This is a genomic window from Sphingobium sp. PAMC28499 (assembly GCF_004795815.1).
Classification (GTDB): domain Bacteria; phylum Pseudomonadota; class Alphaproteobacteria; order Sphingomonadales; family Sphingomonadaceae; genus Sphingobium; species Sphingobium yanoikuyae.
On record NZ_CP039248.1, the window covers coordinates 2,495,227 to 2,552,897 of the forward strand.

The window sequence follows — 57,671 nt, forward strand, 5'->3', positions numbered from 1 at the left end:
TCGACCGACACCGATTGTGCAATCAGCCGCGCATTGCCGAATGTGGTAAGGAACGCAATATCCGCTGCATCCCTGCCAACCCCAATTTTTACCATCGCAGCTTCCTTCGCCATTCCCGTCGGATCCACGAGGTGCCACTCACCGCCTAGGAATATCTCTGCCACCGCATGGAAGTCCGGAGGATTTACGCCCAACGCGTAGACGCTTGCGATTCTGGCAGGGACGCCTGCCGCACGCGCCAGGCAGATCATAAGGTGGGCGTAGTCGCGACAAATTCCCTGCCGCGAGATGAATGTGTCGCCCGCTGTCGTCATGACGTTGCTTGAACCTGGCACATAGCTCAGATGGCCGTGTACCCAATCCCGCATCGCCATTATGAGCTCGCCGCCTTCAATCTTGCCGAATTCGGCATCTACGAACGTTTGAAACCGATCGGACTCGCAATAGCGCGACGACAGAAGGTAGGGCACGGTCTCGCCTGGGAGCTGATGCGGTGGCACTTTGGGAAGCGTTCTGCAATCAGCTAGCAGTCGATTGACGGTCACGGATGCCCGATAGTCGACGACCATCTTGCCCGAAAGGCGCAGCCAGATGCGCTCACCTATGCAGTCCTGAGCAGGTACACGCGCGACGTGCTCGGCATTAGGCAGAATTAAGTCTGACCGCTCTACGGTCTGCTCGGGTATGGCAGCTGCTTCGAGTTGCAGAAGTATGTCGGTGGGTTCGTCCAGTTCATAGTCGAGATGGGCATGGATATTCATTTTCATGATGGATGCACCTTTGAAGACGAAATGGCAGACTAGATTGCCATCGGGGATTCGATCCAACGTATGGATCTCGTAGTGTCGGCGCGATTTAGATAAATAGCGGAAAGTATATATGAAGCTGGCTATAAAATTGCCGGTTCGATTCCTTCATTACAGTATCGTTAGATACGTGCTATTCAAGATAGCTAGGGTGTTGGCGATCCTACAGTCGGTCAAGCAGTTCGGCTTTGCTGACAGCATATTCCTCGGCTGTGATAATCTTTTTTTCGTAAAGGTCAGACAGACCTTCTATTTTGGCGAAGATAGCTGCGTGATCATCTTCTATCCGAGCTCGGGACGGTCGATCCTGCGCCGGAACTGCGGTGGAGACCTCACTGCCCGGTTCCTCCCGAACGACGTCACTCTCCTTCGAAACCGGTTCCGGCGGGCTTTGCTGGGGGTCAATTTGGTGGACCCGCTGGAGGCTAGACAATGGTACCGGACCATGTTGGCTCGTCAGGGTCAGGCTCTGACCGCTTCCCTGCTGCTGGGCGAGTCCGGAAATCACATGGGTTTGCGTGTCGTAAATGGTCATATGACCGTCCGTGACAATTGCTAGCCGCCGGCTTGCCGGAAAAACGGCATAGTGCATCTGGTTCTGCGATCCGGTGGTGGATGGCGTGCCGAGGTCTTCGGGCCAACGAGAAGACGTGCTGGAATTGGTAGAAAGGGTGGGTGGTCTAGCAGGCTCTATCAACATAGGTTCCTGGATGGCAGCACGGGCCAAGTTATCGGCGAGAGCGCTGATTTTCGCCTTTAAGCTATTGTTGAACATGTCGCCGATCATGAGCATGCCCCCTGTCAACCATTGGCCCATGCCTCCAAGATCTGGATGATTGAACTGTGCCTGGTGGCCATTGCCCTCAATGATCGCCAAAAGCAGAGCGGATGTCGCATCAACGCTTACGCCGTGTTTTGCAGCAGCCTCAGCTACCAAACGCTCGCCTGCTTCTGTCAGCCGGCGAGGCAATGGAGCACCTTTTTGTTGAGTCTGGGAATCCATGCGGCTTGGACGAATGATATGCTCATCGGTTCCTTTTTGGCGTCGACGCCCGCAATGAAGCGCAGTGCGCGATGACGCGGCTTGGCCGCAACATCTGGAAGAAATGGAGCGAATATGACCAACGCAGCCTGGTCGAGACCAAACTGTACGGCTTCGAGTTGCTGAGGCAGCGCGTTTCCGCGCGCACCTTCAAGCGTCAAGTTACTTTGCTCGAGGCGCGCTGCGATCCTCAATCGCTTCTTCGAGATAGGACGCCAAATACCGCTAGGCTCGCATAATAATTATAAGTATTCTGGGATCCGTATCCATCGATAACTATGCAACAAAGCCCCTCGCATGCAGACAAATCTGGAAGTATGGACATCCAAGTTTTTTCTGGCAGACCACGATGGCAGTTATAGCTTTCGCCAGAATAGAAATCAGCCGCTCTCCCACGGGCCAATGGCGCCCATTCCAAAAATCGGTGATCGAATGTCGATCTGTTCCAATACACACTGCTGGGCAACATCGGGATGCCAGGCGGTCATAGGCGCACCAGCGTCTTCGGGCAATCTTAGCTGGCGCCCCATCTAGGTTCGATTATGAACGCCGGCTCGAAACCGCAGCGGACAAGGACTTGATGGCTCGCAGAAGTGCCATGGCGAGCAGGCGGCGCGCTATAGACCGTCAAATACGGCTTGCATAATTGCCGTTCAAGACATACGACTACATCTGTAGTCGGAGGAATAAATATGCGGTTTCGGAAATCGATTGGAGCGATACTGGCCTTGCCGCTTGTCGCGGCTGCACCATCTCCTGGACCCGCGGAATCGCCCCATAAGCTTGCTCCTTTGACTGTTGCGGTTCGCCCTTCGCGGTTGCCTCAGTCGGCAGTCCCAGTTCAGCGCTTTCTCCTCACCGCGAATGCCGAGGCGCGGGCGTTCATGCGCGAGCAAATGGCTACGAAGCATATTCCAGGAGCGCAAATTGCGGTAGTACAGCACGGGCACATAATACTCTTGGAAGCTTTTGGAATTGCGAACCTTGAGCATCGGGTGGCAGTTACAGAGGATACGGTGTTTCCGATCAATTCGGCAACGAAATCCTTCACGGGCGTCGCGGCGATGCAGTTGGTCGAAACGGGAAAGCTAGACCTTGATGCGCCAATTTCGCGCTATCTCGAAGATCTACCCGCCACATGGCAAAACATACGTGTCCGTCAGCTTCTCGCCCACACCTCGGGCCTGCCTGATATCATAGGACGCACCGGACTAATTGGCGATGGCACCGAGGAAGGCGCTTGGACCACGGTCAAGGCTTTGCCAATTGAATCTGCGCCCGGTACACGTTTCGAATACAACCAGACCAACTACGCACTGCTAGCGCGGATCATCGACACGCTGAGCGGCATGTCGTTCGCTGAGTATTTCTCTGCGCATCAGTTCAAGCCGGCCGGCATGATGCATGTTCACTTCGGCGATGGCTTCGACATCGTTCCGGACGCTGCAACGCCCTACAGCTTCTATGGATCGGGTCATGGAGGTGCCGTAACGAAAGAGCTTGGCCGTTGGCGGGACGATCTGCCGCACTTTACGCGAACCGGTGCCGGACTTAACGCCTCCGCACGCGAGATTGCGCGCTGGGTCATCGCTCTTCAAACAGGCAAGCTTTTGGCGAAGCCTGAGAGTTTGAAGCGCCTTTGGACGGCAGACACGCTCAACAACGGAGATCGCAACGAGTGGGCGATGGGCTGGCCAATCGTCCGCGCCGCGCCGCATCCGATAGTCGGTGGAATTGGCGGAGGTCGGGCGGCCTTCTTCATCTACCCAGAGGATGATCTCGCAATTATAGTGCTGACCAACCTTGTCGGTAGCGATCCGCAACAGTTCATCGACAAGATCGCAGCTTTCTACGTTCCTGCGATTGCGACCGCTGCAGCATACGATTGAGAAGATTTAAGATGTTTGGGTGTTAGAAGCGGCCTTTTTCGGGTCGCGCTACAATGGCTGTCGACGCGGCATACGCTGCCGGCAACCATCGACCCAATCCCGTCGTTCGAGCGCGAAATTCCAACTCCTGGCTGCCGACCGTCCGCTTTTGCGATTTTCATGACCGGTGCGTGACCACCTCAGTCGAGGCCTTGGCTCCTCGCAGAGAACCCAGAATTTTCGGCTGGCTGCCGCCTGCTCAACCCTGGTGGGTAAGGTGCACGAGCGGATAGGCTCGACCCTGGCCATCAACCGGTGACCAACCGGTACGCCGGAAGCCCATCCGTTCGTAAAATTCTAAAGCCTGGCCATTCTGTTCGTTCACATCCGTGGTCATCGCCGGATGAAGCTCAAGCCCGTGCCTCACCAATGCGGCACCTACGCCCGTTCCGCGCACGGCCGGATCCACGAACAGTGCTTCCATATGTGCATTGGCAATCAGCATGAATGCGAGGGGGCGATCCTCGGCATCGACCGCGAATATAAGCGGCGCTTGTGGCAGGAAACTGGACACGAGTTCGTCCAGCGCGAGCCGATCCTCATAACTTAGAAAATCATGCGTGGCGTCGACCGCCGCGCGCCAGATTTCAATAGCGCGTTCCCCTTCACCCGAGCGCGATGGCCTTATCGTTATCATCCCCATTGAGATGCCAGAGAACCATCGAGCCGCCAAGCAGACTTCGATTCTGCCTTCCCGCAATGAAAAGCGCGAAGCCATCCGTCAGGCATGCATATCCACTTGGGCATAAATGTGCGCCGGCGGACTTAGTAGCAAAGCGCGGGGAGCAACAGGGATGTCCTGGACCAGGCAGCTCTTACTCCCGGTAGAAACCATCACGCCACCTTCGCAGCCCAACCTGCTCGAAGGCTAAATTTCGAAGCCCAGCTGCGTTCCATCCGCTATCCCGCCCAGCTTTTCAAGCGAGCCGTGCGCCTCGCGTGATCGCCTGCGCTTTCAGCGGTTCGACGCGTCATCCTGAAGCGCAGGATGACGCAAGGCTTAAGATGGCACCCGTCTGACCTGAGCAGTCCTCCTGTTGAGCGATCTCCATCAGATGCTATTCTGACGAAGCGACGACTCAGCAGGAGGCGGCTATGCCCACAGCCGACGACGTGAATTATCTGTTGCGGAGGGCGCGACAGGAAGCCCGCACAGCTAGAGAGGCCATGGCCCGCGGCGATCATTTGATGATGATATATGCCCATCGCGAATTGGCGGTGAGATATGAAGCAAGAGCGTCAGTGCTCCAGCGTGGTCTTGTAGTTATCTGATCTGTCGCCAGGCGCCGATCAAAGAATTTCGAAGGCCAGGATGGCTGCCATGGTAGTTAACGCGATGGCATGAATCAGCCAGTCAAGCGGAGCCAACGGATCAGCATCCCATTCACGCCATTCGCTAATCACCGAACCCCTCCCTGGGTGACCCCAGCGCTCCTGATTTCGGGGGGAAATGAGGGGGTAGCACTGGGATCGCTCCCTTAATATTGGAAAAAGATGCACCGTCAACATGGTGCCAACGTCCAGCAGTTGCACTCAAGCCGTATCATGGCAGCTCCGACATGCCAGTCGGGCAGCCCATTTACACGTCCTTCCTGCGCAATGCTGCTTGCCTGGGCCGGCATCATCTAGTGCAGCCGGTCCGACCCTTTCCCGTCGTTTGCCGCAGGCTTTCGATCCCTACTCGCGAACGACCGGCGGTTGTTCGATGGCGACGCTCCGGCAGGCTCGGATCGGTCAGCAACAGTTCGATTGAATTAGAGGATCGACAGACTTTACGACGCGGAATTCAGGGAACGACCGTTCAGTATGGGAAAAGCCGATCAGGGATCAGTCATTCATATGCAGGCCTGCTATTTCGACCCCCTTTATGGCGATGAGTATCCCCTTGAGACACCGCGCTGGTGCTCGGACAGACAGACGCCGCTCCTGGTGACGCCCGGCGCCGGCATCTCTCGTGACGATATAGTTTCGGGCGCACGATCCCTCTGGCGCTATCGCGCCACTTTGCCGGTGGATATCCCAAACCCCATCAGCATGGGTGAAGGCTGCACGCCAATGCTGCAGCAATACTGGGGCGATCAACGGCCCTATTTCAAGCTGGAGTGGTTCAATCCCACGGGCAGCTTCAAGGATCGGGGCGCCTCGGTCATGTTATCCTTCCTGCGGCAACTGGGCATTACGGCCGTACATGAGGACAGCTCCGGCAATGGCGGCTCGGCCGTCGCCGGTTTCGGCGCTTGCGGTGGTCTTGATGTAAAGATCATAGCTCCGGCCCACACTTCCCCTGCCAAGCTCGCCCAGGTTCGTGCTTATGGGGCGAAACTCGAACTCGTCGATGGCCCGCGGGAGGCTGCAGCAGCCCGAGCGATCATGCAGGCGACCCAGACCTTCTACGCCAGTCATAATTGGCATCCCTTCTTTCTTGAGGGAGCCAAGTCGATCGCCTACGAAATCTGGGAAGATTTTGGCTTTAGTGTGCCCGACAATATCATCATGCCAGCGGGCGCGGGAAGCAATCTGCTCGGATGCGCTTTCGGCTTTCGCGAACTGCTCAAGGCCGGTCAGATTGCAAGATTGCCGCGCCTGTTCGTCGCGCAGCCGCTCAACTGCTCGCCGATTGATGCAAGCTTTGCGGCCGGTGTCGATACGGCGGTCGCGCGTCCAGTGACAAAGACGATCGCCGAAGGCACCGCCATCACTCATCCCCTGCGTTTACGGCAGATGATCTTTGCAATGCGGGAGAGCGGCGGCGGAACCGTGACACTGACTGAGGCTGAGATCATTGATGCTCTGCGTCGGTTGGCTCGACAGGGAATTTTTACCGAACCAACCAGCGCCACGGCAGCAGCAGCGCTCGACAAGTTATTGGAGAGGGGGAGCATCCGCGAGAATGAGCAAACAGTTGTGATTATCACCGGGACCGGCATGAAAGCCGCGTCTGCCATCGCCGAAGTGATGGAAGGTCAATGTTTCTAAGCCTTATGAGCAGCCCCCGGACCTTTTCACAGCGCCAGAGCAGGCTCGACGTAGAAATAGACCTTTCTATCTGCACTTCGGAGTGCGACCATTTGTCGCCATTCAGCGGCAATTGCTCGTTCCTAGGTGCGGTCGATCCGCTAACCGGTAGGTCGTGACCAGATTATCTCGTGCAGCCGTGCCCCCGCGATGTCCGGGTTTGGCAGGATTTGGCATTTAGCCGGTTTGCGTGATCATCTGACCAGACGCCGATCAAGCCAGGCGATTGTATTGCGAGATGCAATCCACGAAAGCGCGGACCTTTGGGACGCGATAGCGGCTAGCTGGCCAAAGCATGGTCACGACGCCTGTCTGCTCAACGTCACCGTCCAGGACGGGAACCAGCGCACCGCGTCTTAGCGCATCGCGCACAAGGAACTCTGGAAAACATCCGATCCCGGTCCCAACGAGCGTGAGGTCCAGCAGGGCATCGATGATGCTCGCGGTCAGGCTCGCAGGGATGCGCAAATCCGAAGCCGATGGTAAGATCCAGGGTATGAGCCGTCCAGTCGAAAAGCGTTGCCGCAGGCAGACATGTTTTGGGAGATCATCCGCCGAAGTCGGCATGCCGCGTTTGGCAATATAGGTTGGTGATGCGACGAGCTGCCAACGAAACTGGCCCAACGGCTTATGCAGAAGTCTGGAATCTCCCGTGGCCCCCGTGCGGATGACAACATCGAACCCCTCTTCGACTACATCGACGATCCGGTCGCTGTAATCGAGATCGAGCTCCACCAGGGGATAGGTCTCGACGAAAATCGCCAAAGCGTCTGTCAGCAATTCCCCTGTAACCGGCAGGCTGACCCTGAGGCGGCCGCGTGGCGTGCCCGACGCCTCCGCCAATTCGGCCTCTCCCGCCTGAAGCTCATCCAGCATCCGCCGCGCACGGACAAGAAAAAGCGCACCTGCCTCTGTCAGCGAGATTGTGCGGGTGGTGCGATGAAAGAGCGTCGCGGCGAGCTGGCTCTCCAGCCGAGCGATTGTTTTCCCGATCGCTGATGACGAAACCCCGAGCGCTTGCCCTGCGCCCTTGAAGCTCCGCGCCTCCGCCGCCGCGACAAACGCGCGAAGAGATATGAGGCTGTCTACCGGCTCACCCATTAAATCCATAACCTCTGCAATGATCGGAATTGCAGCCTATCAATCTTCACTGAAACTTGCACTAGATAGCCAAGCCTATCCGCAACGCTTTAAAGGATTGGCTATGTCCGACCTGTTCTCACCATTTGATCTCGCTGGCACGAAGCTCTCAAATCGCATCGTCATGGCGCCAATGACCCGCTCGCGCGCGCCCGATGACATCGCCACCGACACGATCGCCCTCTATTACGCCCAGCGCGCGACGGCCGGCCTCATCGTGAGCGAGGGCACGCCGATCTCGCGCGAGGGTCAGGGCTATCTCTTCAACCCCGGCATCTTCTCCGCTAAGCAGATTGCAGGCTGGCGGCTGACGACCCAGTCCGTCCATGCTTTGGGCGGCCGGATCTTCGCCCAGCTCTGGCATGTCGGGCGCGTTTCCCATCCTTCGATACAGGAGAATGGCGCAACGCCTGTGAGTGCCAGTTCGAAGATCGCCAACGGTGCCACGGCATTTGGTTATGACGAAGACGGCAAGCCGGGATTCGTCGCCACGCCGGTGCCGCGCCCGCTAGCCACCGAGGAAATTGCCCGCGTGGTGGCTGACTTCGCCGACGCAGCCGCCAATGCGGTGGACGCCGGTTTTGATGGCGTCGAGATCCACAGCGCCAACGGTTACCTCTTCGAGCAATTCCTCAACCCGACGGTCAACGATCGCACCGATCGCTACGCCTCCGACACGATGGAGAACCGTCTACGTTTCGTCCTGGAGGTGGTCGACGCTGTGATCGCGCAGATCGGCGTGGCGCGGGTCGGCATCCGCCTCTCGCCGTTCGGCAAGCTGTTCGATATGGCCCATCACGACGAGATCGAGCAAACCTACGCGGCGCTGATGCAGGCGCTCGGCGAGCGCAGGCTCACCTACATTCACATCATGGACCAGTCCGGCTTCTTCTACGACGAAGGCTCGGCCGTGCCCGTGTCTGACCGCATCCATGCTCTCATTCGGGATGCTCGGCGGCATCTGCCGGCGACGGCGATCATCCTGGCCGGTGGCATGACGCGCGAACGCGCCGAAGGCCTGATCGATGATGGCACGATAGATCTGGCTGCCTTCGGCCAGCCCTTCATCTCCAATCCTGATCTGGTCGCACGCCTGCAAAACGGCTGGCCACTGACGGCGCCCGACCGCGATACCTATTATGGTGGCGGAGCCGAGGGCTTCATCGACTATCCGGCCTTCGAGGCAGCTTGAACGAAGAGCCGGCCGGGCCAATCCCGGCCGGCAATGGCTTGCGCGACTACAGATGCCATCAAATCCAATCGTCGCCCTCCGTGGGGACGGTATCGGACACGCAAGACGCTGAATCAGGATCGGCCGGAGCTAAAAGATCGGTTAGAAGGACCAGAGGCTTTCGACGGGAATGGCTATTTGCTCCATAAGCTGACGTTGGCGTGTGCCATTGCAAACGGCGGCTTTCTCCCAACCATCACCCTCCGCAGTCGACCCTTTGTTGCCGTTCAGACGCCAAATTCTGATGCCCAGGTGCGGTCCGTCCGCTTTCCCGGCAGGTCGCGACCAGTTCAAGTCGTTCGAGTCCGCTGACCCAGACGTCCGAACCTGTCCGAAGCTGCCGTATGGTTAGGCCAATCTACTCTATCCTCGCCCTTGAGAATCCGGCCGCATCCTCAGATTTTCCGAAAATCATCTCAATTCATCGCGTCATCGAACCAAGCCGGTCGTGCATCGCTCGCGACAAGCCAGACCAGATAGTCGCGTCGGGACTGGATCAGCTTGTGGTAACAAGCGTATGCCTTGTCGAGAAAGTCGGTAATCTCGGCCAGCGTGGCCGGCTTCGGCTCAAGTATCTTCAGGGATCGGTTGCCCTTCTTGTCCTTGCTGACGCTGACCTCCAGCTTGCCCCGCGCCGTGCGAACGATTTTCCCATCGTCGTCCTCTACCCACGGATCGTGGATGAAGCGATTGCGCTGCTCATGCAACTTACCTTCTATCTCGCTCAGCACCGCGTCTAGCTCTTTGAACCAATCGCTGTCGGGCTGATGGATGAACGCCGTCCGTCGCAGAATGTCGATCTGGCCGCGAAACGGCGTCATGCTCAAAACTGTCGTTCTGACGGTCGTATTGCGCTCGCCGATGAGCGCAACGCTATCGAGCAAATCCCGTGTGGCATCTTCGACCAGGCCCCACACGATGACCACAAAGCCGAGGTGTCGTGCCAGTTCGCCGAACTCGCTGTTTTGCAGCACGGAGTCCGATTGATAGAACTTGGGTAGCTTCGCCATCGTCAGACTGCCTTCGCCGCCGCCTCGCGAAACCGATCCAAATTCGCGACGATGCTCTGGCCTTCGATATAGGTGTTGCGGGCTTGATCGATCCAAGCCTGAATGTCGCTCAGCCCCTTCTGGTCGCCCGCTTCCAGCTTCCCGTCATTGTCCTTGAGGTTGCTCAGGATTTTTCCAAGCTGGCTGGTATGGAGAGTAATGGTGCCGCCCTCGATGCGGATGGCGTGATGGGCGACGGTGTTGCGGTTTGCATTCGCCTTCTCGGCACGCTCGACCCAATTCGTGATGCCGTTCTTCCAATCCTTGCTGGGGATCGTCTTCGCCCGCTTTTTCAGCAGTTCCGCTTTCGGCCTGGCATCCAACTGCGCGACGATAGGTTCGATCATGGCATGTTCAGGAAGCGCGAACATGCCGACCAATGCCTTGTTCAACTGCGCATCTATCAGGCTGGCCCACAGGATCAGTTCACCTATGGCCGCGCAGAACTCCTTCATCGCGGCTTCGTCAACATCGGGCAGATCAGGCTTGTCGGTCACTTCTGTCAGTTCTCCGGTGGTAGTCGATTAACTCAAAGCCCTGCAAACCGCCGCTCCACGATTCATGTTCTTCGATACCTGCGGCTGCCAGAAGGCTTTTCCAGATCGCCTCAACGTCTTCGTATGCCTCGTCAATGAACGCCTCACTGATGATCTTCACCCACTCAGGTTCATAGTCGCGAAGCATCTTCTTGAACGCGCTGTCAGTGCCCTCGGCGATCCATTCTCTCGGCTCGGCCTTGTGGGCTTTCGGATGCGCGAGCATGTTGCGGAGGTCGACCAGTTTCGCTGTCGTGACGTATGGGCGCTTATTCCAGTCGATCTCAATGCCGGTGATTTTGCGGATAGCTTTGATCTTCTCCCGCACTGTCTCGTGTTCAAAGTCCTTCCACTCGTCAGGCTTCCCGTCGAGCAGCTTCGCCCCAATGAAGTTCACATATCCCTCAAGCGAGAACGCGATCATGGTGACGCACGCCATCATGTCGAGGAATATGCCGTCCGTCCGCTCCTTCTCCGCGAAAGCCCTCTTGATGCGCTCGCGGAAGAACCATGCCGCGTTCGACAGATCGTTGTGCGGATAATCCACCCAATCGTTCGTGATCTTAGCGCGGATGCGTGGCTGTTTATCCGTCATTTGCTTCCGAACGCTTTGGCGATGAGCCAGAAGATCGGAAGAAAATGCTCGTCCTCAAGGTGCGTGAACACGAAGCCGTCGCCGAGCGTCATTTCGATGCGGTGCTCCATGTTCTGACAGGTGCCCTCTGCCGGATTTTCCTTCCGGTCACGGGTTGCGATGACCTTCTTCAATTTGAGATCGATCCGAACGGCGTAGAGCGCGCATTTCGGATCATCGTTCTCATACGTCACGGCCTCATCGGAGAATTTCGCGTCGAAAACGTCCAGACTTGGTTCGCCCACGTAGCCGTTCAGAAAGTCATAGCTGACCTCGTAGCATTTGCCCTCGTTCTGCCAGCAGGTGATTTTCGTCGCGCCAGGCACCATCGGCGATCCGCCATCTAGCCGCTGCCAGCGCCCGGTCGCCGTTACGAGTGTCTGAACCCGACCGACGTAATTGGACACGGCGATCTTCGGAGGTTCGTATGTTGCGATCACAGCCCATTCGCGAGCGCCTTCGAATAAGAACAGCATCACGAAGAAGCCGATCTTCCACCAATTCCATCGCCGCTTCACCTTCGACGCTTCATCCACAGTCGATGCGTTCAAGGCCGCCCCCTTAATTTCCATTCAATCCCATCTCGCGCGTTTGCAGCTTGGCTTTCCAAAGCCCCTCGGTTGCGATGATTTCCTCCATCGACGCCGCCGAGCCGCACACCTCCAAAATGGAAACCTGATAATCCGACTTGTCTCGGCTCTTGAGGACGACATTACCGCCGTTTCCGTCGCGGACATAGGTGAGCCACCGGCCTAAGAACCCTTCCTCGCCATAGGCCGATCCCACATACTGCTCTTTCGTGCGTGGGCATGTCAGGAGGTAAATTCCCTTTGCCGCGCCCAGCGTCGTCAGCCAAGACGAAGGAAGCGCCTCGATGGTCGAGAGGTTGGCGATGAAGCGGGTGTAGCCGGGAAATTCCTCTTCCCGGAATGTGCGGGTTATCTCCAAAATGGGTTTCGGCTGATCCGCGGCCTTCTGCGCCCATGTGCGCGTGCCCGGTCCCCAATCGATGAAGATGCGGCCTATGTCGGGTTCGGAAATGCCGACGAGCGTGGAGCGGTAAAGGTCTAGACCCGTGACATCGTGCAACCGGAACGGATCGATCATCCCCTCGGGGCATTCGCCGATCCGCTCGATCTCATACAGGCCGACGAACATATTCGACTGCGCGGGCGTGACAATGAACGCCGCCCAATATGGCGATGTCAGCCGGGAGCGGTTTTGGCTCGATTGGATGTTCTGATAGGCGATAAAGCTGGGGTGATCGTCGCGCCAGAGCGAATAGAGCGTGCGGCCCTTCACCGCGCCATTCTGGTGGCGCAGCAACCGCACCTGTCGTGGGTCGATGCCGTATCCGTCGAGTATCGCGTTGAATGTCAGCCCCATGTCCGCGATAATAGCCGCGCTCCGGTTGAATGCGATGACGAATCTGCGCGGTCAGGAAGAGGACGAATATCTGGACAAGGTGACGAAGCTGAGTGAATGCCTCAATGGTGACGATCCAGATGAGCTTATCCGTCAAATCGCGCGCGAAGAAGCTGACAAGCGCCGCTAGCTTTTCTCGGGCCAGTCCTGTTCACAGCGGCCCTATGGTGGGCGCTATGGCAATATGGGACGGAACCCGTCGCTCGCGGCTGAGCTCTGGGACGGCAGGCAAGTCCCACGATCCGGCGTTCGCTCTCGGCGAAACCGACCCTTCTTAGCCGTTCAGGGACGAATTTTCGATTCCCAGGTGCGGACGGGCCGCTTTCCCATTTTGGATTCCATATTAACGCGTGGCCGACGCGATATAGGTTCTGGCTCACCACTGCGTTCCCGCCATAGGAGGGAGCGGCCCTGGCCCCTTCCGGCCCAGAGACTCCAGAAGATCGATCTCGATCGTCCGACACATCGTCGACAGCGGCACGTCATGGACGGTGTTGGCAAACGGGTCCGTCAGATCCTGCCCGATCCGCAACGCAGCCAGGAAGATCAACCCGATCAGGGTCGATCCGATCGGTGTGTAGAGATCCAGCGTCTCCACCAGCGAGATTGGCAGCAACACGCAAAAAAGCCGCGTGAAGAAGTTCGGCATGAATTCGAAGCCGTTGGGCAGCGGCGTGTTCTTGATACGCTCCATGCCACCTTGCGCATTGGCAATATCGATCATCACTCGTTCGAACAGGGACTGCTGGATGGTGTCGATCTTCCCGTCAGCCCGCGCTCCAGACACGATGCGGGACATATCCTCGAGCAGTGCGTTGGGGCGGTTCGTACGCTCAGCAGCGACTTCGGCCGCCTCGGTGCCCGCCAGCCGCTCAATATCCTCTGTCGGATCCTGCCCCCGCAACCGGCACCGCATCGCGTGCGCGAAGGAGATCTGCCGCAGCACAATGGCCTCCGCTTCCGGGCCAGCCGGCAATACATTGCGGCACAACCGGGCCATGCTGCGCGACGCGTTGATCAAGGCGCCCCATAAGGTTCGCGCCTCCCACCAGCGGGCGTAAGCGGCGTTAGTCCGGAAACCGAGAAACAGGGCGATGGCCGTGCCGAACAGGGCGACCGGCAGCGCTGGCTCCTTGATCGGCATGTTTCGGTGGAAGATGGTGACCGCCACATCCCAGGCGAACAGGATGGTCAGTGGCTTCCAGATTTCGAGGACTATCTGCTGCAGGCGGGGACGCGCTCCGACGATCATCGCGGTGCTCCATTATGTATGATGTGAGAGGCGTAGCGCCCAATCCTTAAATTCAGGAGATGAGCGCGGATGCAGGCTGGCGAGCGCCTGTTCGGTTCAGGATGTCGAAGTTGCCCTCGGCAAAGAACCCTACATGCACCAGGTTGGGCGATAGGTTGTTCCAAGACCATTCGTACAAGCTGCCATGCTGAGGACGTAATTCCCCCCGCTGAGCGCCTGAAGCAATCGTATCGGCAAGAATGGAGCCCTGGTGCCCATCTTCCAGGCGAAGGCGATAGCGGACCTTCGCCCCGCGGCTGTCGCTCACGAACCGTACGGTCCCCTCGCCCGCCACATAGACTGCTACCCGCTGCGTTTCGCCCGGCCGGATCGTGAAGTGCATACGCTTCGCGGCGGGAGGATCATTGGGCGGTGCGTGCAGTACGCCGGACACCACCCACACTCCCACGACAGCGAGCGCGACGCATATCAGTATGCCTGCTCCGACGAAGATGGCGTCGAATCGTCCGATCCTCACGTCGCGTCTCGATGGTGGCCCGCGCCCTGCTCAGGCACGGACCGGATCCCGATATGCCAAAAGCCGCAGCGCGTTGATGACCACCAACAGAGTCGATCCTTCATGAAGGGCGACAGCCGGTCCGATGCCAAGACCCAGGATGGTCGCCGGTACGAGGAAGGCGACGACACCCAGGCTGACGAAAACATTCTGCCTGATAACCCAGCGCGTGCTCCGGCTGAGGCCCACCGCAAACGGCAGGTGCGACAGATTGTCGGCCATGAGCGCCACATCGGCTGTCTCCAAAGCAACATCTGAGCCGGCTGCGCCCATGGCGATACCCACGGTTGCGGTCGCCATAGCTGGTGCATCGTTCACGCCGTCGCCGACCATGGCGACCTTGGTCTCGGCCCGCAGCTTCTTGATGGCCTCGACCTTGTCTTCAGGCATGAGATCGCCCCAGGCTTCATCGATCCCGACCTGCTTGCCTATGGCATCAGCCACACGCTGGTGATCGCCCGAGATCATGATCATCCGCTTGATGCCGATCTCGCGCAGGCGTTCCAGCGCCGCGCGGGCTGCTTCGCGCGGCGTATCCAGAAGACCGATAGCCCCCATATCCCGCGAGCCGCTGCGCACGACCATGCTGGTCTGTCCTGCCTCCCGGAGCGTCTTGATCGCAGCATCCATCTCGGCGGACAGCGGGGCGATGCCGTCGCTGCCGAACATCTCGGCCTTGCCAATGAGAACTTCGTCCTCACCGACAAGAGCCGAGATGCCGCGACCCGTGAGGCTTTTCAGATTTTCAGCCTCCGGAACTGGATGATCGCCAATATGCTCGCGCCCATCGCGCGCAATTGCCTGGGCCAAGGGATGGTCGCTGAGGCTTTCGACAGCCACCGCCAGCGCCATCAGCTCTTCCCTGGTGACGCCAGGCGCCGGGATGATCTGCTGGATGCGCGGCTCGCCCATCGTCAGCGTGCCGGTCTTGTCGAATGCGATAGCGTCGAGCGAACCGAGCAGTTCGAGTGGGGCACCGCCCTTCACCAGGACGCCGCCACGCGCCGCACGAGCAACACCCGACAGCACGGCGCTCGGCGTCGCAATGGCCAACGCGCAAGGGCTGGCGGCCACAAGGACGGCCATCGCCCTATAGAAACTGTCGCGGAAAGGCTCGTCGACGACCACCCATGCGAACAGCAGCAGGAATGCCAAAGCCAGGACAGCAGGCACGAAGAAGCGCTCGAAACGATCTGTGAACCGCTGTGTTGGCGATTTCTGCGTTTCCGCTTCGCTGACCATCTTCACGACCTTGGCCAGCGTACTTTCGCTCGACAGCCGCGTGACCTCGATTTCGATCAGGCCACTACCGTTAATTGTGCCGGCGAAGACCCGGCTGGCTGCCGCGACACGGTCGGGATTGGTCCGGGCTGCCTCAGCGCTTTCCACAGGCTCCTTGTCGACCGGGATGCTTTCACCAGTGACAGGCGCCTGATTGACGGCGGAGTTGCCCTTAATGACGAAGCCATCGGCCGCAATACGCTCATCCGGCTTGATGATGACAACGTCGCCAAGGACCAGTTCCTCTACCGGTACGACGCTAGAGCCACCGTCCATCCGTCGAACGGTAGCCGTCCGCGGCGCCAGTTCGGCCAGCGCTTCGATTGCACGCTTGGCGCGCCCCATGGCGTAGTGCTCGAGCGCATGCCCAAGACTGAAGAGGAACAGCAGCAAGGCACCTTCGGCCCAAGCCCCCAGAGCGGCCGCGCCTGCTGCTGCCACCAGCATCAGCGTGTCGATCTCGAAGCGCTTCTGGCGCAGATTTTCGATGGCCTCGCGCACGGTGTAGAAGCCGCCGAAGACATAGGCCGCGATGAAGAGAGCGAACGAAACCCAGGTGGGTGCCGTCAGGAACGTCTCGATGAGATAGCCCACCCCCAGCGCGCCGCCGCAGGCCAGAGCGAAGATCAGCTCGGTGTTGGGTCCAAGCAGTCCGCCGTGCCCATGATCATGGTCGTGCTTCTCGCCAGCCGAGTGATCGTGATCCTTGTCGTGGTCATGTGCCACGGGCTTCTTTCCAGGAGCCGCGAGTGCCTTGGGTGTTACACCGGCATCGCGAAGCGCCGTAAGAATTCCATCCTCCGACGTGATCGTGCGATCAAACTCAACCCGCACCGTCCCGGGAAGAATGGCCTCGGCTTCGAACACGCCTGGCAGCGCGCGCAGCATTTCGCCAATAGACCTGGCACGCCTCTGATGACCGATGCCGTCGACCTCCCACACCACATGGCCGATACGCTCTGCGATCTGCGTTCCCGCCGCCTTCGCCAGCTCCCGGATACGCGGAAGAGAGATCGCGTCCGGATCATAGTGGATGCACAGCTGCGGCAGTGTACCGGCCGGCTCCTTCGTTACATGCACTTCAGCGACGCCGGGACGGCTTTCAATCAAGGATATCAGGCGCGAAACACAACCGTCAGCTGTGTCGGTGACTTCAGGGAGTAGCAAGGGGACATCGAGGCGGAGTTTTTCAATCATGACCATCATCCTGGTTGGGGCACGCAATCTTCGGTAAAAGCAGTCGCCATCAGGGTGGATGCAGGCGTCCCTGCTTGCTGATCGTCCGAGTTCTCCTGCAGATCAGCGGTTTCTGATCGGCGCGTACGAGCTTCAACGTGTCGACGCCGGTCAGGCTGACATTGAGCTTATCGCCGACATAGGTAAGGCCCGTGTCGGGCGCGGTGAGACGGATCGGCTTCTGGTCCGGCAGGATCGCCAGATCGAGGGTCAGTCCATCGACCAGGAAATCGCCGTCCAGCTGCGTTCCATCTTCGCATGCGTAAAGATGCTCCCCGACGAGCGTAGGGATGGAATTGCGATCATGGCGACTTTCATCACCGCCGCCATTCTGCTGGCATCCCATCAAGCTGAGCATCAAGACTCCTCCAGTCAGGGAGAGACGGCTCAAACGATATTGTTTCAGGCGCATGTTTTTTCCCGGATCTCGAGGGTAAACTGTCGTCATAGGCGGCAAGGGAAGCCGCCCATGACGCGGGCCGTTCTCGCACACAGGGGTAGATGCGGCGGCCAAACTGGTCATCAGTCGAAGAGTTCGCGCAGGAAGCCCTTGCGGCGACCGTGATGGCCGCCCCGAGATCTGTGGCTCTCGCCACGATCGCTTCCATGCTTTGAGCCGAACACACCGAGCGTGCCTTCACGCCGTTCGACCGGCTCAGTTTCGCTGATGCTGCGTTCGATGATCTTGTCGAGTTCGCCGCGGTCGAGCCAAACGCCACGACACTGTGGGCAATAGTCGATTTCGATGCCCTGCCGCTCGCTTATGAGCAGGTCGACTTTGCAGACCGGACAGGGGAGCCCGTTCGAAGGTGTACGGATCGTCATGTCAGATCTCCTTGGTTTCTCGGGCGTCGTTGATCGATGCTCTCGGTGCGCTAGCCATCGCGCCTCTCCTTGCCCTTGGTTACTTTGAGAGCGCGGCGCTTGTGACGATTGGCTGGTGCAACCGAACGGACCGTTCGCTTCGTTGCGGCCATGAACCTTGCGTCCTGAATCTTCATCTGACGGCGAAGCCCCCCGGCTAATGGGCGTGCCAATAATCCGAGGATGCCCTTGCACTCGAAACTGTGCCGGACGTGCAGGCCAGTCTCGTCCTCGAAAATTTCATATCCCTCTTCGATGCTGAAAAGCAGAAACGTCGCCGCTTTCCAGCGGATAGTATCTGGATTCTCATTGGCCACGATTACGGCTTCAAGCGACGCTTGCTTGCCCATCAAGGTCCAGGTCATATCGATCTTGTTCCCAAGCTCGACGACCCCCGGACCAAAGCGATAGTGCGGATGCCACGCCTCATATCGATTGAGGTCGGCCAACAGCGTCCACGCCCGCAAACGCGAGATCTGAGGACTGAATATGGTTTCCTCTCTCATCGGTCTGATCCTTTCCTACGATCAGGAAGAGGCGGGAGGGCAGTTACTGCCCTCCCGTCACATCAGTGCTGCGGTTGAGCAGACGGGGAGACCTCGACCTCTGGATCATCCTCCTCGACCATCGTCGTGCGGCCGTATCGCGCATAGAGCGTCGGCAAGACGAACAGGGTCAGGAGCGTCGCAGAGATCAGGCCACCGATCACGACAGTCGCCAGCGGCTTCTGGACTTCGGCGCCAGCGCCACTGCCCAGGGCCATCGGCACGAAGCCGAGGCTTGCAACCAGCGCCGTCATGACCACCGGCCTCAGACGCTGAAGCGCACCTACCCGAGCGGCTTCGGCACGGTCCATGCCGGTTCGCATGAGATCCTGAATGGAGGACACCATGACGAGGCCGTTCAGGACCGCGATGCCGGACAGAGCGATGAAACCGACCGCCGCGGAGATGGAGAAGTCCATGCCCCGCAGGAAGAGGGCCAGAACGCCACCTACCAGAGCCAGCGGAACGCCGGTGAACACGATGGCGGCATCACGGACTGACCCCAGAGCGCCATAGAGCAGCAGCAGGATCAGAACGAAGCAGGCCGGGATCACCAGTTGCAGACGTTCCTGAGCCGAAGCCAGATTTTCGAACTGGCCACCCCATTCGAGATAGCTGCCAGGCGGAAGACGCACTTCCTTACCAATGGCAGCCTGCGCATCCGCCACCACGCCGCCGACGTCACGGCCACGCACGTTCGCCTGGACAACGACGCGACGCTTGCCGTTCTCACGACTAATCTGGTTGGGACCGTCAACGACGCGGATATCCGCCACGCTGGCCAACGGAACGAACTGCCCGCCCGGCGTCGGCACCTGAACCTGGCTCAGCAGCGATATGTCGGCGCGCTGCGCTTCGGAAAGACGGATCACCACCGGGAAACGGCGGTCGCCTTCGAAGATCATGCCCGACTGCTGGCCGCCCAGCGTCGCGTTCACGATGTCCTGCACGTCCTGAGCAGTAACGCCGAGGCGGGCCATGGCATCGCGATTGACGCGGATGTCGAGCATCGGAAGGCCTGTGGTCTGCTCGACCTTCACGTCGGCAGCTCCCTGCGTCCGGCGCAGGACTCTGGCGATCTTCTCCGCCGTCGCGTTCATCGAGTTGAAGTCGTCGCCGAAGACCTTGACCGCGATATCGCCGCGCACGCCGGCGATGAGCTCGTTGAAGCGCATCTGGATCGGCTGGGTGATCTCGTACGCATTGCCCGGGAATTTGGCGAGTTCCCCCTCGATTCGAGAGATGAGTTCCTCCTTCTCCAGGCTGGGGTCCGGCCATTCCTTCCGGTCCTTGAGGATGACGAACATGTCCGTGGCGTTGGGCGGCATCGGATCGGATGCCAGTTCGGCCGTACCCGTCTTGGAGAAGACGAACTTCACCTCCGGCTGCTTCGACATCATCTGCTCGATCGGCACCTGCATCGCCTGGCTCTGCTGCACCGACGTTGCCGGAATACGCAGAGCCTGAATCAGAAGGTCGCCTTCATCGAGCTGCGGCAGGAAAACCTGCCCCAGAGACATGAAGGCCAGGATCGCGAGAACGAAGCCGCCGACGCCAGCGCCGACGGTGATCATGGGCCGCTTCATCGCCCGGTCGAGACCGGGTTGGTAGCGGGCCTTGAGCCAGCTCATGATCCGTCCTTCCTTCTCCTCGATCCGCTTGGACAGCCACAGGGCGATCGCGGCGGGAACAAAGGTCAGGGAGAGGATGAAGGCGCAGACCAGCGCGATGATGACGGTGAGCGCCATCGGCACGAAGGTCTTACCCTCAACACCGGTCAGGGTGAGGAGCGGCACGTAGACAAGAATGATGATCGCTTGACCATAGACCGACGGCTTGATCATTTCCCGAGCAGCGGAAGCGACCGTGTCCAGCCGCTCCTTCACGGTGAGTAGACGCCCTTCGTGATGCTGGTGCTCCGCCATGCGTCGCAGGGCATTTTCGACGATGATGACGGCGCCATCGACGATGAGGCCGAAGTCGAGAGCGCCAAGGCTCATGAGGTTTGCCGATACACCGGCACGCAACATGCCAGAGCCGGTCAGCATCATGGTCACCGGGATGATGACGGCGGCAATCAGCGCGGCGCGGAAGTTGCCGAGCAGCAGGAACAGCACCACGATGACGAGGATAGCGCCTTCGCCCAGATTTTTGGCGACCGTTTTGATGGTCGAGTTCACCAGCGCCGTACGGTTCAGCACAGGCTGGACGATTACGTCCGGCGGCAGCGAGGCGTTGATCTCCTCTAGCCGGTTGGCGACCGCCGTCGCGACGGTACGGCTATTCTCGCCAATCCGCATAATGGCGGTGCCGACGACGACCTCGGTTCCGTTTTCAGATGCCGACCCCATGCGAATAGCCTGCCCGGTACGAACGGACGCGACTTGCCCAAGAGTGATGGGTACACCTTCCCGGGTGGCCACCACGATCTTGGAAAGTTCGTCGGCGTTACGGACAAGAGCGTCTGCACGGACTGCCAGACCTTCGCCATTGCGATTGACGAAGCCGCCACCGACGCTGGTGTTGTTGCGTTCAAGGGCCGTGCTGAGCTGAGTCAGCGTGATCCCCATCGAAGCCAGGCGCTGCACATCGGGCACGACGAGGAACTGCTTGGCATAGCCGCCGATCGAGTCGACGCCGGCCAAGCCCTGCGTGTTCTTCAGCAGGGGCGAAACGATCCAGTCCTGCGCAGTACGCAGGTAGGTCGCCTTATCGGTGTCGTTGGTCAGCCGTTCGCCTTCCGGCGTGATGTAGCTGCCATCGGGCTGCATGCCGGGTTCACCCGGTTGATGCTTATCGTCCTTGCGATGCTCCAGACGGACGGTCCACATATAGACTTCGCCGAGGCCAGTGGCGATCGGCCCCATTTCGGGCGTCACGCCATTAGGCAGGTTCTCGGACACGCCTGTCAGACGCTCGCCGACCTGCTGGCGGGCGAAAAAGATATCCGTCTGATCAGAGAAAACGGCCGTCACCTGCGCGAAGCCGTTGCGGCTTAGCGAACGGCTATATTCGAGGCCCGGAATGCCGGCGAGTGCGGTCTCGATCGGGAACGCCACCTGCTTTTCGACCAGTTCGGGCGACAGCGCGGGCGCACGGACGTTGATCTGCACCTGGTTATTGGTGATGTCCGGCACTGCGTCGATCGGCAGGCGAGACAGAGCGGCGGCGCCGATCACAACGGCTATGGCGGTCAGCAGCAGGACGAGCCAGCGCTTGTGCACCGCCCAGGTTACGATTGGGGCGATCATCGGCTCAGTCCTCCGCAGCTTCGCTCTTGCCGAGTTCGGCCTTGAGCGTGAAGCTGTTGACGGTGGCGATCTCCTCGGTGCCCTTCAGGCCCGATTTGATGATCACGCTGTCGCCGGCACTGTCGCCCAATTGGACGGCCGTTGCCTGGAACCCGGTCTTGGTCCGCACGAACACGACCGACCGGCCCTCTTCCGTCTGCACCGCAGTGAGCGGCAAGCGGATCGCGCCATCGCCGCCGCTGCCGGTGAGCGCGACCGATGCCGTCACCGGCTCGCCGACGCGCCAAAGGCCATCCCGATTGTCGAGTGTCGCGATGACGGGGACGAGGCGCGTATTCGCGTCGAGCGCAGGCGACACGAACGTCACCTTCGCGGTCGCCTGTCGACCCGCTGCCTTGATGTTCACCGTAGCGCCGGGGCGGACGCGCCCGGCATCCTGCGGCTGAAGATTGAGCGAAAGCGACACGCTCGACAGGTTGGCGACGCGGAACAGTTCGGCGTCTGCCGCGACCGTCTGCCCCAACACAACGCTGCGGCCGATGACCTGACCCGACATGGGCGCCACGATGCCGATGCGATTGAGGCCGCCGCCACCGGTGCCAGCGGCGGAAACCTGCTGCTGCGCCAGACGAAGGGCGATGCGCGCCTCCGTCGCCGCGGTGCGGGCAGCGATGAGATCCTGTTCAGGCGAGACACGCTGCGAGAACAGACGCTGTTCGCGGGCGAGATTGCTGTTCGCCAGAGATAGCCGCGCGCGAGCGGCTTCGGTCTCGGCGTTGAGCGAAGCAGCCTCACGGCTCTCGATCACGGCCAGCGTCTGGCCGCGACCGATCGACTGTCCAAGGTTGCGGGTGAGCGAAACCAAGCGGCCACTGATCGCTGCGGACACGACCTGCGTGCCCTGCGGATCACCGTCGATGGTCGCGGGCAGCTCAATCGTGCCCGATCCGCCCATCATCGGCCGAGCCGTCTGAATGCCAGCCGATGCGATCTGATCAGCCGAGAGCGTGATCTTGCCCTCTTCGGCTTTATCCCCTGCCTTTGCTTCAGCAGCCGGCGCTGCCTCGTTGGTCGGGTTCTCCTCGGCACCGCTTCCGCAAGCGGCGAGCGCCAGCATCAGGGACAAGGGCAAAGTGGCGTAGATGATCTTCTTGGATGTCATGGATCAATTCCCCTGTTCCGGCGCAGGCGCTGTCAGGCGCTCCAGTTGCGCGCGGGCATTCTGATAAGAGGCAAGTGCGTCGATGGCGGCGAGGCGTGTCTGCGCGAGCGTGCGTTCAGCATCGAGCAGGTCGAGCTGGCCAAACTTGCCTTCGCGATAGCCGATGCGAGCAATACGAGCCGCTTCCTGGGCCGCCTCAAGGGCTGGACCAGTAGCCGTCTGTGCAGTGACTGCGGCATTCGATGCCGATGTCTGCGCGTCGGTGATGGCCTGCTCGACATCGAGCGCCGTCATGCGCTTCTGGGCTTCCACCTGATTGCGCTGCGCGCGAGCCTGCGCGACAGCAGCCTTGCCCGAATTGAAGATCGGGATAGGCATAGTGACCGTGAAAATCAGGGCCGTGTCGCTGGTGGCTGACAGCCTGCGTAAACCGGGGCCAGCTTCGAGATTGGGGACTCGTTGAGAATTGGCGAGTCGAACATTGGCATCAGCTACGGCAAGGTCCGCGTCTGCGGCAGCCAGGGCCAGCGTACCTACCGCGCTCGGTGGTACTTCGGGCCCATAACCGCGTGGTAAGCGCTCCAACCAGGCCGTATCGAGCGGACCGCCCATCGGTTGCCCGACCCTACGCTCCAGATTGGCGCGGCTGGCCTGCGCCAGCCGGATGGTCCGAACCAGTTCGGCATCGGCGTTGATCTTCGCCACATTGGCGCGCTGCTCCTCTATCGGAGAGGCCCGCCCGGCCTTAACCCGTACGCTCGCGGCATTCGCGGCGTCGCCAGCGATGCGCGACTGATCACGTGCCGTCTGGACACGCCGTTCGGCAGCCGCCGCTTCGATATACAGCTGCGTGACCTGTAGCCTGATGTCCGCCTGCGTGATTGCCGAGACCAGCAAAGCCTTGTCGGTCTGCGCGTTGGCGACCGCGATGCGTGCGGACCGCTTGCCACCCAGTTCGATGGGAACAGCCATGCTGACCGTCGACTCGGCGCTACCAACGCCGCGATACGGTCCGCTTCCTGCGATATTCTCCACCTGCGTCTGCACGGTGGGATTAGGACGAAGGCCAGCGACGGTACGTGCGGCGCGGGCGGCTTCGACATTGGCCTGCGCGGCTTCAGCCGCCGGGGCGCTACCACCTGCTGCGGCAACCGCCTGATCAAGCGTATAGGGTGATGCCCCCGCTACCGCAGCGGGCATCTCCTGTGCCTGCGCCACAGCGACGCAGGACACGGCAGCCAATAAGGCTGCAATGGATCGGAACATGAATAGGAATCCTGAACACGAGTCATGGACGACCGCCGGCCCGAATTCAGGCGCAACGGTCCACTATGGCTCTGTCAGGCTATGGGTGGGCGCAGGTCCGGGCCGGTTGCCCAGCGCTTGGATGGGATCGGCGCAGGAATGAACACAGGCGCATTCACCGCAGAGGGGAGCAGATCATCGCTGGCCGAAGCCGGCACAAATGCCGGAGCCCCCTGACAACCACCATGATGGTGCGGCATGCCCTTGTCGGCATCACCCTGCGTCTGGTCCGCATCGCCATCACTATGCACGTAACCGGAGCATTCGATGGTGGGCGCCTGAGCGTTAGGAACTTCCTGAGCATGCACCATCGTCGTCGTCAGCATAGACAACGAAATCAGGCAGAGCAGGAAACGTCCTAAGCAGTGCATGGCGCGTTGCATAGTTGACTTCCCGCCTCGTGTCACTCGATAAAGTCTTTTATCGGAATTTTCGACTGATTGAGGATGTTACATCAGATCATCACGCTGAAAAGAAAGCATGATATGCTGTATCACGGCAATGATATGATGATCATATTGCGGTTTTGGGGAATGTTATTGTAAAAATACATAACAATTTAGATGAAATTAGCAAATATCATTAATGCTCATAATTAAATCTCAGCAATTAAATTGATTAAAAGTAGAACAATTGCGATACGTCGAGATTTGATCGTTACGCAGCGGTGATCAAAGGGCCGGTGAAAGGTACAGCCAGTCTTCCGGAGCGCGTTGGTGGTCACGACCCATTCAAGTCGCTCAGTCGTCGTTTCACACCCACGAAGTGCGGACTGTCCGCAATCCAGCAGCGAGAACCCCTTGGACCGTATTTCGATACCTGTCTGGTGGAATTTGACGGGAGCACATCATTTGGTGCGTCGCGATTGCCGGCAAAACCTGAGCGGGACGCATGTGGTCAATTGACGCTGCGCCACTGTGCGGGCGTCACGCCCTCCCAGTTTCGGAATGCGCGATAGAAGGAACTGGTGTCCTGATAGCCGAGCAGGAAGGCGATTTCGTCGATCCCATTGGCGCCGCTCGCCAACATCTGTTGGCCGATTTCATGCCGTGCTTGGTCAAGCAGGCGGCGAAACGTCGTACCGCTGCTTGCTATGCGGCGCTGGAGGGTGCGCTCGCTTGTGCCGAGTTCACGGGCAATTTCCTCAACGTCCGGCTTGCCGCTGGCTAGACGGCGCTTGATCACGACCTTTACCTGATCCTCGATAGAGCTTTGCGCCTCCATCTCAGCCAGCGAATTTGCCAGGGCGGGTGCCAGAACGGCGAGCATTTCGGGATTATATGCGGCGAATGGGCGATCTAGATCAGCGGACGACAGGACGATGAGATCTCGCGATCGTCCACACAGCACGGGCGCGCCTATATATTCGGTCAGGGCCCCATGAACTGGTCCCTTGCGCGTCAGTTCGACGCGGAGTGGCATGATATGCACCCCGGTTCCCCGTCGTCCCAGTTCGAGAATGGCAGCCAGCGTCACGTCGACGATCGCGTAAGGCTGGTCATCAACAGCGATCGCCCAGTCGAAACTGACCACGCATTCCGTTCCTTCCTCGACAAACTTCATTTCCTCGGGCGCGCAAAGCCGCTTGTAGCGCGCGAGGCGAGCCAGCGCGTCCCGATAGTCGCGAGCGAAGAAAGCCGACATGGTGGCAGGCGGATGGCCGGCAACATCGGTGGCGAGTGACATGGTGATGCCGATCGCCGGATCGCCTGAAAGCGTTTCCACCGCACGCCACAATGCGCAGTACTGCTCCACCGTCAGCCAGGCATCTTCAGCAAGGTGGAGCGCTGCGGGCAGGCGCGCCTGCCGCAGGATCGCCTCGGGCTGCATTCCGGCCCGGCTTGCCGCCCGCCAGAATGCGGGCGGAAGCCTGCACCGGTCAGCGTGTCTCCTGCTCATCGTCGCGGCTCCCTACATCTGGCTCTTTATAAGACGATCGAACATGCGGTCGCCCAGCCATTTACGCACTCCGATCATCAGCCTGGCGTACTTGCCCGCGGCATAGCGCGTGCGCGGCCGCTGCAAGCTGATGGCCTTGCCGACGACATCGGCGATCACCTCCGGATCAGTGCCCAGGCCATGGCCGTAGGACGTCTCCATGGAACGCGCCACGCGGCGGGTAACCTCTGCGTATGCGCCTTTTCCGGAGCGCTCCAGCAATCCCTGCGAGGCGGCATCTCCGAACCCAGTCTCGATGAGGCCCGGCTCGATCACGACAACGCGGATGCCGAAAGGCTCGAGCTCGAGACGAAGGCTGTCCGACCATCCTTCCAGCGCATGCTTGGTTGCGTGATACCATGCACCGAGCACCGTGTAGATCTTGCCGCCCATCGAGGTGACGTTGACGATGGTGCCAGCTCCCCGGGCACGCATCGCGGGCAGCAGCAATTGGGTTAGCCTGGCTGCACCGAACAGGTTCACTTCGAACTGGTAGCGAGCCTCCTCCATCGTAATCTCTTCAACGGGCCCATAGAGACCGAAACCAGCGTTGTTGACGAGCACATCGACGCCGCCCGCCTGTTCGGAAATGGCCGCAGCGGCAGCAACAATGTCCTCTTCCCTGGAAATGTCCATGCGGAGCACCACCGCGCCCAGCTGGGCCAAGTCCTTCATCTTGTCTGCATTCCTGGCCGCGACAAAGACATGGTAGCCGTCGGCGATCAGGCGCTTGGCGATGGAGTTGCCCATGCCGGAAGAAGCTCCGGTGACCAAGGCTGTCTTGCGGTTGGGAATAGGCACGGAATCACCTCATAGTTTGGATGCACCATAATTGGGTGCGATAAGGCATATCTAGATGTCGCAAGGCGCCACCACAGTCGCGAATGGCGCCAAGGTTGGTGCGGATTGCGCCAATCTCAGGGTAAATAGAAAGGCACGGAAAGCAGTACTCGCGTGTCGATATTAACGTTGAGCACCGGGCCGCGATTCCCACCGAGAGCACTTAGCAGCCTTCCTGAACCGACCCATCCCAAGCCCTCAGCGCGAAAAATCGGCTTCCATGAGCTGAAATGCAGCTACTTGAACATCAGCCGTCAGACTGGCCGACTACAGATCGATATCAGTGCGGTTTGCAGGCGGGGTTCTCAGCCTCAGGAATGGCCAGAAAGCTAATAGTGCGCGGCGCGAAACTTGCGACGGGCGATCGCTCCGCTACACCAACTAGCGCGGGAAGTCTGCCGCTTGCGTCGAGTTTCAACACCTGTCCGTTCAGCTTCACGCCCATTGAGGGCATGTCTGGCCCAGAAAGGGTATAGCGAAAGCGCTTGCCGGGCAGCGTGATCGACATGGTATTGGCTGCGTCATTATTGATGACGAGCAGCGCTACGCCGCCGACCCGACCAGCTTGGCAATGGGCATAGACATGGAGACCGGACTGGCGCGCAATTCCCGCGTCGAGGACGATCGTTCCCATCAGCCTGTGCCAGAGCAGAGCAGCCCAGTAATTGGCTTTGGGGCTGAAGTCCTCCGGATCAAGCAGGCTGTAGCTGCCAGCGGCGAGCGTATTGTGAATCGAGACCTGCACACCTTGCTTTGCCAACAGGCCAAGCTGGTCGAGATAGCGGAAGCTGTCGATAAAGCTTCCGCCCCAGGGATTGCCGCCGCAAGCCGAATCTGCGCCTTCGGTCATCCAGATCGGCTTGCCTGGCGCATAGCGGTCACGCAGCGCTGCATAATAGGCATGGGTTGTGCCAGTGCGGCCCAGCCATTGTTCGGATAGAGCATCCTCCAGCCTTGTTTGCGGCATGTGTGATGCTTTGCAGCGGGCAGATGCAGCGCCATAATGATGATAGGAGAAGGCATCGATGTCTGAACCACCGCTTGCCAGCAACTCAGCGCTGGGTATCGATCCGGGAATGCTGGGCGGCATGCCCCATGGCTCAGGTGTTTCCGTCGCGGAGCCGGGGCCCAGAATCAGCATGCCGGGCGCGGCTCTTTTCGCGAAAACGCGGAAGGATTTGAAGTCTCGGCCGTAAGCGGCAGCATCGTATCCCTTGGGTGCACCGCTGATACCCGCGATCGACGGCTCGTTCATGAATTCGGCGGCGCTGATCATGCCCCCGATCGCGTGGGTGTAGGCGAGCCAGTGCTCAGCCATGTCGGGCGTCCAAGCCCCCCTAGGATCTCGGACGCCCGAGCTGATAGCGAAAGAGGTCATGATCTTTGCATCCGTCGCCTTGGCGAACGCGATCACGCCGCGCCACTGTTGGCGAGTGAGAACGCCCTTGAAGCCGTCGGGCGTTTTTGCGGGCGGCGTTTCGCTGTCCGCGAAATAAATGCTGTTGGCCCAGGTTCCCGCTACGCGGACGTAGGCCGGACCGAGCGCTCGGGCTAAGAGGCGGAGGCGGGCATTGGCAAGGTCGATCGGCGGGCGGTATTCGAACTGGGTCGTGTCTATGCCCAACTGGGCATCGTTAGAGGTGAGCAATGCGCTGGCGGTCGAATCATAGGGCTTCCAGAAGGCGCCGCCTGTCACCTCGATCATCTCGACATTGTAGGATTGGAAGCGAGGATCGATCGTGCCGATCCGGCGCAAGCGTGCCGGTTCGGCGGCTGCGCGAAGATTGCTCGCTGGCTGTTGGGCAAGCGCGGGCGCCATGACAAAGGATGATAGCAACAGCGCGCCAATACAAAAGCAACAAACCCGCCGATAACTGGCGCGTGTAGCGTAACCGGCGTGCATCAATCCGTCTCCCAATCTGCGGCCTTGGTCGCATCCTGTTCAACCTAAGGTCAAATAGGGAATTTTGGTCGCACCATAGGTATGGCCTATGGTCACAACGCTCGCCGGGCGGATTTAGATGGGGCTGCCGGTTGTTGAGGCATCGCTCGGTGGCAGCCTACCTGCGCATGACGACCCATGCCGGACTCTCAGCAGCCAATTTTCACTCCCTAGGTGCGGAAGGTCCGCTTTCTCGGCGGCTGACGACCAAAGCCACCCGTCCGTGCGATTCTCTGAGGAGGCAGAAATGACGATTCCGCCCAAGAGCGTCATCGCGAAGCGTAACGCAAAGCGCGTCATTCCCCCTGCAGACGACATGCCGCCTCGCGAAGAGAAGTGTGCCTTCGACGGCGAATACATCGATGACGGGACCATCGGGGGCATGTATGGCTGCGATGCGCCGAACATCGTGAAGCTGCTAAAGGCGAAGAGGGCCATAGGCGCCTGATGGTTCTAGCTCCCGACCTCACCCTTCTCGCCGCTTGTCGATGCCAGACGCTCATTCACAACTATCTGGTGCTCAAAAGTCCGATGTCGGCGGGGAACGATTGCCAGACATCAAATCGTGCGGCACGATCCTAGGGAAATGACGAAGGCCCGTGACAATCACTACGTCCCCCAATGGTATCAGCGCTGCTTTCTCGAACCCGACCGCGAGAAGCTGGCCTACCTGCATCTCAATCCCGAGATGCACCGACAGAGTGACGGCTCGCTGAAGCCCGGGCGGACCCGCTTTGATTCATATACGAGCCAGTGCTTCCATAAGGACGATCTATACACCACCTCCTATTTTGGCTTCGACATCAACGACGAGATCGAGCGGAAGCTGTTCGGCGGGATCGACGGCAAAGGTCCGAAGGCTCTGGAAGCGTTCAGGGCGGACGACCTGGAGGCTAGGATCGAGGAGTTCGAGAACTTCTTCGAGGTCATGGACGCTCAGAAGCTGCGAACGCCGAAAGGGCTCGAATGGCTCCGCCGCCACTATCCCGCGCTCGATCAGAACGAGCTGATGATGGAAATGCAGGGGGTCCGGATGATGCACTGCACGCTCTGGAGCGAATGTGTCCGGGAGATCGTATCCGCCGAGGACGCCGGCGTGAAATTCATCATCAGCGACCACCCCGTCACTGTCTACAACTACGCGGTCCAGCCGAGCGATCCGCAATGCGCCTTTCCGGAAGATCCGCAGATATCCTGGAAGGCGACCCAGACGATCTTTCCGCTCGACCGAAACTCCTGCCTCATCCTCACCAACCTCGAACACGCGCAGGACCCGCAGCTGAGCGACCCTTGTCGCAAGCGCACCAATGCCCGCAGCTTCGGCAATAGCCTCATCAACGCCGAAGCCTTCATCCGCAGCCGCAAGCTATCGGACGCCGAGGTGATCCGGATCAACCATGTGATCAAGTCGCGTGCCAACGAGCATGTCGCCGCAGGCCGGCGCGAGTGGCTCCATCCGGAGACGGAGGTCGATACCGACTGGAAAGGAATCCAGGAGACGCTGCTCCCGCCCTCCGATCAGCTCTTCTCGTTCGGCGGCGAGATCTACATCGGCTACGAAGGCGGCGGCGTGGACTATCAGGACCAGTTCGGACGGTCGGACCCGCGCCCGCCGATACTGGATCGGCCGGCAGCAGAACTGCCGCAGTCGAAAAAGGAATTCTGCGGCTGCGGCTCTCCGCACAGCTATCGGGATTGCTGCCTGTCGCGCCCGGTCGACCTGCGTCCCTCGTGGAGCGAGCGAGGTATCCGCGAGCGCAACATCCTGCACGCGCAGGCCATTCTCAACATCACCGGCCTCGCCGAGCACCGCGACTGGCGCAGGGCCCGCGAAGAGATGACCGACGACAAGATCGCCAAGATTTACCAGGTGTTCGCATGGCTCTGGCCGAGAGACACCGACCTCATCTCTCTGCTGCCGAAGCCGGACGGGCGGCTCCGCAGTCTGTTCACGGGGCTGATAGATCCTCGCATGATCACCGAGTTCGCCATCGGGGCGCCGAACTACTTCGGCGAGATCCTGATCCAGAACCCGTTCCTGCATGCGCGATGCGTACAGCCTAAGTCGAACCCAACGAAGAACCCGGCGGCGTTCCGCCAGCAGGTGCTGAAAGACGTCGCCCTACTGCTCGACATGATGCCTCTGATCGACGCCGGCATCGTGACGCTTTTTCCCGATCCCTGCATCTTCGATCCGCATCTGCGCAGCGAGATGTGGCGGATGGCCGACGAGAGGACGAAGCTCCAGCCGAAACCCGTCGCCGACATCCGCAGCAGGTGGCTGCCCGAGGACGACTTCCATCACTCCATCCTAAGCGCGTCCGAGGACATGCAGCGAAGCATGCTCAGGAGGTGGAGTCCTGATCTGTCTCCCGAGGACGTCGACCGGATGGTAGAGGCGATCCGATTGGACAGGGTCCTCGATCCCCTGGCACCGCTCCGCTCGGACGACGCGGGTTCCGTCATTCCGGATGGAGGGCTGCTGATGCTGCAGCACATGGCGCCGAACCTAAAACTTTCACTCTATCTCGCGCAGGCGACAGGCTCGATCATCGTGACGGACAGCCCCCATAGATGGAAGGAGCTAAGAGGCATGTCCCGACAACTGGCGGGAGAGCCGCCGCAGCTCGTTCCCGAGTTCCGGACCGCGGTGCGGGGAGCCGAGCACCATTTCCTCGGCTCCCAGGAAGCGGTGGAGCGGGCGCACGCCACGGGCGCGAGCCAAGCCTATCGCAGCCTCGTCCACGACGTTGTTCGGCATCTCACCGCCAAGGACCGCAAGCCGAAGCCGAACTGGGCTTCCCAGCTGAAGGGACGGTTCGCGCGTGCCCACGCCGGGATGGGCGTGGAGATCCGTAAGCACGACGCGCCCTCGCTTCCCGCCAGGATCGAATGCATCGCTCCGTCCGGCGGCATCCGCGACAACACCATCAACCGGCTGCTGCTCATGTCGAACGTCGACCATCATGCCGATCACGTTCCGATGGCCTTCTTCATCCAGAGGCCGGATCCCACCTTCTATCGCAGAAGCCACGTCGAGAGCCTCAGCCGAGATTGATACCAGCGGCATGGACCAGCATGGGATGAGACGATTGCCAGATTCCGCCGATCCGACCCTTTGTCGCCATTCAGCGACTAAATTTCGCTCCCCAGCACCGGACTGTCCTCTGTGGATGGCTCCCGCGTTGCAAGTATAAAGTGATGATCTGACGTTCCGTCGGGTGCAGTCGTCTGTCCGGCCTGTTGATGCAGTCGGTGTAGACTGCTGGCCATGATGACGTCCTCGAACAAGGTCCGATCGGCTTTGCAGGCTATGACGGCCCTTGGGTTGCGACGTCAAATATCCAAGCGAGACCGACTGCACAAAAATCTTCCGATCTAGCGTTTGTCGCGAAGCTTAGCGATGGTTTATCACAGCGCTGGAAGCCGCGATCTGCACCTGGAACACCCGGCGAAAGAGAAGCGGCTTGAGTTTCAGCTGCAGTGGAGAAAACAGCCCTGGACGCGGCCGAGCGATGAGCGGCAGTCGTGTGCTTCCCGTATAAGAGGAGCTGTGATATGTTCCCTATATGTTTTCAGCACTGCAACGGGAATTAGCGCGCATGCCCCAGCGCGCTGACTTTGTCATGGAGACGGTCAAAGTAGGGGAAGAGGGGCGCGTCTCGGTCAAGATGCTACCTGACCCTCGCCGCTACACGCATATGGAGAGGGACGGCGACACCCTCTATATCGACAAATATCTCGGACATGCGGTTTCGCTCAATGACATGGTCGCCGGTTTTTCAGGCGTTCCGATTTACGAGCTTTCACCCAGCATCGATTCAACAAGCGAATACGCGCAGTCCCGCCATGCGGCACTGAGCAAAGAAATGGACTCCGGCGAATATACGCCGCCTGCCGAAAGCGCAGCTTCGCACCGCGAATTGGATATGGGCGGTCAAGAACGGCTGATCGGCTTTCTTTCGGTAGATATTTGCGGAGCAACGGCCTTGAGGCGGCGCGATGCCGCCGCGTTCGACCGTGCCTATGACCTGTTCACCCGCGAGCTAGGTACGGTTGTTGGGCAGTTTAATGGATCGATCCTCAAGACCAAGGGCGACGGTTTCATCGCCTTCATCGATCATCCGTCCTTCACGCGCGTATCTGACAACGTGGTCGATATGGGTCTGACCCTTCTTGCTGTCCTTCATCAATCGCTCAATCCCGCGCTCGAGAAATGTGGGATCGAACCCATCAGTATCCGCGTCGGCGCTGATTTTGGAGAAGCCAGGATCAAGACGATGTCGGTGCCTGCCACGGGTTTTGTCTGCCAGGAAGTTGTGAGCGATGCCCTCAATCGGGCAGTCAAGATCGAGGAAGCCTGCAAACCCAATGAGCTTTTGATCGGGCGCTGCCTCTATCAGCTTATCCATGTCGGATGGCTCGAACGCGCAACGGAAGTTCCGTTTGAAGGCGCTCAGGTCGGTATGCCCGGCTATCAAACCTATCGGATCATATAATGCCCAGCCCATCTTCAGATGAACTCACGGCACCATATTATCGCGCGCAGATCGACCGGATCGTAAAGACGCTCAACAAGATCACGACCCGTCCTACTGGCATCGGAGCAGGCTATGCCATTCCCGATCCCGAAGATATCGCGATCCATGATGGCCGGAGGATTGAAGCGATAGTCCTCTTTTTGGATATCTGCAAATTCTCGCAGCGCTCCTGCGAAACCATGGAGGAGCAAGCCTCCATCATGCAGGTGCTCTCGCTCTTTTTCACTGAGATGATCCACGTTATCGAGGATCATGGCGGTGTGGTCGAGAAGAACACGGGTGACGGCCTCATGGCCTATTTTGCCCGTAACGATCTTGCGGGCATATCCATTCAACAACGGGCCGTATCCTGCGCGCTCACCATGTTCGCGGCGGCGGACCTGATTAATCCGGTCCTGCAACGCGCAGGAATTCCGCCGCTCGATTTTCGCATTTGCATGGATCACGGCTTCATCACCGTGGCGAAGGTGGGAGCCGCGCGCCGCTTCAACGGGATCGTGGCCGTTGGCACGACGGCCAACATCGCATCCAAGATGCTCTCCGTTGCCAAGGCAAACACCATCTTGCTCGGAGATCAAATGTTGCGCGGTCTTCCGGCCTATTGGCTGCAAAATTGGGTCAAGCTGGAAACCGAAGACACCGGCTGGCACTATCAGCAATCACAAGCCCCATACCCCTTTTGGCGTTATATAGGACGCTGGAAAGCAAGATGTCCCGCACGGCATCCTTGCCAAGCAGATACGAGCGGGAAACTCTGAAGCTCGGTGATAAACGTCAGCACGGTCGCGACCGTCAAAATCTCCCGTGTGATCCTGCTCAGCCCGCCCTTGCGAATTTTAGCCGAGACGACTTCAAACATCGTTACAAACGCAAACGTGACGAGCCATACGACGGTCGTTTTTAGATTGGCGAGCGACCACCAACCGAACTTGCCCACCACATAGATTTCGCCGGACGCATAAATAGCCGCGAATGTGAGTGGCAGCACAATGATGGGGTTGAAAAACGCACGTAGAACGCCCGCTAGCCCTTGGCGCGTATCGCGCCCTACGAGGACGACAGCCAGAAAAACGCCAAACCAAAATACAGCGGCGATTTCCCGATTAGTGATGGATGTCCAAATATCGCTCATGGACCTATCGCACATGATTACGAGATATTCTGCAAGGTTAGTCCGAGGATAGCCGCGTACTTTCGGCCGGACTCTCGTGAATCGGGCCGCTGCGTCGTCTCGTCGAGAAGCGCATCTTCCGTGTTGGGCGAGTTTGGACATCGCCGCACAACCATCCTCGGATGTCCGGTTTTTCGATTTGTCTCTCCGAACCGGAAAGTCGGTTAGAGTCCCAGCCGTTACCTCCAAACCTGCCGTAGGCCGCGCCGGGAATGTCCGCTTCGCTCGCCCTGACGATCAAGACCGGACAGAGCGCGATGTCCCATCCCTTGCCGTTAGCAGCCCCACTGAAACCCGTCCCAAACTGATAAAAGTAACCCCGCCGGAGAAATCTCTCGGCAGGACCATAGTTCAGGGAGGTGCTGCTCCGAGGGGGAGGGGAGCGACAGGCTTGATGTGATGGGCATCGATGATTCTTATAATGACGGCGTGTTTTGCCGCTTGTCGGCATCCTCGACCGTCCAGAACATGGGATTGCGCATCCAGTCGTTGATGGCGGATTCTCGCCATCCCATGCAGCGCGTGGCGATACGGACCTGCTTGGGAAAGGTTCCGGCCTGGACCTTGCGATAGAGTGTCGCCCGGCTGAGCCCGGTCCGGTCGAGGACCGTATTGAGCCGAATGATGCGATCGGGTGGCTGAGAGATCATGGTCGTTTTCCATCTCTTGAGTGGTGACATGAGCGCGCCTGATCCCGAGGATTATTGGGCGGTTGCCGCGCGTCAACCGCCTGAGAATGGGCCGATCCGGCCTTGTCGAACCCCGGCAAGCCGAGGCGCACCCAGGCGCAAAAACGGCCATCAAAATAATTTGATGATGTCTGGCTGATGCCTCGCCGGCTCTGCCGGCTGAGACGCTTTGGGATGGTTGATCGGGTGTTCGCGGTGCGCGCGGCGGGCCGCACGCATGGCATCTGATTCGGGGTTCTGGGCGTCCCTGCGTGCCGCCATGCGGTCATCGCGCATTCGCGCGATGGCGTTGGCCTCCGGCATCGGACGGGCAAAGGCGGGCGTCGCTTGTCCCTAGCCCCGCCTCGGCGTCCTGCAACCCCGGCTGCGCCGAGGTCCTCCATGTCCATTGCGGCCCTGCGGGTGCAGGCCGCCGCTCCCGGCGGCGCTGATGGACCGCTCCTGCCACCCGCCTTCGCCCTTCCGGCGCCGGTTGCGGTGTGAAGAAGGAGTTAGGAACATGGGTAACATTGAGCGCCAGAGCATCTATGGCGAAGTCACATCCCGGATCATCGCGGAACTGGAGGCTGGGCATCTTCCCTGGGTGAAGCCATGGGACAGCAGCGCCTGTCCCTGCACCATGCCGCACAATGCCGTCACCGTGCGGCGCTATTCAGGCATCAACATCCTGATCCTGTGGGCCACCGTGATCGAGCGTGGCTTTACCGGACAGCGCTGGCTCACCTACCGGCAAGCTGAAGCGGCTGGGGGCCATGTCCGCAAGGGCGAGAAGGGGAGCGTCATTTGCTATGCGGATCGGTTCATTCCCAAGGCCGAGGAAGAACGGGCGGGCCAAGAGGATCGCGAGGCAAGGACGATTGCGTTCCTCAAGCGCTTTACCGTCTTCAACGTCGACCAGTGCGAGGGGCTGCCCGAAGACTTGTCTCATGTGCCCGATTTGCCCGGGCCGCTGGTGTCGATCGCGGAGGCCGACAGCCTGATCCGAAACAGCGGGGCGGACTTTCGCATCGGCGGCGGCGAAGCCTATTATTCTCCGTCTAGTGACTATGTCGCCGTGCCGCCGCAGGCTGCCTTTCATGAGCCGATCAACTGGTTTCGCACGGCACTTCACGAGATGGGGCATTGGACGGGCCATCGCAGCCGGTTGGCGCGCGATCAGTCGGGCGGGTTCGGTTCAACGCTCTATGCAAAAGAGGAACTGGTCGCCGAGATGGCCAGCGCTTTTGCCTGCGCGTCGCTGGGGATCGTGCCCACCGTCCGGCATAGCGACTATATCGGCTCCTGGCTTGCCGTCCTGCGCGAGGATGAGCGGGCGATCTTCAAGGCGGCAAGCGCGGCCAGCAAGGCGGCCGATTATCTGCTGGGCATGGAAGGGGCAGCGGCATGACCGACAAGCTTCCCCTGCGCGTCTTCCTGCGGCGCGGGCGCCGGTCGCTCCGCCGCATGACCGTCCTTCAGCGCACCATCTTCTTCGATATCCGCATGGAGGATCTCAGCTATGCCCAGCTTGCCGAACGGCACGGCATCAGCGCCGAACAGGCCGAGGCCGAATTTGCCGCCGCGCTGCGCATATTCCTGCGGACCTTGTACGAGCCCGAGCCCTGGTGGCGACGGCTTTCCCATCGTCTATGATCAACCCGCCGCGCCCGATGGCTTGCCATCGGGCGATCGGTCCGACAGGGTGGCTATGCCATGCGTAACGATCTCGATCATCTTCCCGCCGACAAGCAGCGCGAACTGGCGCGCGTCGTGCAGATCATCTTCGAGGAATTCGAGGACGGGCTCGCGCTCGCCACCCAGGCATGGCGCAAGAAGGGCCGCATCCAGAAGATCATCCTCTATGGCAGCTATGCCCGTGGCAGCTGGGTAGACGAGCCGCACACCGCCAAGGGCTATAAATCGGACTATGATCTGCTGATCATCGTCAACGACCAGCGGCTGACCGATCGCGTCAAATATTGGCTTGGAGTCGATGAGCGGCTGATGCGCGAATATGGCATCACCGCCACGCTCAAGACCCCGGTCAATTTCATCGTCCATACCCTCCAGGAAGTGAATGATGGCCTCGCCCATGGCCGCTATTTCTTCATGGATGTGGCGAAGGACGGCATCGCCCTTTACGAGAGCGACGACAGGGAACTGCACACGCCAAAGCCCAAGACGCCGGACAAGGCGCTGGCCATGGCGCAGGAATATTTTGACGAGTGGTTTCCGAGCGCCTCAGACTTCCATGACGGATACACCGACGCTCAAGCGCGTGGGAAATTCAAGAAGGCGGCGTTTGACCTCCACCAGGCGGCCGAACGCCTCTATCACTGCGTCCTTCTGGTCTGCTGCTCCTATACGCCACACGTTCACAATCTCGCTTTCCTGCGCACACAGGCGGAGCGGATCGACCGGCGGCTGGCCTATGTTTGGCCGAGCGAGCGCCATATCGATCGGGCGCGGTTCGAGAAGCTGAAGGAAGCCTATGTGAAGGCCCGCTATTCCAAGCATTACAAGATCAGTGAAGAGGAACTCAGCTGGCTTGGCAAACAGGTCGAGGAGCTTGGCCGCGTCGTGCATGAAGTGTGCGCTGAACGCATTGCTGAATTGAAGCGGACTGCCGGCGTTATCGCCTGATCATTCAGGCTTTCCAGCCAATACATCGCTCGCAAACATGCGCTGCCCCCGCCGGCGCCAAAGCAAAAGCAGCTGTTCGCGCTCATCGGTGCACAAGCGCGCCGCCGCTTCACCAAACAGCCCGAGCATCACCGCGCGATCATCATCGGTGAGTGTGACCAGCTCAGTCTTCACAACCAGACCGCCAAGCTCGATCAGATGCCGGGTGCGCTCGCGCCGCTTCATCTGCCAGTCCCGCCGATCATGCCGCGCCTGGCTCAGCTGCAGGCGATGGCGCGCGACCGTCACCCGGCGCAGTGCTGCCCGGCTGGTCGCCAGCGCCCGGCCCAGCATCATGCCGCTGTCCTGAAAAGAAGGTCGCGCCCCGCCTGCGCCACGCCTCCCGCCTAGGGGCTTCGGTTGTACTGGCAGCGGCAAGCAATGCGCCGGCCAGTTCCTCTGCGCTCAGCCCATCGGCCCCGGTCGCCATCACCAGTTCACCCAGCTGGCTCTGCTTGCGGGCTTTAAGTTGTCGTGCCTTGTCGGTGAGAGCCTTGAGCTCTGCGTCATAGTCCCGTGGTCTGCGCATGGAATATGGCCTCGCTGTTGGTGTCAGACCCCCGGCGTTATCGACCGTCTCGATCAGTCACAATGCGCTGGAATTTCCTGGGATCTCGTCATCCCGAAACTGATGAAATCTTTTGAGGGCGCGCTTATACGTCGTGCCGACGTGCTGCTTGAGGTGTAAATGGTAGGCCGTCATGGCGATCTACCATCTCTCGGTCAAAGTCATCTCGCGCGCCGCCGGCCGCTCGGCGGTCGCCTCGGCCGCCTATCGCTCAGGCTCCTCGCTGTTCGATATGCTGTTCGGGCGCGATCATGACTTTTCGAACAAGGCCGGCGTCGTCCACAGCGAAGTGATGCTGCCCGATGGCGCGCCAGAGCAATGGCGCGATCGCGAGCAGCTGTGGAATGATGTCGAGGCCGCCGAGATCCGCAAGGACGCGCAGCTGGCGCGTGAAGTGGAGTTCGCCATCCCCCGAGAAATGTCGCAGGCTGAGGGCATCGCCCTGGCGCGCGACTTCGTCCAGCGCGAGTTCGTCGATGTCGGCATGGTCGCCGATCTCAATGTCCATTGGGATATCGGCGCCGATGGACTGGCCAAGCCCCATGCCCATGTGATGCTGACCTTGCGCGAAGTGACGCCAGAGGGATTTGGCGCCAAGGTTCGCGACTGGAACAGCACGCAGCTTCTCAGCCATTGGCGCGAGGCCTGGGCGGAGCATGTCAATGAGCGCCTGGCTGCTCTAGATATCGATGCACGCATCGATCATCGCAGCCTGGAAGCCCAGGGCATTGATCTCGAGCCCCAGCACAAGATCGGCCCGGCCGCGGCGCGCATGGGGGAAGCGGGCCAAGTCAGCGAGCGGATCGAAGAGCATCATGAGATCGCCCGGTCCAATGGCGAGAAGATCCTCGCCAATCCGGGCATTGCGCTCGATGGCATCACCCACAATCAGGCGACCTTCACCACTCGTGATCTTGCCATGTTCGTTCACCGCCATAGCGAGGGGAAGGAACAATTTGATCGGGTCATGGCGGCGGTCAAAGCCTCGCCCGATCTGGTGGCGCTGGGCAAGGATGGGCGAGGGGAGGCGCGGTTCACCTCACGGTCCATGCTGGAGACCGAACAGCGGCTGGAAAAGGCCACCGCCACGCTCGACGCGCGGCGCCATCATGGGCTGGCCGATCGCCATGTCGAACGGGCGCTGGCACAGGCCAGCGCAGGCGGGCTCGACCTCTCGGCCGAACAGCGCGGCGCGCTCGAGCATGTGACCAGCGCCAAGGGGCTGAGCAATGTCATCGGCTATGCCGGCACCGGCAAGAGCGCGATGCTGGGCGTGGCGCGCGATGCCTGGGAGCGGGCCGGCTATGATGTGCGCGGTGCTGCGCTCTCGGGCATCGCTGCGGAAAATCTGGAAAGCGGGTCGGGCATAGCCTCGCGCACGATCGCAAGCCTGGAGCATCAATGGGCGCAGGATCGCGAGCGTCTGACCGACAGGTCGATCCTGGTGGTCGACGAGGCAGGGATGATCGGCACGCGTCAGATGGAGAGAGTGTTCCAGGAAGCGGAGGCGCATGGTGCCAAGGTCGTGTTGGTCGGCGATCCCCAGCAGCTGCAGGCGATCGAGGCCGGTGCCTCGTTCCGCGCCATTGCCGAGCGCCATGGCAGCGTCGAGATCAGCTCGATCCGCCGGCAGGCGCACGACTGGCAGCGCGAGGCCACCAGGGCGCTGGCGACCGGTCGCACCCATGAGGCGATCGCCGCCTATGGCGACCATGGTCATGTCCATGCCGCCGAGACGCGCGAGGATGCGCGGCGTGACCTCATCGAGCGGTGGGACCGCGATCGCATCGCCGACCCACAAGCCAGCCGCATCATCCTTACCCACACCAATGACGAGGTGCGCAGCCTCAACGAGGCGGCGCGTGAGCAACTGCAGCGGGCTGGGGAACTGGGCAGGGATGTCAGCCTCACTGTCGAGCGCGGCGCGCGAAGCTTTGCCGACGGAGACAGGATCATGTTCCTCAAGAATGAGCGCAGCCTTGGGGTGAAGAACGGAACGCTCGGCACCATCGCCCATGTCGACAAGGCGCACATGCGGGTATCGCTCGATGATGGGCGCCAAGTGGGTTTCGACACCAAACATTATGCCCATATCGATCATGGCTATGCCGCCACCATCCACAAGGCGCAGGGCATGACGGTGGACAAGGTGCATGTGCTGGCAACCCCAGGGCTCGATCGCCATGCCAGCTATGTCGCGCTCTCGCGTCACCGCGAAACCGTCAATCTTCATTATGGCAAGGATGACTTTGCCAATCAGGGAAAGCTCGTGCGCACGCTCGAGCGCGAGCGTGGCAAGGATATGGCATCGGACTATGGGCGCGGGCCGGAGCCGGCGAGCCTGGCGCAGCCCCAACCCGAGCCACAGCCACCGCAGCAGGCCCAGCCCCAGCCACCGCATCAACCCCAGGCCGAGCCCCCGCTTCAGCCAAAGCGCAGTATCTTCGCCGGGCTGAAGCTCAATGCCGCGCCGCTGGACCAGCGACCGGCCATGCCCTCGTTCGACAAGGCGGTTCAGGACTATGCCAGGGCCTTGCAGCAAGAGCAGGCCATGCGCGCCCAGGGCTATGAGCCGCTGATCGAGCAGCAACAGGCTGCCCAGCGGGCGCGCGACGCGCTCGATGCGCTGCGCCCCCAGGCATCGCAGGATCTGAGCGCTGCCTTTGGTAAGGACCGCGGGCTCGTCCATGAAGCGGCCGCCGGGCATAGTGGCAATGCCATCAGGCAGATGCAGGTGGAGCGGGACATGCGTGTCGCTGGCCAGCAGCGCGCAGATCGCTTCATTGCCGATTGGCAAAGCAGCGACAGCCAGCGTCAGGCGCTCAGCCGCAGTGGCGACCATAGCGCAAGCGGGAAGGTGCGCGAAGCGATGGCGGGCATGGCCAAGGGGCTGGAGCGCGATCCACAGCTGGAGTCGCTGCTGCGCAATCGCACCAAAGAGCTCGGTCTGTCCTCCCAAAGCGGCCAATCGCTGTCGCAGGATCTCCAGCGGCATCTCGGACGCTCGCTAGGCCGTGGCCTTGGGCTTTAGGACCTGATCGTGCCCGGACAAGCCACGCCATCAGGATGATGACGATTCATCTTAAGGTGGCGCGGAGCAAACTGACGGAAGAAGCAGTTATTGGTTAGCTTATGTTCACATGAAATTCCATATGCTGACGTCGGTACGTAATTGTTCGATGATGTGTGCCGCTAGATGTAACTTGATATTGAAACTTTTGATACCAGCACACTACCGTGTACAGTCGTTAGATTCAAAGACGTGTCGGCTATGCGCGCGTTGATAAGCTGAGATAGCGTAGCTTCTCCATTGTTTACAAATAATTCTACGGACGAAATGTCGATAAATAAGCTAACGTCTACTACACCTTCCGAAAAATCGCATGGCAGACTTCGATCTAGGCGCCACGCCTCGCTGTCAGGCGCTTCAGGGCCACTGGTCACGCGTCTGATAAATGCCCTATTATTACCTAGCTCAAAGCAGATCTGAGTGGAGTAACCGGAACCTCCGCGGACGGATAGCCACACTATTGATGGCCAAGCCGATCCGATCCGGTTGAGCGTGAGGTCGATCCGCCCCGCAACCATTCTAGCATTGTCGGGCCAGATATAATCATAACCATCTGCAATCGTCTGATCAGAGCCCTGGGCAGTAAGCGCGAATATCTTGTTCTGTGCTGGTAGAGGGGTGCTAGAAAGCCGCGGTGCATTGTTGATCAGTCGTAAGCGCAATTCGCGAACAATGCTGAGTTGACCTCGATAATCGTGGGTTGCTGGTAGTTGGTTTGCATATGCCCAGTTGTTCATCCATCCCATTGAGTATGCACAAGCAATGGGATCGGCAGCTTGAGGGTCATTCCATATAACGGCCGCGTAAAAATCACCTCCGCCATCTAGCCATTGGCCGTCGGAAGCGCTGGCCGTGAAGGTCGTGCCATCGAATTCGCCTACCCAATACCAGGTTCCACCCGTGAAGCCGGAAGCCGTCCCATCTCCGCCTACCAGCAAAACCCATTTATCTGCCGAAGTTGTGCCATCTGGATTGTAGAGATGCAGTTTGAAGAGATGCGAGCATTCCATCACGCCACCGACGACCGTTGACAGAAAACCGCTGGAATACGTCCATCGCTTGAGATCTGGCGAAGTGTAGATGCCGATCTTGCCTTCCTCTGACAGCGTCATAATCCAATTGCCGCTGGTCTCATGCCAGAAAACAGTGGGGTCGCGAAACTGCCTGTTGCCTGGGAAATTGGGTAGCACGATGTCGTGAAAGGTGAAGCTGGCACCCTCATCAAGAGAGTACCAGAGTGCGCAGGACTGGTTTTGCCCGGCGGCATTGTCTGCGGGCATTGTAACGAGCGCGATCAGTGCGCCGGGGCCGAATCCGGCAGTATTGGTGACATCGACAACCGCGCTCCCGGTCCAGATGTCTCCAAAGGATGTTGTGCGGCGTGGGATCGATATACCTTGATCCTGCCAAGTGACGAGGTCTGTTGAGGTCCAGCGGCGCCATTCAGTGCCATCGGTGGGATAGGTTGGATTGAAGAGCGCCCAAATTGTCCAGCGATCTCCCATTCGCACAGGGCGCTGTGGGTCGTTGATCCAGCCTCCTGCCGGGGCCGCGATATGATATCGTGGTCGTTCGCTAATCGGGGTTGCCGTTGGTAAACCAGTAGAATCGGGGGTTCCACTCGATACAGGCATTGCGCCAATTGCAGGTTCTGCTTCGCTGCCGCAGGATGAAAGCATTGGAAAGGCGGCGAGCATTTCCAATGTTTGTCTGCGTGAATAAAAGGGGGTAATCGCCACCGGCCTACTCCTCTCTCAAACTTTTTTGTTTTTTGATTGTCGCTGGCATGCACGCTCGTGGTGCATCGCAAGGATGTTTTGATTGCATTCAGGTGGAGGGAGAGGCTCGCGATATCTGCGTGCCGGTCAGATAACTGCGTCTGACGGAATGCACCTTCATCACCCTCTCCATCCTGTGCGGCGTCATGCTTTCCATGATCGAGGCAACTAAATCTATATATGTGATTTAGTTGCCTCAAGATCGCTGGCAGGATTGGATGGTTGACGCTTTTTTTTGATTTAACTTTTTGAAATTACGTATATTATGCGGAGAGGCGCCTTTTTGTTTTTGGGTGTTCAGCCCCTCAGCAGTGATGTGACTTCCTCCTTGTCACCCAGAATCACCCCAATGCGCTGATGAAGTTTTGACGGCAGGACTTCCATCAGTCGCTGTTCGCCGTCGATGGCTGCGCCGCCTGCCTGCTCTACCAGAAAGGCCATCGGATTTGCCTCGTACATCAGGCGTAGTCTGGCCGTACCATCCGGGCGGGCATCTTTAGGATAAAGGAAGATACCCCCTCTTTTCAGGATGCGGTGTACATCGGCCACCATCGAGGCCGTCCAGCGCATGTTATAGTCCTTGCCCAAAGGCCCTTCCGCCCCCTGAATTCGTTCGTCGACATAGCGTATGATTTGCGGCGACCATTGGCGGCGACGCGCCATGTTTATGGCAAATTCGCGATTGCCCTTGGGCATCTGCATGGGGCCGTCGGTCATCCGCCATGAGCCGATTTCACGATCGAGAGTGAATTCATAGACGCCAGATCCAATTGTCAGAACCAGCAGCGTTTGTGGTCCATATATGGCATAGCCGGCTGCGACCTGATGTATGCCGGCTTGCAGAAAGTCCTGCTCTGTTACCTCGCGCCCTGAAGCATTTTCGGGTGCCTTGAGTACGGAGAAGATCGTTCCGACGCTCAGGTCGACATCAATGTTGCTTGAGCCGTCGATCGGATCGAACAGCAGCAGATATTCGCCTTTGGGATAGCGGTTGGGGATAGGGTAGAGGGTCTCCATCTCCTCGGAAGCCATGGCTGCCAGATGGCCACCCCATTCATTGGCATCGAGCAATAGCTCGTTGGCAATGACATCGAGCTTTTTCTGAACCTCTCCCTGAACATTCTCGCTGCCCAGGCTACCAAGAACTTCACCCAGTGCGCCCTTGGATACCGCGTGACTGATCGTCTTGCAGGCGCGTGCGACCGTTTCGATGAGCAGGCGCAATTCTCCTGGCAAAGCCTGGGCCTGGCGTTGCTGCTCGATCAGGAAACGGCTGAGGGAGATGGCTTGCATGGTAGGCCTTTGCATTGAGGGGGAGGGGGCTTAATCAGCTATTCGTGCAGCGACGTCTGCGCCGTGGGCATATCGCGCTGCTTCATAGATATCGTCGGCGCCGGGGCTCACGCCCGTGTAAAGAATAAATTGCTCCACCGCTTGCAGGACGATGACCTCTCCGCCGGAAATCACGCTCTTTCGAGCAGCTCTGGCTGCGCGGACGAAAGGGGTGTCGACCGGTTGGGCAACGACGTCGAAAGCGGTGCTGCAGGCCGCGATCTGCTCTGCGCGGAACGCCAAGGCGTCTCGGTCCTTGCCCTCCATACCCAATGGCGTGACATTGATCAGCAGTGGTGCGCTATCCGGCGGTAGATCAGCCTGCCAGCAAAAGCCATATTGGTCTGCGATCGCCTGCCCGGCCATTTTGTTGCGCGCGATGATCGTGCCGTTGGCGAAGCCAGCATCTCTAAGCGCGGCCGCGACGGCTTTCGCCATTCCACCACTTCCTCGGAGTAGAAAAGGTACCGGTTTTTCGATGCGCTTCTCGAGAAGCTGGCGAACCGCAACATAATCAGTGTTGTAGCCAGTCAGCCGGCCATCATCATTGACGATGGTGTTGACGCTGTCGATTGCACGGGCTGAGCTTTCAAGATCATCGATCAGAGGAATGACCGCTTCCTTGAACGGCATGGAAATGGCGCAGCCGCGCACATTCAACGCGCGGATGCCGCCGATCGCAGCTGCCAGATCCTGTGTACTGAAACTTTTATAGACATAGTCCAGCCCCAGAATCTCATAGAGGCAATTGTGGAAGCGGGATCCGGCGTTACCAGGGCGACCTGACAGCGACATGCACAATCTGGTGTCCCTGCCGATTGGCGGTTTCATATCCTCATACCCCATTCTGGCTTGCTGATTTTTCACGACGGATCGTAGATCCGCGGATGATGAGACGCCCGCTCAGAACCACCTTACGAGCGGCGGCGTTCGGATGGTCGAGACGGTCGAGCAGCATGGCCATGGCGGTGCGCCCGATCTCCTCCACGGGTTGTTCGATAACGCTCAGTCCATCAGCTGCAAATTCCGTCCAGCTGTCATTGTCGAACCCAGCCAATGCGAAGTCGCCGGGAACGCTCAGGCCCAGCGCATGTGCGGCTCGCAATACCGACATCAGCATCAGGCCATTGCTCGCAATGATCGCTTCGGGCCGATCAGGCGTTTGCAGGAGAGCGCTGACCAGCCTCTCCGCTTCACCCTCTCCATGCGGCACAGACAGGGATCGCGTAGGGATGCCGATCATTTGGGCTGCCTGCTCAAACCCGGCGCGTCGTTCGGCACCCGTGGTGCTGGCTGCGCCGAACAGGCCGGCAATGGACCTGAACCCTTGCGCATGCAGATGGGCAACCAGTGTGCGAGCCATCGCATCATTGTCGAGCACGACGCAGTCCGTGGTCGTCGCTGCTACGCGATCGATCAGGATGATGGGATGCTCTGCCTTTGTCTGCGATGCCTTCTTGGCGCCTTGCCGAGTGGGTGCCAGGATCACCCCTGTCACCCGTTCCTCCTGCATCAACTGGAGATACATCGCCTCTTTGGCGGGATCTTCATCCGTATTGCACAATATAACCCGCAGGCCGCGTTCATAGGCGATATCCTCGACCGTGCGAGACACTGCCGTGAAAAAGGGGTTGCGGATATCTGCAACGATGAGGCCGATCGTGTTGCTGTGGCGCGAACGGAGCCGACGGGCCGCGAGGTTGGGCCGGTAGCCTGTTGTCCTGACCGCTGCGAGCACCCTGTCGCGCATGGCTGGATCAACCGCACGCCCCGAAAGTACCCGGGAGACGGTGGCAGGCGATACTTCGGCCACTCGCGCTACGTCCTTGATTCCGACCGTCATGGGAAAATCGTTTTCCTCATCCTCTCTTAATTCTGCCCGAGATATGGCCGATCGCAGGGGGTAAATGCAAGTGTATTGACAGAATCATGAGAAAACGTTTTCTTGAGAGGAGAGAGGATACTGAAGAGCCATGACTGCCGACCCCCTAAGTGTGCTTCGCCATGAAGATCTGATCCGCATCGATGCGCAGGCGTCCGACAAGGAGGCCGCCATCCTCCAGGCCGGCCAGATATTGGTCGCCGCTGGCTGCGTTTCGCCCGGCTATGAACAGAGCATGGTTCGGCGGGAGGCGGTGGCAAACACCTATCTGGGGTCGGGCGTCGCCATTCCCCATGGCCTGGGTGAGGACAAAGGGCTGGTGCGCCACGACGGGATCGTGGTCCTGCAACTGCGCGAAGGGATTGAGTGGAATCCCGGGCAGCGCGCCCATCTCATTGTCGGTATCGCCGCCAGTTCCGACAGTCATATCGCGATCCTGCGCCGCCTCACCCGCCTGATTCAGGATGAGGCGCGCCTGGCGGCCCTTCTCGCCACCGACGATCCGGCGGCTATTGCCGCTGCCCTCCATGAAGACGCCAACCCCAGCGAGGCCCGGCCTGCTGCCGAGGATCTGGCCGAACGGATCGAATGGACGGTCGACTATCCTGCTGGTCTGCATGCCCGGCCCGCCTCAGCCTGGGCGGAAGCAGCCAAGAGCCTGGCTACGCCCATACGCATCCGCCACGACGGAGACATGGCCGATCCGCGCAGTATCGTCTCGCTGCTGCAACTGGGGCTGAAGGCAGGCGAACGCGCCACCATTTCGGCGAGCGACAGGAACACGCTGGACCAGTTCATGCGGACCGTCACCAACCTCACGGTTCGTGAGAACGCCGATGCCGCCCGTGCCGCCGAAAAGGCGAAGGCGCCGGTGCGCGGCTGGAAACCGGCCGGCAATCCCGCGATGATCGCCGGGGTCGCCGCCAGCCCCGGCCTCGCCATTGGTCCCGTCCACATCCTGGCCTCGGCGGAACTGGACGTGCCCGACCAGCCGGTCGATCTGGTCGCGGGCGGCGCGCTGCTGAACGATGCGCTGGTGCGCACCCGGGCGCAGATGAAGGCGCTGGTCGATGACACCACCCGCCGTCTGGGTGCGGGGGATGCCGCGATCTTCGCGGCGCAGGCCGGGTTGCTGGACGATACTGACCTTATCACGCTTACCTGTCAGTTGATGGTGGAGGGCCATGGCGTCGCCTGGTCCTGGCATCAGGCGATCGATCGCATGGCAGGACAGCTTTCGGCACTGGGTAATCCGGTGCTGGCTGCACGCGCCGCCGATTTGCACGATGTCGGCCGGCGCGTGCTAGCCCAGATTGATCCGGCGCTCAGCGCAGGGACATTGGCCGACCTGCCCGATCAGCCCTGTGTGCTGGTGGCGACGGACCTGTCGCCATCGGATACGGCGACGCTCGACACGCGCCGCGTGGCGGGTATCGCCACCGCATTGGGTGGGCCGACGTCGCACAGCGCGATCCTGGCACGTACGCTCGGCCTGCCGTCGGTCGTGGCAGGCGGGGCCGATCTGCTGACGCAGGCGGCCGGCACGACCGCCATCGTCGATGGCGATAGCGGCCGTATCTGGCTCGATCCCTCGGCGCAGGACATTGCCTCCGCCCGCGCCTGGATCGAGGAGATCGCGGCGCGACGCGCCGCCGAAGAGGCGGAGCGCGCTCTGCCGGCACGGACCAGCGACGGACATGATCTGGCGATCGGCGCCAATGTGAACCGCCCGGATCAGGTGGCCTTCGCGATGGCACAGGGCGGCGAGGGGGTCGGGCTGATGCGCACCGAATTCCTGTTCCTCGAACGCGGCGACAGCCCGAGCGAGGAGGAACAATGCGCCATTTATCGCGGGATGATCGACGCGCTGGGTGATCGGCCGCTGATCGTCCGTGCGCTGGACATTGGCGGCGACAAACAGGTGCCGCATCTCGACCTGCCGAAGGAGGAGAATCCCTTCCTGGGGGTGCGTGGCGCTCGCCTGTTGCTGCGTCGGCCCGACCTGCTGGAACCGCAACTCCGCGCCCTGTATCGCGCGGCGAAGCTGGGCGGCGATCTGTCGATCATGTTCCCGATGATCACATCCGCGGCCGAACTGGTGATCCTGCGGGAACGTTGTGAAGCGATCCGGGCGGAACTGGCTGCACCGGCCGTTCCCATCGGCATCATGATCGAAGTCCCCGCCGCCGCTGTTCAGGCCCATGCGCTGGCGGAGCACGCGGACTTCTTCTCGATCGGAACCAATGACCTGACGCAATATGCACTCGCCATCGACCGTCAGAATCCGGAACTGGCGAGCGAGGCCGACAGCCTGCACCCGGCCGTTCTGCGCCTGATCGCCATGACCGTGGAGGGCGCGCGCCGGCATGACCGCTGGGTCGGCGTGTGCGGCGGCATTGCCGGCGATCCGTTCGGCGCGGCGTTGCTGGCGGGCCTCGGGGTCCATGAATTGTCCATGACCCCGCGCGACATTCCTGCCGTAAAGGCACGGCTCCGCGCCAGCAGCCTTGGCGATCTTCAGGGGCTCGCCGCTCGTGCGCTCGACGCGACAAGCGCCGCCGATGTGCGCGCGCTGGATGGGGAGGGGGCATGATGGCCGTCTTCACCGTCACGCTCAATCCGGCGATCGACCAGACGGTCATGCTCGACCGTCTCGTTCCCGGGGAGGTGCATCGCGCGCGTTCCGTGCGGCAGGATGCCGGCGGCAAGGGGATCAACGCAGCCAGTTGCCTGGCCGACTGGGATGTGCCCGTCACCGTCATGGGCCTGTTGGGCGGCGCCAATGTGGCGCCCTTCGATGCGCTTTTTGCCGAAAAGTCGATCATCGACCGCTGCCAGCGCCATGGCGGTAGCACGCGCGTCAATCTGAAGCTGGTCGATGTCCATGGCACGACCGACATCAACATGAATGGCGCCCCGGCAACCGAAGCGCGCATCGATGCCGTCATTGCGGCGCTGGATGAACAGGTTGGGGCCGGCGATCTCGTCATCCTCTCGGGCAGCCTGCCGCCCGGCTGTCCGACCGATATCTATGCCTCCCTTACCGCCATGCTGCGGGCGCGGGGCGCTCTCGTCCTGCTCGACAGCAGCGGCCCGGCGTTTCGCCATGCACTCGCCGGCCCGGTTCTGCCGACCATCCTGAAACCCAATCTGCATGAACTGGCCGAATGGCATGATGGTCCGGTCGATGCGCCGCATCAGATCGCCGACGTCGCGCGCGGTTTGCTGGACCGGGGCGTCGACCTGATCGCCGTGTCGATGGGCGCGCAGGGCGCACTGTTCCTGACCGGCTCGGAAATGCTGCGCGCGCGCCTGACCGCGCACAGTGTGGAAAGCACGGTCGGTGCAGGCGATGCCATGGTTGCCGGTCTGGCCGCCGCCCTGATCGAAGGCGCGGGGCTGGATCGTATCGCGCGTCTATCCACCGCCTTTGCCGTCGGCAAGCTGGGCCGTGCCGGACCGCATCTGCCGACAAGGGACGAGATCGAAGCCCTGGCGGCCAGCGTGGAGACGGATATTCTGATGGGAGAGACGCAATGAGCAGGATTTTCGCGGTGGTGGATGCCGGCGAAGCCGGTGTCGCCGGCGTCCTGGTCGGCGAAGCGCTGCGCAAGGCCGCAAAGGCCAGTGGCCAGGCCATCGAAATCGAATTGCGGACCGCACAGGGGATCGTCAATCCCTTGCCGGGCGACGCGGACGGCGATCTGCTGCTGATCGCACCGGAAGGCGCCGACGCCCCGTCGGAAAACCGCCCGCATCGCCGCCTGACGCTGGAGGCGGTTCTGGCCGATCCCGTCGCCGCGCTGCACGGGGGCAAGGTAGCGGGCGTGTCGAGCGCCGTGCCGCGCATCGTCGCCATCACCTCCTGCCCGACCGGCATCGCCCACACCTTCATGGCGGCCGAGGGGCTGACCGAAGGCGCGCGCCAGCTTGGCTATGCCATTCGGGTCGAGACGCAGGGGTCGGTCGGCGCGGGCAACGCGCTGACGGCCGAGGAAATCGCTGCCGCCGACATCGTGCTGATCGCCGCCGATCGAGAGGTCGATCGCAGCCGCTTTGCCGGCAAGCGCGTCTTCGCCGGCAATACCAAGCCCGCCATCACCGGTGGCGCGAAGCTGATCGAGCGGGCGCTGGCGGAAGCGACCATACAGGGTGGCGAGGGGAGCGCATCGCAACCGGCCGACTCTGCCGCCGCGACATCGGGCGCGAAGCGCGCCGGCCCCTATAAGCATCTGATGACCGGCGTGTCCTTCATGCTGCCCTTCGTGGTGGCGGGTGGCCTGCTGATCGCGCTCGCCTTCGCGCTGGGCGGTATTCACGCCAATGATGCGGCAGCGAAGGGCACGTTGGCCTATGCCCTGTTCGAAATCGGCGCCAAGGGCGGATTCGTGCTGATGGTGCCGGCGCTGGCGGGCTATATCGCCTATTCGGTTGCGGACCGCCCCGGCATTGCACCGGGCATGATCGGCGGCATGCTGGCCGCCAATCTGGGCGCGGGCTTCCTCGGCGGCATCGTCGCCGGCTTCATCGCGGGCTATGGCGTCGACTGGCTCAATCGCCTGATTCAGCTGCCCAAGAATTTGCAGGGATTGAAGCCGGTCCTCATCCTGCCGCTGCTCGGCACGCTGCTGACCGGTCTGCTGATGCTCTATGCCGTGGGCACGCCGGTTGCCGCGGCGCTGGCTTTCCTGACCGATTGGCTGCGCAGCATGCAGGGGTCGAGTGCGCTGATGCTGGGCTTGATCCTGGGCGCGATGTCGGCATTCGACATGGGCGGGCCGGTCAACAAGGCGGGCTATGCCTTCTCGGTCGGCCTGATCGCCAGTCAGGTCTATACACCGATGGCGGCCACCATGGCAGCTGGCATGACGCCGCCGCTCGCCGTTGCGCTCGCCACTCGACTGTTCCGCAATCGCTTCACGCCTGAAGAGCGCGAAGCCGGCGCGGCCGCCGCGGTCCTCGGCCTGGCATTCATCACCGAAGGGGCAATCCCCTTTGCCGCGCGCGATCCGCTGCGGGTCATTCCGGCGCTGATGGCCGGTTCGGCTGTGACCGGGGCCATCTCCATGGCGATGGGCGTGGAGCTAAAGGTGCCGCATGGTGGGCTGTTCGTGCTGCCGATCCCCGGCGCGGTTACCCATGTCGGCGTCTATGCGCTGGCCATTCTGGCCGGCACGCTGGTGAGCGCGCTGCTGGTCGGGCTGGTCAAGCGTCCCATAGCAAAAATCAAGGCCTGACGCCCCGAACGCGTCACGATAATCGGAGAGGCTATTCATGTATTTCAGGAAGATGGGTGCCGCCTGCATGGCCGGCGCCATGGCCTGTACCGCGCCCGTCGCGCTGGCACAGGATCAGGCGGTTGCCGATGTCGATCCGCCATCGGTCCAATCGGACGCGCCGGCCCAATGGCAACCGCTGGCAGGGAAGGGGGTGACATTGTCGCTCAGCTATACCGGCGAGGCGGCGACCAATGTCTCGGGCGGGCTTCGCCGCGACGCGGCCCATGCCGGGCAGGTCTATGTCGGCGCCGATCTAGATCTTGACCGGATGATCGGGATCGATGGCGCGACGCTTCATTTTGCCGTCACCAATCGCCATGGCAAGAATCTGGCCGCCATGGCGATCGGCAATAATACGTCAGTGCAGGAAATCTATGGCACCCAGAATACCCATCTCGCGATATTGACCTGGCAGCAGAGCTTCCTGGACGGGCGACTGGATATCGAGGCTGGGCGCAGCCAGGCGAATATCCATTTCCTCAACTCGCCGATCTATTGCCATTTTCAGACCAATTCGGCCTGCGGCAACCCGACCTTCGTCTTCAAGAACAGCAATTTCACTTATTTCCCGGCATCCAGTTGGATGGCCCATGCCAAGCTGCATGTGACGCCGCAGATCATGCTGCATACCGGCGTTTACGAAGTGAACCCGGACCGCAAGCGCGCAAGCGACCATGGTTTCAATTTCAGCACGAAGAATGCGACCGGGGTGATCATACCCTGGGAATTAAGCTTTAGCCGGGATTCCGCCGATGATCGGCTGCCGAGCCATTATATTCTGGGCGGTTGGTTTGATCGTGGCGACTATGCCGATCCGCTGCGGGATGATCAGGGTGGCATCGCAATTTTGACCGGGCGGCCGGCGGCGACGCGGAATGGGCGGTCGGGCCTCTATGCTCGCTTCGATCAGCAGTTGACCCGTCCCGATCCCGCCTCGCCGCGGGGGCTGAGCATCTTTGGCGTGGCGATGACCAACCTGTCCGGCCAGGTCGAGGAAAGCCGTTATCTTGGCATGGGGATCGTACAGACCGGCACCTTCGCCGGGCGCGATCAGGACACGATCGGCTTCGCCATCAACGATCAGCGTTTCAGCGACTTGGCGATGCAGCGGATGAGCGCCGCGCGGGTTGCGGCGGGCGGGCGCGCCGATATTCGTCGCCATCAATATATGATGGAGCTGGCCTATGGATTTCAGGTCAACCCGGCAATCCGTCTGTCGCCCAACCTGCAATATATTCTGCATACTGACCAGACCGGGGCCCCCGATCGCACGCGGAACATCCGGAATGCCTTCATCCTGGGGTTCAAATTCACCGTAGATGCGATGCAACTATTGTTCCGCTAATGCCATCATGATTGCATTGATCTGCAATCATCATTTTTCTGATCGTGTGTTTTAGCCGCCGATAGGCTAAATTGGAATGTGACGGGCGCGGCTTTGCAATTCCAAAGATGAGAACATCTGGTTTAGACGAATTGAGGATTATACTTCCGTCAAGGAGGCGACGGCATCGACTTTGAGCAAGGAAATCAGGTTTGGTGCGTAGGTAGAGAATAGCGGAAGCAGGCCAGCGCCCATCGCAGGAGCCTTTTCCCCATTCTCGCCAATCTTCAGCTCTGGACAGAAAAAATCGCGGGGGGCGGTCTTTTGGATAGTATTTTTGACGCGTTCTGAAAGGGTGCGTAGCTGGGCATGTGATAGTCCGCCCCCGATGACCACGGCATCAAGGTCTAGGAGACTGTTCGCGCTAATAATTACGAATGCCAGCGCCTCAGCGCAGCGTTTCAGCCAAGCTTCCCAAGCCGGATTATGTTCGTCCTGCCCGCTGGTTATCATCTGGTACAGGGAGGCGGCGTGTAGCAGGAAGTCCGTGCTGGTGCCTTGAGGAATTGGCATTGAGGCAAGAGCCCCAGCATTGCCGTTTTTGCCGCGCTTGATCTCTCCATTCAGGATAAGGCCACCGCCAACGAAACTTCCGATATGGACATAGAGGAAATTGGTCAGACCTGCGGCTGATCCCGACATGAGTTCGGCAAGAGCGCCTGCATTGCCGTCATTTTCGAAGATGACCGGGCCATCCAATTCCTTCTGGAAAAACTCTTCGAGCTCTGGTGCTGCCCAGGCAGCGGCCTGCTGAGCCGCGATGCCCGCCTCTTCGCGCCATTCGCCGATGAACCAGGGCATGGCGATGCCGAAACCCAGAAAGCCTTCGCGCTGTTCTTCCCTTAGCTGCGGCATATGTTTTTGCGCAAAGCGTTGGATATGCTCCACAGCACTGGTGGGGCTGGGATAGGATGTGGTCGTGCTTTCGCAGGCGATGATGCGGCCATCAAAATCGAGCATGGTGCAAACCAGCCGGTCGCGGCCGATTTCAGCTCCGATGGTGCAACCACTGCCTCCGTTGATCCGGTAGATAATCGACGGCTGTCCCATGCCTCCTGTGCGCTTTCCGGCCTTTATCAGTCGCCCTTCCTCAGCAAGGCTTTCGACAATTCGGACAGCGGCCTGCGGTGAGAGGCCGGTTATCCGGGAAAGGTCGGCTTTGGAGGCACCGTTGAGCCGTCGTATCGTCGCGAGAATGAGGCGCTCATTATACCGCCGGACGCCCACCGCATTGCTGCCACGCTTATTCACCTTCGACTCCGCTCATTTTACCGGCAGCAAGATGATGCGCGATAGGGGCGGTAGTTTTGGAACAGCATTGCTGCAATTGGCAAGGGCGAGTGACGGCAAGAGCTGCTTGACAGACTAAATCACATTGATAGATCTAGTCTGTCAGGTAGCGGATTCGAACTTGAGACTATGGCAGAGCGGACAGCATAGTTCCTTGTCACTTGGCTTCATTCGGACCTGCGGGCGCGCAGCGGCTGAGAACCTCTCCTTTCTTCGATTGCGAGCGCCTGACCAACCCGACAAAGCTCGTCCAAACCGGACGGGAAGTGCCCAGTTTCCAGACTGCACGCTGGAAATGTAAGGGGGGAGGAGAGGGGCTTTCAGCCCAGATCCTCCCCCATTTTTTTGGGATGTACGGGGCCCTCTCACAATCGCAAAGAATGTGATTGACAGACTAAATCACATTTGTAGATTTAATGGAGTCGCAAGGGCGGCTTGCAAGCACGAATACGTGCTGCAGAACAGGGAAGAGGATGATCGTGAAGGCCGATCCACATAATTTGTTCCGCAGATTGCATGGCGCCTCGAAGGTCTCCTGCTTCTGGTCGTGTGTGGAGCAGGCGGCGCGCCACGCTCGCAGTCAATTCTTCCTCCTTAAAGCTTCCTCCTCGGCCCTGTTGGGTGCGGAACAGCTTGTCGTGCGAGTAAAACATGCAGAATGACAATCTTCTTCTGGGCGGTATCGAAGCGGGGGGGACGAAATTCCTCTGCGGCATCGCCGACCGCAATGGGCGCATCATCCGGCAGCAACGGATCGCCACTACGCTCCCTGCAGATACGCTGGGTGCGGCCACCGCATTCTTCGAGCAGGCCGAACTCGACCTGGGACGGTTGTCCGCTTTTTCGATCGGCAGCTTTGGTCCCCTGTCTCTCAATCCAGTCGCGCAGGATTATGGTTCGATCACATCGACGCCCAAGGCGGGGTGGCAGGATGTCGACCTGCTTGGTCATTTTGCCCGGACGATCGATGCGCCGATGGCGCTCGATACCGATGTCAACTGTGCGGCAGTCGGCGAAAAGCTGTTCGGCAGCGGGCAGGGGCTCGACACCTTCTGTTATGTGACGGTTGGAACCGGCATTGGCGTGGGTCTGCTGATCGATGGTGCGCCTCATGGCGGCGCTAATCATCCCGAGGCGGGGCATATCCGACTGCCGCGTGCTGCGGGCGATGAGCTTTTTGCGGGCATTTGTCCTTTTCATGGCGATTGCCTTGAAGGTCTGGCTTGCGGCCCAGCAATGCGCGCCCGCTGGGGTGTTCCAGCTGAGCAACTTCCCCCAGATCATCCTGGCTGGGAGATTGAAGCGGACTATCTTGCCGGCCTGTGCGCGACATTGACCTACATCGTGCGCCCCGACCGTATCATCATCGGCGGTGGCGTCATGGAGTCTCCCGGCATGTACCAGCGCGTACGGCGCGCTCTGAACGGTAAACTTGCCGGCTATGACGCCAGCATGCGCGCCCTCGAAATGGACGACTATATCGCCGCGCCCACGGCGGGCGCATCGGCGGGACTGACCGGCGCGCTCGCGCTCGCCTATCGGACCGCGACACGCCAGTGGCCGATGCACTGGTCTGTCGAACTTCCGTCATCTTCCAATCAATCCTCTCTCTCAGGAGCTGCACTTGCATAGTCCTTCCCTATCGGATCACGCGGCTCACAGGATGGCAGCGCCGAGCGACGCTCGGGTGACCGGTGCAATCGTCCTGAGCGCGGCCGGCGCGGCGCTTGGTGGCCTCTTGTTCGGTTTTGATACTGCCGTGATTTCTGGCACGACCTCGGCGCTGCAGGCGCGGTTTGGCCTGAGCGATGGCATGCTGGGCTTTACGGTTGCATCCGCTCTGATCGGTACCGTACTCGGCTCGCTGGTGGCGGGCGCGCCGGCTGACCGGTTCGGTCGGCGTGCGGTCATGCTTGCAGTTGCGATCTGCTATGTTGTGTCGTCGCTCGGTACGGGCCTGGCGGGCAGCTGGGGCACGCTCCTGGCCTTTCGGTTCCTGGGAGGTCTGGCGATTGGCGCTGCCTCGGTGGTTACGCCGATCTATATTGCCGAAGTTTCTCCAGCGCGTTTCAGAGGGCGGCTTGTTGCGCTGAACCAGCTCAACATCGTGATGGGCATTTTGATTGCTTTTCTATCCAATTACCTGATCGCCAATCTCGCCCCTGAACAAACCGCGTGGCGGTGGATGTTCGGCATCGTCACCCTTCCATCAGCACTGTTCCTTGGCGTTAGTCTCCTATTGCCGGAAAGCCCGCGCTGGCTGGCGATTCATGGGCGGGGGCCGCAGGCGCTGGGCGTCATGAAAAGGCTGGGATTTCTCGATCCGACGGATGAACTTCGTCATATCCAGGAGTCCGAGGCCCGTCTTGATCGATCCATCGCACCGGGCCTGTTTCAGGCCGCCTATGCTCGCCCGGTCGCCTGCGCCATCGCAATTGCCATGTTCAACCAGCTCTCCGGTATCAACGCGCTGCTTTATTACGCGCCGCGTGTCTTTGAACTGGCCGGTGCAGGCTCTGACAGCGCGCTGCTGCAGTCTATCGCCATTGGCGGCACCAATCTGGTTTTTACCATCTTGGCGCTGTTTCTGATCGATCGCTTCGGTCGCAAGCCACTCCTGTACACCGGGTCGATCCTATGTGCCGTAGCCCTGCTTCTCGTGGGCTATCAGCTGGAAAGCTCTGATCCCGACGGCACGTTGATCCTTGTTGGTCTGTTGGGTTTCATCGCCGCCTTTGCCGTGTCGCAAGGCGCTGTCATCTGGGTGTTCATTTCCGAGGTTTTTCCCAGCGCGGTGCGCGGCAAGGGGCAGGCGCTTGGCAGCACGACCCATTGGGTCATGGCTGCTGCGATCACCTGGGCCTTTCCCGTATTTGCAGCCCGGGTCGGTGGTTGGGTCTTTGCCTTCTTTGGCGCGATGATGCTGCTCCAGTTCATCTGGACCTGGAAAGCGATGCCCGAAACCAACGGTGTCGCGCTCGAAGACATGGATCTTGGGAGTGCGCAGGCATGATCAGGACGCTTTTCTTGATGACCGCTACAGCTCTG

Annotated in this window: 51 protein-coding genes and 1 pseudogene (2 of these 52 only partly in view); 21 read left to right on the forward strand and 31 right to left on the reverse strand. The window is 60.3% G+C overall.

The window, feature by feature from the left end; all coding sequences use genetic code 11:
• Positions 1-767 carry the 5' portion of a transglutaminase family protein gene (locus E5554_RS12150; protein ID WP_136186930.1) on the reverse strand. It extends 16 nt beyond the left edge of the window, so the window shows 767 of its 783 coding nt (coding positions 1-767); its start codon is at positions 765-767; its stop codon lies off the left edge, out of view.
• A gap of 202 nt (positions 768-969) precedes the next feature.
• A complete protein-coding gene (locus tag E5554_RS12155; RefSeq protein WP_136186931.1) occupies positions 970-1,809 on the reverse strand; it encodes an SHOCT domain-containing protein in 840 nt (279 codons plus the stop codon).
• A gap of 50 nt (positions 1,810-1,859) precedes the next feature.
• On the opposite strand from E5554_RS12155, the pseudogene E5554_RS23350 reads away from it, so the two are divergent.
• Positions 1,860-2,124 (forward strand): annotated as a pseudogene (locus E5554_RS23350) (hypothetical protein); the annotation flags it as partial.
• A gap of 608 nt (positions 2,125-2,732) precedes the next feature.
• Positions 2,733-3,737, forward strand: a complete 1,005-nt coding sequence (locus E5554_RS12160; RefSeq protein WP_210729735.1) for a serine hydrolase domain-containing protein — start codon at positions 2,733-2,735, stop codon at positions 3,735-3,737.
• A 238-nt stretch (positions 3,738-3,975) separates the two neighbouring features.
• Here E5554_RS12160 and E5554_RS12165 read toward each other — a convergent pair whose 3' ends face one another.
• Entirely contained in the window at positions 3,976-4,494 is a 519-nt protein-coding gene (locus tag E5554_RS12165; RefSeq protein WP_348769730.1) for an acetyltransferase, read from the reverse strand.
• A 1,088-nt stretch (positions 4,495-5,582) separates the two neighbouring features.
• Here E5554_RS12165 and E5554_RS12170 point away from each other — a divergent pair.
• Complete coding sequence (locus E5554_RS12170; protein WP_210729736.1) at positions 5,583-6,752, forward strand: threonine synthase; 1,170 nt, start codon at positions 5,583-5,585, stop codon at positions 6,750-6,752.
• A 252-nt stretch (positions 6,753-7,004) separates the two neighbouring features.
• Here E5554_RS12170 and E5554_RS12175 read toward each other — a convergent pair whose 3' ends face one another.
• The gene (locus E5554_RS12175; RefSeq protein WP_136186933.1) at positions 7,005-7,892 is read right to left on the reverse strand and encodes a LysR family transcriptional regulator; all 888 of its coding nucleotides are present in this window, start codon (positions 7,890-7,892) and stop codon (positions 7,005-7,007) included.
• 103 nt (positions 7,893-7,995) lie between these two features.
• Between E5554_RS12175 and E5554_RS12180 the strand changes: the two genes are divergently transcribed.
• Positions 7,996-9,123: an alkene reductase gene (locus E5554_RS12180; RefSeq protein ID WP_136188335.1), complete on the forward strand. Its 1,128-nt coding sequence runs from the start codon at positions 7,996-7,998 to the stop codon at positions 9,121-9,123.
• A 455-nt stretch (positions 9,124-9,578) separates the two neighbouring features.
• Here the strand turns inward: E5554_RS12180 and E5554_RS12185 are convergent, their stop codons facing one another.
• From E5554_RS12185 to E5554_RS12205, 5 genes are read right to left on the reverse strand one after another with little or no spacing between them, the layout of a single operon-like run.
• The gene (locus tag E5554_RS12185; RefSeq protein ID WP_136186934.1) at positions 9,579-10,172 is read right to left on the reverse strand and encodes a hypothetical protein; all 594 of its coding nucleotides are present in this window, start codon (positions 10,170-10,172) and stop codon (positions 9,579-9,581) included.
• Between the two features lie 2 nt (positions 10,173-10,174).
• Positions 10,175-10,708, reverse strand: coding sequence for a hypothetical protein (locus E5554_RS12190; protein WP_136186935.1), 534 nt, complete (start codon positions 10,706-10,708; stop codon positions 10,175-10,177).
• Positions 10,692-11,342 (reverse strand): hypothetical protein, encoded by a 651-nt coding sequence (locus tag E5554_RS12195; protein ID WP_136186936.1) that lies wholly within the window; start codon positions 11,340-11,342, stop codon positions 10,692-10,694. Before E5554_RS12195 ends, E5554_RS12190 begins: the two co-directional genes overlap by 17 nt.
• Entirely contained in the window at positions 11,339-11,932 is a 594-nt protein-coding gene (locus E5554_RS12200; RefSeq protein WP_136186937.1) for a hypothetical protein, read from the reverse strand. The genes E5554_RS12195 and E5554_RS12200 overlap by 4 nt, the downstream gene beginning before the upstream one ends.
• A gap of 10 nt (positions 11,933-11,942) precedes the next feature.
• The gene (locus E5554_RS12205) at positions 11,943-12,767 is read right to left on the reverse strand and encodes a GIY-YIG nuclease family protein (RefSeq protein ID WP_136186938.1); all 825 of its coding nucleotides are present in this window, start codon (positions 12,765-12,767) and stop codon (positions 11,943-11,945) included.
• Positions 12,768-12,801: 34 nt separating this feature from the next.
• Between E5554_RS12205 and E5554_RS23490 the strand changes: the two genes are divergently transcribed.
• Entirely contained in the window at positions 12,802-12,936 is a 135-nt protein-coding gene (locus E5554_RS23490) for a hypothetical protein (protein ID WP_281728997.1), read from the forward strand.
• A 246-nt stretch (positions 12,937-13,182) separates the two neighbouring features.
• Here the strand turns inward: E5554_RS23490 and E5554_RS12210 are convergent, their stop codons facing one another.
• The 13 genes from E5554_RS12210 to E5554_RS12270 form a co-directional block, all read right to left on the reverse strand.
• On the reverse strand, positions 13,183-14,058 hold the full coding sequence (locus E5554_RS12210; protein ID WP_136186939.1) for a bestrophin family ion channel: 876 nt from the start codon (positions 14,056-14,058) through the stop codon (positions 13,183-13,185).
• Between the two features lie 52 nt (positions 14,059-14,110).
• Positions 14,111-14,491, reverse strand: coding sequence for a hypothetical protein (locus E5554_RS12215; RefSeq protein ID WP_247594243.1), 381 nt, complete (start codon positions 14,489-14,491; stop codon positions 14,111-14,113).
• A gap of 114 nt (positions 14,492-14,605) precedes the next feature.
• The gene (locus tag E5554_RS12220) at positions 14,606-17,092 is read right to left on the reverse strand and encodes a heavy metal translocating P-type ATPase (protein ID WP_210729737.1); all 2,487 of its coding nucleotides are present in this window, start codon (positions 17,090-17,092) and stop codon (positions 14,606-14,608) included.
• 49 nt (positions 17,093-17,141) lie between these two features.
• Positions 17,142-17,543, reverse strand: coding sequence for a hypothetical protein (locus E5554_RS12225; RefSeq protein WP_234831917.1), 402 nt, complete (start codon positions 17,541-17,543; stop codon positions 17,142-17,144).
• 110 nt (positions 17,544-17,653) lie between these two features.
• Complete coding sequence (locus E5554_RS12230) at positions 17,654-17,956, reverse strand: zf-TFIIB domain-containing protein (protein WP_136186942.1); 303 nt, start codon at positions 17,954-17,956, stop codon at positions 17,654-17,656.
• Positions 17,957-18,006: 50 nt separating this feature from the next.
• Positions 18,007-18,501 carry a hypothetical protein gene (locus E5554_RS12235; protein WP_136186943.1) on the reverse strand — a complete coding sequence of 165 codons (495 nt, stop codon included), beginning with the start codon at positions 18,499-18,501 and terminating at the stop codon, positions 18,007-18,009.
• A 62-nt stretch (positions 18,502-18,563) separates the two neighbouring features.
• Positions 18,564-21,791 carry a CusA/CzcA family heavy metal efflux RND transporter gene (locus E5554_RS12240; protein WP_136186944.1) on the reverse strand — a complete coding sequence of 1,076 codons (3,228 nt, stop codon included), beginning with the start codon at positions 21,789-21,791 and terminating at the stop codon, positions 18,564-18,566.
• 4 nt (positions 21,792-21,795) lie between these two features.
• Entirely contained in the window at positions 21,796-22,953 is a 1,158-nt protein-coding gene (locus tag E5554_RS12245) for an efflux RND transporter periplasmic adaptor subunit (RefSeq protein ID WP_136186945.1), read from the reverse strand.
• Positions 22,954-22,956: 3 nt separating this feature from the next.
• Positions 22,957-24,219, reverse strand: a complete 1,263-nt coding sequence (locus tag E5554_RS12250; RefSeq protein ID WP_136186946.1) for a TolC family protein — start codon at positions 24,217-24,219, stop codon at positions 22,957-22,959.
• A gap of 74 nt (positions 24,220-24,293) precedes the next feature.
• Positions 24,294-24,641: a hypothetical protein gene (locus tag E5554_RS12255; RefSeq protein WP_247594244.1), complete on the reverse strand. Its 348-nt coding sequence runs from the start codon at positions 24,639-24,641 to the stop codon at positions 24,294-24,296.
• 514 nt (positions 24,642-25,155) lie between these two features.
• Positions 25,156-26,088 carry an AraC family transcriptional regulator gene (locus E5554_RS12260; protein WP_210729738.1) on the reverse strand — a complete coding sequence of 311 codons (933 nt, stop codon included), beginning with the start codon at positions 26,086-26,088 and terminating at the stop codon, positions 25,156-25,158.
• An 81-nt stretch (positions 26,089-26,169) separates the two neighbouring features.
• Positions 26,170-26,946, reverse strand: coding sequence for an oxidoreductase (locus tag E5554_RS12265; RefSeq protein ID WP_210729739.1), 777 nt, complete (start codon positions 26,944-26,946; stop codon positions 26,170-26,172).
• Between the two features lie 370 nt (positions 26,947-27,316).
• Complete coding sequence (locus tag E5554_RS12270) at positions 27,317-28,939, reverse strand: hypothetical protein (protein WP_247594245.1); 1,623 nt, start codon at positions 28,937-28,939, stop codon at positions 27,317-27,319.
• Between the two features lie 286 nt (positions 28,940-29,225).
• Here E5554_RS12270 and E5554_RS12275 point away from each other — a divergent pair, with 286 nt between their 5' ends.
• The 4 genes from E5554_RS12275 (at position 29,226) to E5554_RS12290 (ending at position 34,277) form a co-directional block, all read left to right on the forward strand.
• On the forward strand, positions 29,226-29,426 hold the full coding sequence (locus E5554_RS12275) for a hypothetical protein (protein ID WP_136186950.1): 201 nt from the start codon (positions 29,226-29,228) through the stop codon (positions 29,424-29,426).
• A gap of 138 nt (positions 29,427-29,564) precedes the next feature.
• Complete coding sequence (locus E5554_RS12280) at positions 29,565-32,036, forward strand: DUF4238 domain-containing protein (RefSeq protein ID WP_136186951.1); 2,472 nt, start codon at positions 29,565-29,567, stop codon at positions 32,034-32,036.
• A gap of 544 nt (positions 32,037-32,580) precedes the next feature.
• Positions 32,581-33,477: a hypothetical protein gene (locus tag E5554_RS12285; protein ID WP_168708710.1), complete on the forward strand. Its 897-nt coding sequence runs from the start codon at positions 32,581-32,583 to the stop codon at positions 33,475-33,477.
• Positions 33,477-34,277, forward strand: a complete 801-nt coding sequence (locus tag E5554_RS12290; RefSeq protein ID WP_136186953.1) for an adenylate/guanylate cyclase domain-containing protein — start codon at positions 33,477-33,479, stop codon at positions 34,275-34,277. The genes E5554_RS12285 and E5554_RS12290 overlap by 1 nt, the downstream gene beginning before the upstream one ends.
• On the opposite strand, the gene E5554_RS12295 is transcribed toward E5554_RS12290, so the two are convergent.
• A complete protein-coding gene (locus E5554_RS12295) occupies positions 34,205-34,651 on the reverse strand; it encodes a hypothetical protein (protein ID WP_136186954.1) in 447 nt (148 codons plus the stop codon). The genes E5554_RS12290 and E5554_RS12295 overlap by 73 nt on opposite strands.
• A 455-nt stretch (positions 34,652-35,106) precedes the next feature.
• Positions 35,107-35,340 carry an AlpA family phage regulatory protein gene (locus E5554_RS12300; RefSeq protein ID WP_136186955.1) on the reverse strand — a complete coding sequence of 78 codons (234 nt, stop codon included), beginning with the start codon at positions 35,338-35,340 and terminating at the stop codon, positions 35,107-35,109.
• Between the two features lie 538 nt (positions 35,341-35,878).
• Between E5554_RS12300 and E5554_RS12310 the strand changes: the two genes are divergently transcribed.
• The 3 genes from E5554_RS12310 to E5554_RS12320 are packed head-to-tail and all read left to right on the forward strand — an operon-like array spanning position 35,879 to position 38,001.
• Complete coding sequence (locus E5554_RS12310) at positions 35,879-36,766, forward strand: zincin-like metallopeptidase domain-containing protein (RefSeq protein ID WP_136185683.1); 888 nt, start codon at positions 35,879-35,881, stop codon at positions 36,764-36,766.
• A complete protein-coding gene (locus E5554_RS12315) occupies positions 36,763-37,011 on the forward strand; it encodes an iron dicitrate transport regulator FecR (RefSeq protein WP_136185684.1) in 249 nt (82 codons plus the stop codon). Before E5554_RS12310 ends, E5554_RS12315 begins: the two co-directional genes overlap by 4 nt.
• A gap of 60 nt (positions 37,012-37,071) precedes the next feature.
• Positions 37,072-38,001 (forward strand): HEPN domain-containing protein, encoded by a 930-nt coding sequence (locus tag E5554_RS12320; protein ID WP_136185685.1) that lies wholly within the window; start codon positions 37,072-37,074, stop codon positions 37,999-38,001.
• On the opposite strand, the gene E5554_RS12325 is transcribed toward E5554_RS12320, so the two are convergent.
• The gene (locus E5554_RS12325) at positions 38,002-38,337 is read right to left on the reverse strand and encodes a conjugal transfer protein TraD (protein ID WP_136185686.1); all 336 of its coding nucleotides are present in this window, start codon (positions 38,335-38,337) and stop codon (positions 38,002-38,004) included.
• Positions 38,243-38,569 (reverse strand): conjugal transfer protein TraD, encoded by a 327-nt coding sequence (locus E5554_RS12330; protein WP_136185687.1) that lies wholly within the window; start codon positions 38,567-38,569, stop codon positions 38,243-38,245. Before E5554_RS12330 ends, E5554_RS12325 begins: the two co-directional genes overlap by 95 nt.
• Positions 38,570-38,741: 172 nt before the next feature.
• Between E5554_RS12330 and traA the strand changes: the two genes are divergently transcribed.
• Entirely contained in the window at positions 38,742-41,639 is a 2,898-nt protein-coding gene (traA, locus tag E5554_RS12335; protein WP_136186957.1) for a Ti-type conjugative transfer relaxase TraA, read from the forward strand.
• 161 nt (positions 41,640-41,800) lie between these two features.
• Here traA and E5554_RS12340 read toward each other — a convergent pair whose 3' ends face one another.
• The 4 genes from E5554_RS12340 to E5554_RS12355 form a co-directional block, all read right to left on the reverse strand.
• The gene (locus E5554_RS12340) at positions 41,801-43,417 is read right to left on the reverse strand and encodes a glycoside hydrolase family 32 protein (RefSeq protein WP_136186958.1); all 1,617 of its coding nucleotides are present in this window, start codon (positions 43,415-43,417) and stop codon (positions 41,801-41,803) included.
• Positions 43,418-43,753: 336 nt separating this feature from the next.
• Entirely contained in the window at positions 43,754-44,749 is a 996-nt protein-coding gene (locus tag E5554_RS12345; RefSeq protein WP_136186959.1) for a class 1 fructose-bisphosphatase, read from the reverse strand.
• 30 nt (positions 44,750-44,779) lie between these two features.
• Positions 44,780-45,619: a shikimate 5-dehydrogenase gene (locus tag E5554_RS12350; RefSeq protein WP_097385642.1), complete on the reverse strand. Its 840-nt coding sequence runs from the start codon at positions 45,617-45,619 to the stop codon at positions 44,780-44,782.
• Between the two features lie 4 nt (positions 45,620-45,623).
• A complete protein-coding gene (locus tag E5554_RS12355; protein WP_122928116.1) occupies positions 45,624-46,631 on the reverse strand; it encodes a LacI family DNA-binding transcriptional regulator in 1,008 nt (335 codons plus the stop codon).
• Positions 46,632-46,761: 130 nt separating this feature from the next.
• Here E5554_RS12355 and ptsP point away from each other — a divergent pair, with 130 nt between their 5' ends.
• The 4 genes from ptsP to E5554_RS12375 are packed head-to-tail and all read left to right on the forward strand — an operon-like array spanning position 46,762 to position 53,294.
• Positions 46,762-49,263: a phosphoenolpyruvate--protein phosphotransferase gene (ptsP, locus tag E5554_RS12360; RefSeq protein WP_136186960.1), complete on the forward strand. Its 2,502-nt coding sequence runs from the start codon at positions 46,762-46,764 to the stop codon at positions 49,261-49,263.
• Positions 49,260-50,210, forward strand: a complete 951-nt coding sequence (gene pfkB / locus E5554_RS12365) for a 1-phosphofructokinase (protein WP_247594246.1) — start codon at positions 49,260-49,262, stop codon at positions 50,208-50,210. The genes ptsP and pfkB overlap by 4 nt, the downstream gene beginning before the upstream one ends.
• On the forward strand, positions 50,207-51,907 hold the full coding sequence (locus E5554_RS12370; RefSeq protein ID WP_097383633.1) for a fructose-specific PTS transporter subunit EIIC: 1,701 nt from the start codon (positions 50,207-50,209) through the stop codon (positions 51,905-51,907). The genes pfkB and E5554_RS12370 overlap by 4 nt, the downstream gene beginning before the upstream one ends.
• Positions 51,908-51,944: 37 nt before the next feature.
• On the forward strand, positions 51,945-53,294 hold the full coding sequence (locus tag E5554_RS12375) for a carbohydrate porin (protein ID WP_247594247.1): 1,350 nt from the start codon (positions 51,945-51,947) through the stop codon (positions 53,292-53,294).
• Between the two features lie 138 nt (positions 53,295-53,432).
• Here E5554_RS12375 and E5554_RS12380 read toward each other — a convergent pair whose 3' ends face one another.
• Positions 53,433-54,584, reverse strand: a complete 1,152-nt coding sequence (locus tag E5554_RS12380) for an ROK family transcriptional regulator (RefSeq protein WP_048939532.1) — start codon at positions 54,582-54,584, stop codon at positions 53,433-53,435.
• A gap of 512 nt (positions 54,585-55,096) precedes the next feature.
• Between E5554_RS12380 and E5554_RS12385 the strand changes: the two genes are divergently transcribed.
• The 4 genes in view from E5554_RS12385 to E5554_RS12400 are tightly spaced (at most 55 nt apart) and all read left to right on the forward strand, a layout consistent with a single transcriptional unit that may run on beyond the window.
• On the forward strand, positions 55,097-55,285 hold the full coding sequence (locus E5554_RS12385) for a hypothetical protein (protein ID WP_136186961.1): 189 nt from the start codon (positions 55,097-55,099) through the stop codon (positions 55,283-55,285).
• Entirely contained in the window at positions 55,275-56,255 is a 981-nt protein-coding gene (locus E5554_RS12390; RefSeq protein ID WP_097383632.1) for an ROK family protein, read from the forward strand. Before E5554_RS12385 ends, E5554_RS12390 begins: the two co-directional genes overlap by 11 nt.
• A gap of 55 nt (positions 56,256-56,310) precedes the next feature.
• The gene (locus E5554_RS12395; RefSeq protein ID WP_210729740.1) at positions 56,311-57,636 is read left to right on the forward strand and encodes a sugar porter family MFS transporter; all 1,326 of its coding nucleotides are present in this window, start codon (positions 56,311-56,313) and stop codon (positions 57,634-57,636) included.
• Positions 57,633-57,671 carry the beginning of a glycoside hydrolase family 32 protein gene (locus E5554_RS12400; RefSeq protein WP_247594248.1) on the forward strand. Its footprint extends 1,470 nt past the window's final position, so 39 of the gene's 1,509 nt are visible here — the first part of the coding sequence; its start codon is at positions 57,633-57,635; its stop codon lies off the right edge, out of view. Before E5554_RS12395 ends, E5554_RS12400 begins: the two co-directional genes overlap by 4 nt.

Excerpts from the sequence above, each read along its gene's own strand:
- E5554_RS12155 (WP_136186931.1), bottom strand. The coding sequence starts at position 1,809 with ATGGATTCCCAGACTCAACAAAAAGGTGCTCCATTGCCTCGCCGGCTG.
- E5554_RS12160 (WP_210729735.1), top strand. The coding sequence starts at position 2,733 with ATGCGCGAGCAAATGGCTACGAAGCATATTCCAGGAGCGCAAATTGCG.
- E5554_RS12165 (WP_348769730.1), bottom strand. The coding sequence starts at position 4,494 with ATGGCTTCGCGCTTTTCATTGCGGGAAGGCAGAATCGAAGTCTGCTTG.
- E5554_RS12170 (WP_210729736.1), top strand. The coding sequence starts at position 5,583 with ATGGGAAAAGCCGATCAGGGATCAGTCATTCATATGCAGGCCTGCTAT.
- E5554_RS12175 (WP_136186933.1), bottom strand. The coding sequence starts at position 7,892 with ATGGGTGAGCCGGTAGACAGCCTCATATCTCTTCGCGCGTTTGTCGCG.
- E5554_RS12180 (WP_136188335.1), top strand. The coding sequence starts at position 7,996 with ATGTCCGACCTGTTCTCACCATTTGATCTCGCTGGCACGAAGCTCTCA.
- E5554_RS12185 (WP_136186934.1), bottom strand. The coding sequence starts at position 10,172 with ATGGCGAAGCTACCCAAGTTCTATCAATCGGACTCCGTGCTGCAAAAC.
- E5554_RS12195 (WP_136186936.1), bottom strand. The coding sequence starts at position 11,342 with ATGACGGATAAACAGCCACGCATCCGCGCTAAGATCACGAACGATTGG.
- E5554_RS12205 (WP_136186938.1), bottom strand. The coding sequence starts at position 12,767 with ATGGGGCTGACATTCAACGCGATACTCGACGGATACGGCATCGACCCA.
- E5554_RS23490 (WP_281728997.1), top strand. The coding sequence starts at position 12,802 with ATGACGAATCTGCGCGGTCAGGAAGAGGACGAATATCTGGACAAGGTG.
- E5554_RS12210 (WP_136186939.1), bottom strand. The coding sequence starts at position 14,058 with ATGATCGTCGGAGCGCGTCCCCGCCTGCAGCAGATAGTCCTCGAAATC.
- E5554_RS12220 (WP_210729737.1), bottom strand. The coding sequence starts at position 17,092 with ATGATTGAAAAACTCCGCCTCGATGTCCCCTTGCTACTCCCTGAAGTC.
- E5554_RS12225 (WP_234831917.1), bottom strand. The coding sequence starts at position 17,543 with ATGCGCCTGAAACAATATCGTTTGAGCCGTCTCTCCCTGACTGGAGGA.
- E5554_RS12230 (WP_136186942.1), bottom strand. The coding sequence starts at position 17,956 with ATGACGATCCGTACACCTTCGAACGGGCTCCCCTGTCCGGTCTGCAAA.
- E5554_RS12235 (WP_136186943.1), bottom strand. The coding sequence starts at position 18,501 with ATGAGAGAGGAAACCATATTCAGTCCTCAGATCTCGCGTTTGCGGGCG.
- E5554_RS12240 (WP_136186944.1), bottom strand. The coding sequence starts at position 21,791 with ATGATCGCCCCAATCGTAACCTGGGCGGTGCACAAGCGCTGGCTCGTC.
- E5554_RS12245 (WP_136186945.1), bottom strand. The coding sequence starts at position 22,953 with ATGACATCCAAGAAGATCATCTACGCCACTTTGCCCTTGTCCCTGATG.
- E5554_RS12250 (WP_136186946.1), bottom strand. The coding sequence starts at position 24,219 with ATGTTCCGATCCATTGCAGCCTTATTGGCTGCCGTGTCCTGCGTCGCT.
- E5554_RS12255 (WP_247594244.1), bottom strand. The coding sequence starts at position 24,641 with ATGCAACGCGCCATGCACTGCTTAGGACGTTTCCTGCTCTGCCTGATT.
- E5554_RS12260 (WP_210729738.1), bottom strand. The coding sequence starts at position 26,088 with ATGCAGCCCGAGGCGATCCTGCGGCAGGCGCGCCTGCCCGCAGCGCTC.
- E5554_RS12265 (WP_210729739.1), bottom strand. The coding sequence starts at position 26,946 with ATGGGCAACTCCATCGCCAAGCGCCTGATCGCCGACGGCTACCATGTC.
- E5554_RS12270 (WP_247594245.1), bottom strand. The coding sequence starts at position 28,939 with ATGCACGCCGGTTACGCTACACGCGCCAGTTATCGGCGGGTTTGTTGC.
- E5554_RS12275 (WP_136186950.1), top strand. The coding sequence starts at position 29,226 with ATGACGATTCCGCCCAAGAGCGTCATCGCGAAGCGTAACGCAAAGCGC.
- E5554_RS12280 (WP_136186951.1), top strand. The coding sequence starts at position 29,565 with ATGACGAAGGCCCGTGACAATCACTACGTCCCCCAATGGTATCAGCGC.
- E5554_RS12285 (WP_168708710.1), top strand. The coding sequence starts at position 32,581 with ATGCCCCAGCGCGCTGACTTTGTCATGGAGACGGTCAAAGTAGGGGAA.
- E5554_RS12290 (WP_136186953.1), top strand. The coding sequence starts at position 33,477 with ATGCCCAGCCCATCTTCAGATGAACTCACGGCACCATATTATCGCGCG.
- E5554_RS12295 (WP_136186954.1), bottom strand. The coding sequence starts at position 34,651 with ATGAGCGATATTTGGACATCCATCACTAATCGGGAAATCGCCGCTGTA.
- E5554_RS12300 (WP_136186955.1), bottom strand. The coding sequence starts at position 35,340 with ATGATCTCTCAGCCACCCGATCGCATCATTCGGCTCAATACGGTCCTC.
- E5554_RS12310 (WP_136185683.1), top strand. The coding sequence starts at position 35,879 with ATGGGTAACATTGAGCGCCAGAGCATCTATGGCGAAGTCACATCCCGG.
- E5554_RS12315 (WP_136185684.1), top strand. The coding sequence starts at position 36,763 with ATGACCGACAAGCTTCCCCTGCGCGTCTTCCTGCGGCGCGGGCGCCGG.
- E5554_RS12320 (WP_136185685.1), top strand. The coding sequence starts at position 37,072 with ATGCGTAACGATCTCGATCATCTTCCCGCCGACAAGCAGCGCGAACTG.
- E5554_RS12325 (WP_136185686.1), bottom strand. The coding sequence starts at position 38,337 with ATGATGCTGGGCCGGGCGCTGGCGACCAGCCGGGCAGCACTGCGCCGG.
- E5554_RS12330 (WP_136185687.1), bottom strand. The coding sequence starts at position 38,569 with ATGCGCAGACCACGGGACTATGACGCAGAGCTCAAGGCTCTCACCGAC.
- traA (WP_136186957.1), top strand. The coding sequence starts at position 38,742 with ATGGCGATCTACCATCTCTCGGTCAAAGTCATCTCGCGCGCCGCCGGC.
- E5554_RS12345 (WP_136186959.1), bottom strand. The coding sequence starts at position 44,749 with ATGCAAGCCATCTCCCTCAGCCGTTTCCTGATCGAGCAGCAACGCCAG.
- E5554_RS12350 (WP_097385642.1), bottom strand. The coding sequence starts at position 45,619 with ATGAAACCGCCAATCGGCAGGGACACCAGATTGTGCATGTCGCTGTCA.
- E5554_RS12355 (WP_122928116.1), bottom strand. The coding sequence starts at position 46,631 with ATGACGGTCGGAATCAAGGACGTAGCGCGAGTGGCCGAAGTATCGCCT.
- ptsP (WP_136186960.1), top strand. The coding sequence starts at position 46,762 with ATGACTGCCGACCCCCTAAGTGTGCTTCGCCATGAAGATCTGATCCGC.
- pfkB (WP_247594246.1), top strand. The coding sequence starts at position 49,260 with ATGATGGCCGTCTTCACCGTCACGCTCAATCCGGCGATCGACCAGACG.
- E5554_RS12370 (WP_097383633.1), top strand. The coding sequence starts at position 50,207 with ATGAGCAGGATTTTCGCGGTGGTGGATGCCGGCGAAGCCGGTGTCGCC.
- E5554_RS12375 (WP_247594247.1), top strand. The coding sequence starts at position 51,945 with ATGTATTTCAGGAAGATGGGTGCCGCCTGCATGGCCGGCGCCATGGCC.
- E5554_RS12385 (WP_136186961.1), top strand. The coding sequence starts at position 55,097 with ATGATCGTGAAGGCCGATCCACATAATTTGTTCCGCAGATTGCATGGC.
- E5554_RS12390 (WP_097383632.1), top strand. The coding sequence starts at position 55,275 with ATGCAGAATGACAATCTTCTTCTGGGCGGTATCGAAGCGGGGGGGACG.